The organism is Aestuariivivens sediminis, from assembly GCF_022662105.1.
Lineage (GTDB): Bacteria > Bacteroidota > Bacteroidia > Flavobacteriales > Flavobacteriaceae > Aestuariivivens > Aestuariivivens sediminis.
The window spans coordinates 1-57,671 of sequence record NZ_JAKMCP010000002.1 but is presented as its reverse complement, the minus strand read 5'-3'; the positions used below and the strand labels follow the sequence as shown (position 1 = coordinate 57,671).

General features: G+C 36.1%; 56 protein-coding genes, 1 tRNA gene and 1 pseudogene (1 of these 58 running past the window's edge). 40 read left to right on the top strand and 18 right to left on the bottom strand.

All coding sequences use genetic code 11. The features are described 5' to 3' along the window. The 4 genes from mreC to MR054_RS04670 form a co-directional block, all read right to left on the bottom strand. Positions 1–367 carry the beginning of a rod shape-determining protein MreC gene (gene mreC, locus MR054_RS04685; RefSeq protein WP_242156420.1) on the bottom strand. Its footprint begins 452 nt before the window's first position, so the window shows 367 of its 819 coding nt (coding positions 1–367); the start codon lies at positions 365–367; its stop codon lies beyond the left edge, outside the window. A gap of 22 nt (positions 368–389) precedes the next feature. Continuing rightward, on the bottom strand, positions 390–1,418 hold the full coding sequence (locus MR054_RS04680; protein WP_242082480.1) for a rod shape-determining protein: 1,029 nt from the start codon (positions 1,416–1,418) through the stop codon (positions 390–392). A gap of 236 nt (positions 1,419–1,654) precedes the next feature. Further along, a complete protein-coding gene (gene purH, locus MR054_RS04675; RefSeq protein WP_242156418.1) occupies positions 1,655–3,187 on the bottom strand; it encodes a bifunctional phosphoribosylaminoimidazolecarboxamide formyltransferase/IMP cyclohydrolase in 1,533 nt (510 codons plus the stop codon). A 219-nt stretch (positions 3,188–3,406) separates the two neighbouring features. Continuing rightward, on the bottom strand, positions 3,407–3,862 hold the full coding sequence (locus MR054_RS04670) for a GAF domain-containing protein (RefSeq protein WP_242156416.1): 456 nt from the start codon (positions 3,860–3,862) through the stop codon (positions 3,407–3,409). A gap of 92 nt (positions 3,863–3,954) precedes the next feature. Between MR054_RS04670 and xrtF the strand changes: the two genes are divergently transcribed. From xrtF to MR054_RS04650, 4 genes are all read left to right on the top strand, one after another. After that, positions 3,955–4,515, top strand: a complete 561-nt coding sequence (gene xrtF / locus MR054_RS04665) for an exosortase family protein XrtF (protein WP_242156414.1) — start codon at positions 3,955–3,957, stop codon at positions 4,513–4,515. Further along, positions 4,499–4,927, top strand: coding sequence for an exosortase F system-associated membrane protein (locus MR054_RS04660; RefSeq protein WP_242156406.1), 429 nt, complete (start codon positions 4,499–4,501; stop codon positions 4,925–4,927). The genes xrtF and MR054_RS04660 overlap by 17 nt, the downstream gene beginning before the upstream one ends. Positions 4,928–5,098: 171 nt before the next feature. Further along, positions 5,099–5,443: a DUF2306 domain-containing protein gene (locus tag MR054_RS04655; protein WP_242156403.1), complete on the top strand. Its 345-nt coding sequence runs from the start codon at positions 5,099–5,101 to the stop codon at positions 5,441–5,443. Positions 5,444–5,489: 46 nt separating this feature from the next. Further along, positions 5,490–6,113, top strand: coding sequence for a cation efflux transmembrane domain-containing protein (locus MR054_RS04650; protein ID WP_242156401.1), 624 nt, complete (start codon positions 5,490–5,492; stop codon positions 6,111–6,113). Between the two features lie 60 nt (positions 6,114–6,173). Here MR054_RS04650 and MR054_RS04645 read toward each other — a convergent pair whose 3' ends face one another. The 8 genes from MR054_RS04645 to miaB form a co-directional block, all read right to left on the bottom strand. After that, a complete protein-coding gene (locus MR054_RS04645) occupies positions 6,174–6,818 on the bottom strand; it encodes a DUF6090 family protein (RefSeq protein WP_242156400.1) in 645 nt (214 codons plus the stop codon). A gap of 99 nt (positions 6,819–6,917) precedes the next feature. After that, positions 6,918–8,549, bottom strand: a complete 1,632-nt coding sequence (groL, locus tag MR054_RS04640; RefSeq protein WP_242082470.1) for a chaperonin GroEL — start codon at positions 8,547–8,549, stop codon at positions 6,918–6,920. Between the two features lie 97 nt (positions 8,550–8,646). Then, a complete protein-coding gene (locus tag MR054_RS04635; RefSeq protein ID WP_242082469.1) occupies positions 8,647–8,922 on the bottom strand; it encodes a co-chaperone GroES in 276 nt (91 codons plus the stop codon). 161 nt (positions 8,923–9,083) lie between these two features. Continuing rightward, the gene (gene secG, locus MR054_RS04630; protein ID WP_242156399.1) at positions 9,084–9,446 is read right to left on the bottom strand and encodes a preprotein translocase subunit SecG; all 363 of its coding nucleotides are present in this window, start codon (positions 9,444–9,446) and stop codon (positions 9,084–9,086) included. Beyond that, the gene (locus MR054_RS04625; RefSeq protein WP_242156398.1) at positions 9,446–10,399 is read right to left on the bottom strand and encodes a hypothetical protein; all 954 of its coding nucleotides are present in this window, start codon (positions 10,397–10,399) and stop codon (positions 9,446–9,448) included. The genes secG and MR054_RS04625 overlap by 1 nt, the downstream gene beginning before the upstream one ends. Before the next feature lie 144 nt (positions 10,400–10,543). Then, positions 10,544–11,053 carry an LPS assembly lipoprotein LptE gene (gene lptE, locus MR054_RS04620; RefSeq protein WP_242156397.1) on the bottom strand — a complete coding sequence of 170 codons (510 nt, stop codon included), beginning with the start codon at positions 11,051–11,053 and terminating at the stop codon, positions 10,544–10,546. A 99-nt stretch (positions 11,054–11,152) separates the two neighbouring features. Next, positions 11,153–12,418, bottom strand: a complete 1,266-nt coding sequence (locus MR054_RS04615) for a sigma-54 interaction domain-containing protein (protein ID WP_242156396.1) — start codon at positions 12,416–12,418, stop codon at positions 11,153–11,155. Between the two features lie 59 nt (positions 12,419–12,477). Continuing rightward, entirely contained in the window at positions 12,478–13,923 is a 1,446-nt protein-coding gene (gene miaB / locus MR054_RS04610) for a tRNA (N6-isopentenyl adenosine(37)-C2)-methylthiotransferase MiaB (protein ID WP_242156395.1), read from the bottom strand. Positions 13,924–14,107: 184 nt separating this feature from the next. Here miaB and MR054_RS04605 point away from each other — a divergent pair, with 184 nt between their 5' ends. The 10 genes from MR054_RS04605 (at position 14,108) to MR054_RS04560 (ending at position 27,068) form a co-directional block, all read left to right on the top strand. Further along, positions 14,108–15,346, top strand: a complete 1,239-nt coding sequence (locus MR054_RS04605; protein ID WP_242156394.1) for an LVIVD repeat-containing protein — start codon at positions 14,108–14,110, stop codon at positions 15,344–15,346. Between the two features lie 95 nt (positions 15,347–15,441). Beyond that, complete coding sequence (locus tag MR054_RS04600) at positions 15,442–16,218, top strand: hypothetical protein (RefSeq protein WP_242156393.1); 777 nt, start codon at positions 15,442–15,444, stop codon at positions 16,216–16,218. A 9-nt stretch (positions 16,219–16,227) separates the two neighbouring features. After that, positions 16,228–16,986: a hypothetical protein gene (locus MR054_RS04595; RefSeq protein ID WP_242082459.1), complete on the top strand. Its 759-nt coding sequence runs from the start codon at positions 16,228–16,230 to the stop codon at positions 16,984–16,986. Positions 16,987–17,129: 143 nt separating this feature from the next. Continuing rightward, positions 17,130–19,613 carry a type I DNA topoisomerase gene (gene topA / locus MR054_RS04590; RefSeq protein WP_242156392.1) on the top strand — a complete coding sequence of 828 codons (2,484 nt, stop codon included), beginning with the start codon at positions 17,130–17,132 and terminating at the stop codon, positions 19,611–19,613. A 184-nt stretch (positions 19,614–19,797) separates the two neighbouring features. Then, positions 19,798–20,964: a formimidoylglutamase gene (locus MR054_RS04585; protein WP_242082456.1), complete on the top strand. Its 1,167-nt coding sequence runs from the start codon at positions 19,798–19,800 to the stop codon at positions 20,962–20,964. 159 nt (positions 20,965–21,123) lie between these two features. After that, positions 21,124–22,485, top strand: a complete 1,362-nt coding sequence (gene porK, locus MR054_RS04580) for a T9SS ring complex lipoprotein PorK/GldK (protein ID WP_476726644.1) — start codon at positions 21,124–21,126, stop codon at positions 22,483–22,485. 77 nt (positions 22,486–22,562) lie between these two features. After that, on the top strand, positions 22,563–23,198 hold the full coding sequence (gene porL, locus MR054_RS04575; protein ID WP_242082454.1) for a type IX secretion system motor protein PorL/GldL: 636 nt from the start codon (positions 22,563–22,565) through the stop codon (positions 23,196–23,198). A 51-nt stretch (positions 23,199–23,249) separates the two neighbouring features. Continuing rightward, complete coding sequence (gene porM / locus MR054_RS04570; RefSeq protein ID WP_242082453.1) at positions 23,250–24,809, top strand: type IX secretion system motor protein PorM/GldM; 1,560 nt, start codon at positions 23,250–23,252, stop codon at positions 24,807–24,809. Positions 24,810–24,908: 99 nt separating this feature from the next. Then, positions 24,909–25,799: a type IX secretion system ring subunit PorN/GldN gene (gene porN, locus MR054_RS04565; protein ID WP_242082452.1), complete on the top strand. Its 891-nt coding sequence runs from the start codon at positions 24,909–24,911 to the stop codon at positions 25,797–25,799. Between the two features lie 222 nt (positions 25,800–26,021). After that, positions 26,022–27,068: an NAD(P)/FAD-dependent oxidoreductase gene (locus tag MR054_RS04560; RefSeq protein ID WP_242156391.1), complete on the top strand. Its 1,047-nt coding sequence runs from the start codon at positions 26,022–26,024 to the stop codon at positions 27,066–27,068. Between the two features lie 135 nt (positions 27,069–27,203). Here MR054_RS04560 and MR054_RS04555 read toward each other — a convergent pair whose 3' ends face one another. Then, positions 27,204–27,587 carry a DUF983 domain-containing protein gene (locus tag MR054_RS04555; RefSeq protein WP_242082449.1) on the bottom strand — a complete coding sequence of 128 codons (384 nt, stop codon included), beginning with the start codon at positions 27,585–27,587 and terminating at the stop codon, positions 27,204–27,206. 124 nt (positions 27,588–27,711) lie between these two features. On the opposite strand from MR054_RS04555, the gene MR054_RS04550 reads away from it, so the two are divergent. The 8 genes from MR054_RS04550 to MR054_RS04515 all read left to right on the top strand — a co-directional run bounded on the left by MR054_RS04550 (position 27,712) and on the right by MR054_RS04515 (position 35,412). Then, positions 27,712–29,622, top strand: a complete 1,911-nt coding sequence (locus MR054_RS04550) for an ABC-F family ATP-binding cassette domain-containing protein (RefSeq protein ID WP_242156390.1) — start codon at positions 27,712–27,714, stop codon at positions 29,620–29,622. Between the two features lie 96 nt (positions 29,623–29,718). Then, positions 29,719–30,549, top strand: a complete 831-nt coding sequence (locus MR054_RS04545; protein ID WP_242156389.1) for a Two component regulator three Y domain protein — start codon at positions 29,719–29,721, stop codon at positions 30,547–30,549. Positions 30,550–30,636: 87 nt separating this feature from the next. Further along, positions 30,637–30,819, top strand: a complete 183-nt coding sequence (locus MR054_RS04540) for a CPXCG motif-containing cysteine-rich protein (RefSeq protein ID WP_242157376.1) — start codon at positions 30,637–30,639, stop codon at positions 30,817–30,819. A 61-nt stretch (positions 30,820–30,880) separates the two neighbouring features. Then, positions 30,881–30,953 (top strand) — tRNA-Met (locus tag MR054_RS04535). An 837-nt stretch (positions 30,954–31,790) separates the two neighbouring features. Then, positions 31,791–32,663 (top strand): alpha/beta hydrolase, encoded by an 873-nt coding sequence (locus MR054_RS04530; protein ID WP_242156388.1) that lies wholly within the window; start codon positions 31,791–31,793, stop codon positions 32,661–32,663. A 161-nt stretch (positions 32,664–32,824) separates the two neighbouring features. Beyond that, complete coding sequence (locus MR054_RS04525) at positions 32,825–33,565, top strand: DUF6090 family protein (protein ID WP_242156387.1); 741 nt, start codon at positions 32,825–32,827, stop codon at positions 33,563–33,565. Between the two features lie 162 nt (positions 33,566–33,727). Then, positions 33,728–34,504, top strand: a complete 777-nt coding sequence (locus tag MR054_RS04520; RefSeq protein ID WP_242156386.1) for a DUF6090 family protein — start codon at positions 33,728–33,730, stop codon at positions 34,502–34,504. 194 nt (positions 34,505–34,698) lie between these two features. Further along, on the top strand, positions 34,699–35,412 hold the full coding sequence (locus MR054_RS04515) for a DUF6090 family protein (RefSeq protein ID WP_242156385.1): 714 nt from the start codon (positions 34,699–34,701) through the stop codon (positions 35,410–35,412). A 377-nt stretch (positions 35,413–35,789) separates the two neighbouring features. On the opposite strand, the gene MR054_RS04510 is transcribed toward MR054_RS04515, so the two are convergent. Further along, on the bottom strand, positions 35,790–36,299 hold the full coding sequence (locus MR054_RS04510) for a nuclear transport factor 2 family protein (protein WP_242156384.1): 510 nt from the start codon (positions 36,297–36,299) through the stop codon (positions 35,790–35,792). A 375-nt stretch (positions 36,300–36,674) separates the two neighbouring features. After that, the gene (locus tag MR054_RS04505) at positions 36,675–37,937 is read right to left on the bottom strand and encodes a T9SS type A sorting domain-containing protein (protein WP_242156383.1); all 1,263 of its coding nucleotides are present in this window, start codon (positions 37,935–37,937) and stop codon (positions 36,675–36,677) included. 310 nt (positions 37,938–38,247) lie between these two features. On the opposite strand from MR054_RS04505, the gene MR054_RS04500 reads away from it, so the two are divergent. The 3 genes from MR054_RS04500 (at position 38,248) to MR054_RS04490 (ending at position 41,963) form a co-directional block, all read left to right on the top strand. Further along, complete coding sequence (locus tag MR054_RS04500; RefSeq protein WP_242156382.1) at positions 38,248–39,690, top strand: YfcC family protein; 1,443 nt, start codon at positions 38,248–38,250, stop codon at positions 39,688–39,690. 303 nt (positions 39,691–39,993) lie between these two features. After that, complete coding sequence (locus MR054_RS04495) at positions 39,994–40,848, top strand: SDR family oxidoreductase (protein WP_242156381.1); 855 nt, start codon at positions 39,994–39,996, stop codon at positions 40,846–40,848. A 449-nt stretch (positions 40,849–41,297) separates the two neighbouring features. Next, the gene (locus MR054_RS04490; protein ID WP_242156380.1) at positions 41,298–41,963 is read left to right on the top strand and encodes a DUF6090 family protein; all 666 of its coding nucleotides are present in this window, start codon (positions 41,298–41,300) and stop codon (positions 41,961–41,963) included. Between the two features lie 367 nt (positions 41,964–42,330). Here the strand turns inward: MR054_RS04490 and MR054_RS04485 are convergent, their stop codons facing one another. Further along, on the bottom strand, positions 42,331–43,005 hold the full coding sequence (locus MR054_RS04485; RefSeq protein ID WP_242156379.1) for a hypothetical protein: 675 nt from the start codon (positions 43,003–43,005) through the stop codon (positions 42,331–42,333). Positions 43,006–43,567: 562 nt separating this feature from the next. Between MR054_RS04485 and MR054_RS04480 the strand changes: the two genes are divergently transcribed. From MR054_RS04480 to MR054_RS04440, 10 genes are all read left to right on the top strand, one after another. Next, positions 43,568–45,232 (top strand): tetratricopeptide repeat-containing sensor histidine kinase, encoded by a 1,665-nt coding sequence (locus MR054_RS04480; RefSeq protein ID WP_242156378.1) that lies wholly within the window; start codon positions 43,568–43,570, stop codon positions 45,230–45,232. Positions 45,233–45,234: 2 nt separating this feature from the next. Then, a complete protein-coding gene (locus tag MR054_RS04475) occupies positions 45,235–45,900 on the top strand; it encodes a response regulator transcription factor (RefSeq protein ID WP_242156377.1) in 666 nt (221 codons plus the stop codon). Between the two features lie 207 nt (positions 45,901–46,107). Further along, the gene (locus tag MR054_RS04470; protein ID WP_242156376.1) at positions 46,108–46,821 is read left to right on the top strand and encodes a hypothetical protein; all 714 of its coding nucleotides are present in this window, start codon (positions 46,108–46,110) and stop codon (positions 46,819–46,821) included. 518 nt (positions 46,822–47,339) lie between these two features. After that, positions 47,340–47,594, top strand: coding sequence for a DUF4236 domain-containing protein (locus tag MR054_RS16805; RefSeq protein WP_420868325.1), 255 nt, complete (start codon positions 47,340–47,342; stop codon positions 47,592–47,594). A gap of 164 nt (positions 47,595–47,758) precedes the next feature. Then, on the top strand, positions 47,759–48,151 hold the full coding sequence (locus MR054_RS04465) for a hypothetical protein (protein ID WP_242156375.1): 393 nt from the start codon (positions 47,759–47,761) through the stop codon (positions 48,149–48,151). A gap of 3 nt (positions 48,152–48,154) precedes the next feature. After that, positions 48,155–49,423: an ABC transporter permease gene (locus MR054_RS04460; protein WP_242156374.1), complete on the top strand. Its 1,269-nt coding sequence runs from the start codon at positions 48,155–48,157 to the stop codon at positions 49,421–49,423. A 1-nt stretch (position 49,424) separates the two neighbouring features. After that, on the top strand, positions 49,425–50,333 hold the full coding sequence (locus MR054_RS04455) for a hypothetical protein (RefSeq protein ID WP_242156373.1): 909 nt from the start codon (positions 49,425–49,427) through the stop codon (positions 50,331–50,333). A 52-nt stretch (positions 50,334–50,385) separates the two neighbouring features. Further along, a complete protein-coding gene (locus tag MR054_RS04450) occupies positions 50,386–50,871 on the top strand; it encodes a thermonuclease family protein (protein WP_242156372.1) in 486 nt (161 codons plus the stop codon). Positions 50,872–50,876: 5 nt separating this feature from the next. Next, entirely contained in the window at positions 50,877–51,224 is a 348-nt protein-coding gene (locus MR054_RS04445; protein WP_242156371.1) for a hypothetical protein, read from the top strand. 100 nt (positions 51,225–51,324) lie between these two features. After that, positions 51,325–51,810, top strand: a complete 486-nt coding sequence (locus MR054_RS04440; RefSeq protein WP_242156370.1) for a hypothetical protein — start codon at positions 51,325–51,327, stop codon at positions 51,808–51,810. A 436-nt stretch (positions 51,811–52,246) separates the two neighbouring features. On the opposite strand, the gene MR054_RS04435 is transcribed toward MR054_RS04440, so the two are convergent. Both MR054_RS04435 and MR054_RS04430 read right to left on the bottom strand, forming a co-directional pair. Then, positions 52,247–52,828, bottom strand: a complete 582-nt coding sequence (locus tag MR054_RS04435; RefSeq protein ID WP_242082425.1) for a c-type cytochrome — start codon at positions 52,826–52,828, stop codon at positions 52,247–52,249. 772 nt (positions 52,829–53,600) lie between these two features. Continuing rightward, positions 53,601–53,828, bottom strand: coding sequence for a YgaP-like transmembrane domain (locus MR054_RS04430; protein ID WP_242082423.1), 228 nt, complete (start codon positions 53,826–53,828; stop codon positions 53,601–53,603). A 258-nt stretch (positions 53,829–54,086) separates the two neighbouring features. Between MR054_RS04430 and kduI the strand changes: the two genes are divergently transcribed. From kduI to MR054_RS04405, 5 genes and pseudogenes are all read left to right on the top strand, one after another. Next, positions 54,087–54,926: a 5-dehydro-4-deoxy-D-glucuronate isomerase gene (gene kduI / locus MR054_RS04425; RefSeq protein WP_242156369.1), complete on the top strand. Its 840-nt coding sequence runs from the start codon at positions 54,087–54,089 to the stop codon at positions 54,924–54,926. Positions 54,927–54,934: 8 nt separating this feature from the next. Next, positions 54,935–55,729: a gluconate 5-dehydrogenase gene (locus MR054_RS04420; protein WP_242157375.1), complete on the top strand. Its 795-nt coding sequence runs from the start codon at positions 54,935–54,937 to the stop codon at positions 55,727–55,729. Positions 55,730–55,750: 21 nt separating this feature from the next. Continuing rightward, positions 55,751–57,151 carry a glucuronate isomerase gene (uxaC, locus tag MR054_RS04415; protein ID WP_242156368.1) on the top strand — a complete coding sequence of 467 codons (1,401 nt, stop codon included), beginning with the start codon at positions 55,751–55,753 and terminating at the stop codon, positions 57,149–57,151. Between the two features lie 6 nt (positions 57,152–57,157). Then, positions 57,158–57,496: a cupin domain-containing protein gene (locus tag MR054_RS04410; RefSeq protein ID WP_242156367.1), complete on the top strand. Its 339-nt coding sequence runs from the start codon at positions 57,158–57,160 to the stop codon at positions 57,494–57,496. Between the two features lie 27 nt (positions 57,497–57,523). Then, positions 57,524–57,671 (top strand): annotated as a pseudogene (locus MR054_RS04405) (sugar kinase); the annotation flags it as partial.

The window sequence follows — 57,671 nt, the reverse complement described above, 5'->3', positions numbered from 1 at the left end:
ATAAGAGTATATTATTGTTTAAATTATAGGAGTTTTTAATGATATTGGCCGGGGTGAAACGGTATAAACTTGAAAAGGTTGTGCTGTCTGTAAAGCTCGAATCGACCTGGATATTACTATTATGCAACAGGGATTTAAGGCGATTGTTTTCCTCTACTAGTATGGTATTCTGTGATTTTAAGTTGAAATAGCCGCTTATACTGTTTATGGAGTTATAGATGCCACCGGTTAAAAAGTTAGCCGAGTTAATAAATTTGCTCCTGTGGTAGGAGTGTGATTGTATTGTAAATAATAAGGCTAAAGAAAACAACAGCAAGAACAACAAAAAGGTTTTGTTTCTTATTATAAAATTTATAATCTGTTGCATGGGTTTAAAACCTTTTTATGCCTTATTTAATCAATACACTTTTGTATTTAGGTAAATTTTTTAGAGTAATACCGGTACCTCTTACAACAGCTCGTAAAGGGTCTTCAGCAATGTAAACGGGTAAGTCTGTTTTTTGCGATAAGCGTTTATCCAAACCACGGAGCATGGAACCTCCACCGGCTAAATAAATACCGGTATTATAAATATCTGCAGCCAGTTCGGGAGGTGTTTGAGAAAGCGTTTCCATCACGGCATCTTCAATACGCAATATAGATTTATCAAGGGCCTTAGCAATTTCACGATAGGAGATAGAAACCTGTTTAGGTTTGCCCGTCAGTAAATCACGACCTTGAACACTCATGTCCTCAGGTGGTAAATCTAAGTCTTCGGTAGCAGCGCCTATTTGTATTTTTATTTTTTCTGCTGTACGCTCACCAACATACAAGTTATGTTGTGTCCGCATATAATAGACAATATCATTAGTGAATACGTCTCCAGCAATTTTTACCGATTTATCGCAAACAATACCACCCAAGGCAATCACGGCTATTTCAGTTGTACCACCACCGATATCAACGACCATATTACCCTTAGGTTGCATAATGTCGACCCCTATCCCAATGGCAGCTGCCATGGGCTCATGAATCAGGTAAACCTCTTTACCATTTACACGTTCTGCACTTTCCTTAACAGCGCGCATTTCAACTTCGGTTATTCCGGAAGGAATACAAATAACCATTCGTAATGCGGGCGTAAAAAATTTCTTTTTTAAAGCAGGAATATTTTTAATGAACATGCTAATCATTTGTTCCGAGGCATCAAAATCGGCAATGACCCCATCCTTCAAAGGACGAATAGTTTTAATGTTTTCGTGAGTTTTTCCTTGCATTAAACTGGCTTCTTGCCCTACTGCAATGATTTTACCAGAAACCCGATCTCGGGCGACTATGGAAGGGGCATCTACAACTACTTTGTCGTTATGGATTATAAGGGTATTAGCAGTACCTAAATCAATAGCAATATCTTCGGTTAGGAAGTCGAAAAATCCCATAAGTTAATTGTAGTATTAAAGGGTTAAAAAACGAATTTCGTAAATGTAATAAAAGTTAATAATATACTAGAGATTATACAGCAGAAAATTCCATCAATGAAAAGTACATGTAACTTTTACGTTTTTAATCGGTTTCTGGATACTCGAAACGCATTTTCTTTCAAAATTGTCAAATTTCAAAGTTGCTGTTTTTCTATTGGTTCAGGTATACTGCAGTTAAAATTTAAACTTGTAAATTAGTGTTTAAAGTGACGTGTCCCCGTCATTACCATAGCAACATCATTTTCATTACAAAAATCTGTGCTCAATTGATCTTTTATAGAGCCACCGGGCTGAATTACTGCCTTAATCCCAGCGTTTTTTGCAATTTCCACACAATCCGGAAAAGGGAAAAAGGCATCACTGGCCATTACGGCCCCGGTCAAATCAAAATTGAAGGATTGCGCTTTATGTATGGCCTGATTTAAGGCATCGACTCGGCTTGTTTGTCCGGTGCCACTGGCACACAACTGTTTATTTTTAGCCAATACAATAGTGTTGGATTTGGTGTGTTTACAAATTTTTGAGGCAAACAATAAGTCATCAATTTGAGCTGCTGTAGGGGAAAGATCGGTTACATTCTGTAATTGTTCAGCACGGTCTGTAATGTCATCTCTATCTTGAACCAAAATCCCATTTAAGCAAGTTCTAACCGTAGTTTTTGGTAGCTCAGTAGCTTTTAAAATTAAAAGAATTCTATTTTTTTTACCTTTAAGAACGGCTAAGGCATCCGATGAAAAAGCAGGGGCAATTACCACTTCACAAAATAAGTTATGAATTTCTTCAGCAGTGGCTTTATCTATTTCTTTATTGCATATCAATATACCACCAAAAGCCGATACAGGATCCCCGGCAAGTGCATCTTTATAGGCTTGTAACAGAGTGGTTCGTTGTGCTACCCCACAGGCATTATTGTGTTTTAATATGGCAAATGTCGGGGCTTCATTTTTAAATTCAGACATTAAATTAACGGCGGCATCCACATCCAACAGATTGTTGTAGCTTAATTCCTTTCCGTGTAATTTTTCAAACATGGCATCAAAATCACCAAAGAACAATCCTTTTTGATGAGGGTTTTCACCATAGCGTAATACTTGTCTGTTGGTTGCGCTTAGCTTTAAAACGGGTTCTGTATTATTTTGGTTAAAATAGTGGAATATGGCCGTGTCATAATGTGAGGACACATGAAAGGCTTTTGCCGCAAATCGTTTTCTGTCTTCTTCAGAAAAAGTACCGTTGTTGGCGGTGAGTAATTCAAGAAATTCCTTATAATCTTGAACAGAAGACACACAAATAACATCGGCATAGTTTTTAGCCGCGGCGCGGATTAATGAGATCCCGCCAATATCTATTTTTTCAATGATGTCTTGGTTGCTGGCTCCGGAGGCTACGGTTTTTTCAAATGGATATAAGTCAACGATAACCACATCTATCTGCGGAATGTCGTATTCGGCCAATTCAGCAACGTCACCGTCATGGCTTTGTCTGTTTAGAATTCCGCCAAATACCTTAGGGTGTAAGGTTTTTACTCGACCCCCTAAAATAGATGGATAAGAAGTGACCTCTTCAACGGGAACAACAGGAATGCCCAAATCACTGATAAATTTTTCGGTACCTCCCGTAGAATATATGGTAACGCCTTGTTGGTCCAGTGCTTTTACTATCGGCTCTAATCCGTCTTTACTGAAAACTGAAATTAATGCCGATTTGATGTGTTTTTCGTTGCTCATTCTTGTTGTGTTGTAAGGTTCCCGAAAACGGAAATGACGTTTGATTTATGAATACCTAATTTGTTTTTTTATAACAATGCAAAAGTAATTATTTAAAGCCAAAAAATGACTTGGATATTTTAAAAAACCATGCATTTTTTTAACGGAAAAGGGAAGTTGTTAACAGTGAAGGCGAAGTACGACATATTAAACGCTCACCTTTAAACAGAATCTTCAATCTTAAAGTATCTGTGACACTTTAGTGCATACAAATTCTAAAAATCGCTCATCGGCTTCAGTAAAAGGATCAGGACTGTTCGAATCTATATCTATCTGTCCTATATTTTGACCTTTAACAAAAATAGGAATCACAATTTCAGCTTTCACCGTGATGCTGCACGCAATATAATTATCTTGAAGAGTAACATCCGGTACCACAAAATTCGTGTTGCTGAGGGCCACTTGTCCACAGATGCCTTTTCCAAATGGAATTACCGTATGGTCCGTAGGGGCACCAACATAGGGGCCCAAAATTAATTCTTCCTTAGTGCCATTTCTAAAATAAAAGCCAACCCAATTGTAGTATTCAACCTGATTTTCCAGCAGGCGACATATGTCTAACAAGCGATCATTAACGGTTAGCGTGGTTTTCGAAATTATGGATTCTACCTGTGATTTTAACCGTTCAAAAGTCATGACTAAAAAGATTTTTCGTAAAAGTATTTAAAAAGGTGTAATTTGATCACCCTTTTTTTACTTAATTTAACTGGACAAAACGACTTGGGTTTTTGAAAAAGCTGCTTTTAAAATATAAATGGGTAATACGTTTTATTCTTACCTTTTTACTAGTATATGTTTTACTATCACTCTCCTATAAGTTCTATTTGGATTTTTCTAAATACTCAAAATTTTATCCTGATTATGTAACAAATCTGGTTGCTAAACAAACGGAACACTTGCTCAATGATTTTGGATATGAAGCTCGTGTTGAACCGCACCCCAACGAACCTTCAATGAAACTTATTATTAACCACAAATATGTGGCTCGTGTTTTAGAAGGGTGTAACGCTGTGAGTGTCATTATTCTGTTTATTTCATTTATTGTTGCCTTTTCCGGACGATTTCGGGAAACGCTCGTGTATGTGCTATCGGGAAGTGTATTAATTTACGTGGTTAATTTATTTAGAATAGTAATTCTTTCAATTGGGTTGTATCATTATCCATGGCGAAGGGAAATTTTGCATACCGTTATTTTTCCGGCAATTATTTATGGAATGGTATTTCTTTTATGGATGATTTGGGTCAACTATTTTGCATTGATAAATAAGAAGCATGGGGAAGAACGGTAAATACATACTGCTGGCTGTATTATTTGGGTTATTGGTTTTAATTCGGGTTTTTGAAAATGAATTATTCTACGATCCTTATTTGCTGTTTTTCCAAAACGATTATCTATATATTGATAATCCAAGGCGTGAAGTGTTTAAGTTAACGGTTTTTACTGGGATACGTTATGGGCTTAACAGCCTCATTTCGGTAGCCATAATATATGTTATTTTTAAAGATAAAAGCATTGTTAAGTTTTCTATGATGATATATATTCTGGCCTTTATAATTCTAATTTTAATTTATTTGTATTTTGTAGTAAATCCAAAACAGGAAGAGTATTACATGTTCTTTAATGTGCGCCGATTTCTTATTCAACCCATAATTTTGTTATTGTTATTACCAGCGTTTTACTATAATAAATTAAAAAATTAAATGATAATCCATCATTAAAATAGAGTGCTGTAAATTGGAGTTTTATCATGTGCAGTTCAGACCTTTGTCTTGGGACTGGATTTTAGCATATTTGGAGAAGAGGCGGTTTAAAAGGATCATCATTCTATGGATCGAGAACAAGAATAGTAACATTGTAAATCAATAAATATCATGAAACAATTAAACCTTAAAACCCTGTTTAGACCTAAATCCTATGTGACCTTAATCGCCTGGATTTTCCTAATATTATTTGCAGGTAAATTTGTAATTAAAGATGCACTTCCTTATTTTGGGTTCAACCCGGAAGTTTTTGGCCGGCTTTGGGACTTTAAATGGTCGTTATTTGGATATGTTTCGGGAGGTTTAGTGGCGTTATCGATCGGGCCTTTTCAATTCTGGAAATCTTTCCGTAATAAATTTATGAGTATTCATAGGGTATTAGGGAGAATATACTTAATTGGCATTTTTATTGGAACAGGGTCTGAAATGGACTTGGAACAAAGCCCGATCTTATAAAATCTAAATAATATTATAAGATTGCTATTAGAAATATAGAATTACAATGAACAAAAGACTGTATAATATTGCTTTTGGCTTAACCATTTTCACCATCATCTATAATATTGTTGAAGGACTTATTGCAACATATCTTGGATTTGAAGATGAAAGTCTTGCACTTTTTGGTTTCGGCTCTGATAGTTTTATTGAAGTTATTTCCGGATTTGGCATAGCCCATATGATTTTAAGAATTAAAAATAATCCGAACAGCAATAGGGATCCATTTGAACGAACGGCATTGAAAATCACAGGATTTGCGTTTTATCTTCTCGTATTCGGGCTTGTCGTAACAAGTTTTTACAATATTTGGATTGGGCACAAACCGGTAACCACATTTTGGGGTGTGGTGATTTCAATTATTTCTATTTTGGTCATGTGGCTTTTGGTATATTGGAAAAGAAAAATAGGGGTTCAATTAAACTCGGCACCCATTTTAGCAGATGCAAATTGTACTTTGGTTTGTTTATACATGTCTGTCATTCTGCTGATTAGCAGTGGAATTTATGAGCTGTTTGGCATTGGATATATTGACAGTATTGGAACGCTAGGGCTTTCATATTTTGCCTTAAAGGAAGGTATGGAATGTTTTGAAAAGGCTAATTCTGATAAATATTGTGGATGTGATTAATCATATAAATATTCGGCGTCCTGGTATTGCAACCCATAGGGATTTAACTTAAAAACCAAACTAAAACCGATCTAATATATTTAATAGGTTATCACAACTTTGTATACCGCGTTCAGTGGCTTCTTTCTTGATTTGAAATGAACCGGTCATACTCTGCAGGATATTTTTGAACAAGCCTTCATTTTCAAATGCAAAGCCCCCGTTTCGCAACCTATCATAATTGGCATGATGAATTAAGTACTCCCCTAAATACTCTTTATGAATGGTCTCCTGCCTGTAATAGTCCTTTAAAATGGTTTTGTAATTGGAATAATGCTGTTCAATGGCCGCTTTTAATGTAAAATCATCAATCAATTTAAAGTCACCCGAATTGATCATGGTTTGATAGGTAATGTCCTTTGGATAAAACTCTGTTAGTTTAAATGTGCTGAAAAGGGAATGCTGTGTTTTTAGTTTTTCGGGAGCGGCGGTATTTATAAGCGGTATGATGTGTTGTAATGTTTCTATTTTAGCAGTTATTTCTGCTAAATTATGTTCCAGATTACTTTTATCAACATGTATGTCCTGTTTTAAGTTTTCTAAATATTGTTCTTTGTCGGTTTTGTTTTTTTGGGATTCGGAGCATTTATTCATACTAAATGCTATAGTAATCCCAACAATGACAATTAAAACTTCTCCAATGGCATAACGTAACTGTCGTTTCATGAATCCATTAATTTCTTTTAAAACTATAAAATAATAGGGAATAAAAAAACGCTTCAAAAAAAATTGAAGCGTTTTTAAAGTATTTTAGCGTTTAAGGCACTACATCATCCCCGGCATTCCACCGCCTCCCATTGGGGGCATAGCCGGAGCATCTTCTTTAATATCGATTAAAGCACACTCAGTAGTTAAAATCATACCCGCAACGGAGGCTGCATTTTCTAAGGCGATACGCGTTACCTTTTTAGGGTCTATAATACCGGCTTTAAGCATATCGACGTAGGCTTCAGACTTGGCGTCATAGCCAAAGTCTTTTTTGCCTTCAAGGACTTTATTAATAACCACAGAACCCTCACCACCGGCATTTTCAACAATGGTGCGTAAAGGAGATTCAATAGCTTTATTTACTATTTGTACGCCTGTAGTCTCATCTAAGTTAGAGGTTTCAAGTTTTTCAAGCACTGCTTTAGCTCTAACAAAGGCAACACCCCCACCGGCAACAATACCTTCCTCAACTGCAGCTCTCGTGGCATGTAATGCATCATCAACACGGTCTTTTTTCTCTTTCATCTCTACTTCACTTGCTGCACCTACATAAAGCACGGCAACACCACCGGCCAATTTAGCCAAACGTTCTTGAAGTTTTTCTTTGTCATAGTCGCTTGTGGTTGTTTCAATTTGAGCTTTGATTTGGTTCACCCGGGCTTTTATAGCTTCAGAATCACCGGAACCATTTACAATTGTTGTGTTATCTTTGTCCACTGTAACTGTTTCAGCAGTACCCAGCATGCTTAAATCTGCATTTTCCAGAGTAAATCCTCTTTCCTCTGAAATCACGGTGCCTCCGGTTAAAATAGCAATGTCTTCTAACATCGCTTTGCGTCTGTCACCAAATCCAGGAGCTTTTACGGCAGCAATTTTTAATCCACCGCGTAATTTATTGACCACCAAAGTCGCTAAAGCTTGTCCGTCTACATCTTCAGCGATGATTAGTAACGGGCGACCGGATTGGGCTACTGGCTCCAGGATTGGAAGTATTTCCTGTAAGTTTGATATTTTCTTATCGAACAATAAAATGTAAGGATTCTCTAAATCCACCAACATTTTATCAGAATCCGTAATGAAATAAGGCGATAAATATCCTCTGTCAAATTGCATGCCTTCTACCACATCCACGTAGGTCTCCATGCCTTTAGCCTCTTCAACGGTAATAACACCCTCTTTGCCCACTTTTTCGAAGGCTTGAGCTATCAGTTCACCGATGGTGTCATCATTATTTGCTGAAATAGCAGCAACTTGTTTTATTTTCTCAGAAGAATTTCCTACTTCCTGTGCCTGTTTTTCCAGATCGGCCGTAATGGCTTCCACAGCCTTATCAATACCACGTTTTAGGTCCATTGGATTAGCACCCGAGGCAACATTTTTTAAACCTTCTTTAACAATGGCTTGTGCCAAAACTGTAGCCGTAGTTGTACCATCACCGGCCAAATCATTGGTCTTGCTTGCAACTTCTTTTACCATTTGTGCACCCATGTTTTCAAGGGCATCTTCCAACTCTATATCTTTGGCTACAGTAACCCCATCTTTGGTTACTTGTGGTGCACCAAAACTTTTACTAATAATTACATTGCGTCCTTTTGGTCCCAAGGTTACTTTAACCGCATTTGCTAATGCATCAACACCACGTTTTAAACCGTTGCGTGCATCGATGTCGAATTTTATGTCTTTTGCCATTTTTTTATGTTTTTGATAGTCCCGTAAATACAGGGAACTTATTGATTGAAATTTATTTTAATAGATTCCGCTGCCTTGCGGAACACCATTTAAACTGTTATACGATTGCCAAGATGTCGCTTTCGCGCATTATGAGGTAGTCTTTACCGTCAAGTTTAAGTTCCGTACCTGCATATTTACCATATAAAACCGTATCGCCAACCTTAACGGTAACGGGTTCATCTTTTGTGCCAGGACCGGCAGCAACAACGGTACCTTTTTGGGGTTTTTCTTTAGCGTTATCCGGAATGATAATACCGGAAGCTGTTTTGGTTTCAGCAGCAGCTGGTTCAATGAGAACACGGTCTGCCAATGGTTTAATGTTTAAGCTCATTAGTTATATGATTTAAATTAATTTTTTATTTAACGCTTTAACGACTTGCTAAAAATGTGCCAACCTCGAGTGACTGACAAACTTGCAGAAATGTCCGTTGAAGCCATAAAAAAATGCCAACTGTTTAGGGGAGTTGGCATTTGTGTTCGTGCTGTTACAAATTAGTTACCTGTTGAATCCGTGGGGATACTTGTCGTACTATCGTTGTTGGTATCTGCAGGAGTTGCAGGTAAAGGTTGCGCGGTTTGGGCATTAGGGTCTAATGCTTTGGAATCTGCACTCTCAGAACCTCTGTTAATTGTAACGTTAGAAATTAAAATTAATACTAATAGTAAGGTTGCCAAAGTCCAGGTGCTTTTGTCTAAAAAGTCCGTGGTCTTTTTTACACCACCTAACTGTTGCGAACCACCACCTCCAAAAGTTGAGGATAAACCACCACCTTTTGGGTTTTGTACCATAATTACTACGACCAGCAAAAATGCTACAACTACGATTAGTGCTAAAAATATTGTAAACGTACTCATTACTCTTTATTATTTTGTTCTTGTAATTGTTCTACTGCTTTAATTTGGTTTGCAAAGAAACTACTTTTTTCTGGATATTTCAAACTTAATATTTTATATGATTGAATGGCTTTTTTATAGTTTTTTTGTTCCACATAAATACGGGCTAAGGTCTCTGTCATTAAAGCTTCCGGCCGAATCATTTGCGCTTTGGCCAAATTACCTTTGGAAACCGCGGAACTTGAGGGATCAATCTTGGGGTTTTTCGCAATAAAATTGTCGATAAGTTCAAATTTTTTGGATTTATCGGTATCCGTTAAAACGGTTTCCTCTTGCTGTACTTTTTCTAATTCCTCAGTCTCTGCAGACCGTTCAATAGGTTTGTATCGCGTTAATTTCAGCCATTCGTTAAAGGAATGGGTTTCGGTTTTATCGAAAGGTAAAGGTTGCCCTAAATGCAATAGATCTTCAGCTGAAACCTCCTGAGTCTTAGTGGTTTTTTCTAAAGGTTCGATGTTTTCAGTTTCATCAAGCCTGAACGCTGTTGTTGCATGAGGCCTCACTTTTTTAGGTTCAAATAAAGAAGGGTCCAATACACCTCGCGTAGCCTGAATTTGTTTTTTCAGGGCATCATCAATGGCTACGCTTTTGTTTACCGAAAGGTCTTCAACAGTTACTTCAATATCCTTTAAGTGTTCAATATTTTGCTTAATATATTTGGAAATTTCATTTTGTATGAAAGATTCAGAAGTGATATAATCAAACAGAATACTTCGGTCTGTAGTATAGGCGGCCGTTTTTTTTAACTCTTGGTTGTACTTTAAACTACTTTGGTCCTTCAATCCTTTAAGGTAAACGGCTCTGGCAGATTGCATATACGGATTTGAATCGATAACCGATTTTATCGCTTCGATCTGTCCGTGGGTAATCGACTGTGGATGTTGCAATAAATATGTAAAATCGTTACTGTTCAATGGCGCGTATTAAAGTAGAACAAATATAGGTTTTTTTCCTTTTAAGTCACGGGATACAATGACCTCAAGCATCATATAATCCGTTCTAAAAACTCCTAAACAGATAGTTAAGAACAGATTTGGTGTTTGTCAGGCAGATCCATACTACCACCTTGCTAAAGTCGCATTAACGATGTCCTGAGTTATTCGTTCAAATATTTCTTCATGCGCCGTTGTTTTTTGGCCTCCAATCAACTGGGCACTTCCCGGATAATCGTAAAAAAAGGAAAAGGTTTTGTTTTCAACGTTATCTTCTTCGTTATTTCTATTGTAAAAATTAACTTTTACGGTTATGGTTAATCTGTTTTGCGCAGCGGTATTTTGGGCGGTTGCAGTCGTTGGTGATATTCTGTAATCGGTGATTTCACCTTCATAAACCAAATCAGCATTAGTCGTTTCTAATTTGTAATTAGTTTGGTCCTGAATTAAATCCTGGAGGGTGTTTTGAAATTGGAGATCCAGCCCTGGTTCAAACAACAGCGATGTGTTTTCAAAACGATTAACTTGGAAAGTTTCAGCATCTATGGAACTGGGTTGGGTAAATCCATATTGGATCTTACAGCTAGAAAAAGCGATGATAACGAGGAGGAAAAAAATATATTTAAAAGGTTTCATTACATGGTTTAGACTTCGATGGTATTCTACGAGACATTTTCAAAATTATAAACTACTAAGCGCAATATCCTTATCGTTTGTGACTTGTGTTACTTCCAATTAGAGATCGAATTGTTTTATTTTCCTGTATAAAGTACGTTCACTTATGCCCAACTCTGCCGCTGCTAATTTACGTTTTCCATTGTGACGTTCAAGCGATTTCTTAATTAATTCCAATTCCTTATCGTGTAGTGAGAGCGTTTCTTCCTCTTCAATCTCCTCCGCAAAGTGATATTTGTCTGAACCAGAGGGGTCCTCGATACTAGAACTGTGTTCGGGAATGGATAATACTTCGGCTGAGTCTTCAGCTGTTTCGAAGTCTTCAGAATCATCATCACCGCCGTATATCTTTTGGATTAGTCCTTCATGGTCTTTTTCAACATCCTTGACATTGCCGGATTTCATAAGTTCCATAGTTAGCTTTTTCAGGTCATTGAGATCGCTTTTCATGTCGAAGAGCACCTTGTATAAAATCTCCCGCTCACTGCTAAAGTCACTTTCAGACTTCGTGGTTTTAATAATTGCCGGTAAATTAGTATTTGCTGTTGCAGGCAAATAACTGCGTAGGGTATCGGCCGTAATAGTCCTATCTTGTTCCAGTACGGAGAGCTGCTCCGCGATGTTACGCAACTGTCTGATATTCCCGCTCCAACGGTGTTTTAAGAGCAATTGTATAGCATTATCGGTGAGTTTAACCGTTGGCATTTTATATTTCAGGGCAAAGTCACTGGCAAATTTTCTAAACAATAAATGGATATCATCCTGACGTTCACGTAAGGGAGGCAGATGAATATCCACAGTACTCAAACGGTAGTAAAGATCTTCTCGAAATTTTTCTTTTTCAATAGCCTCCAACATATTTAAATTTGTAGCGGCCACAATTCGAACATTGGTTTTTTGTACTTTACTGGATCCTACTTTTAAAAACTCTCCATTTTCAAGAATTCGCAACAGCCGAACCTGCGTAGTAAGTGGCAGTTCGCCTACTTCATCTAAAAAAATAGTGCCGCCATCTGCAACCTCAAAATAGCCTTGTCGGGTTTGTGTTGCACCGGTAAAAGCTCCTTTTTCATGCCCAAATAATTCACTGTCTATCGTGCCTTCCGGAATTGCACCACAGTTAACAGCAATATATTTATTGTGCTTTCTATGGGAAAGCTGATGTATTATTTTTGGAATACTTTCCTTACCCACACCACTTTCTCCGGTTACCAAAACCGAAATATCAGTTGGGGCAACCTGTATGGCTTTTTCAATAGCACGATTTAAACCAGCAGTATTGCCAATAATACCAAAACGTTGTTTTATAGCTTGTACCGATTCCATATAGTATCATTCCTGCCGGGTCTGCTTAAGGCGTTTAAGAGAAGGCAGAAATCCTTTTATTAATTATTTTCTGAATACCCAACTGCCTCACCAATTAGTGTGGCACTTGTGCAGTCTGTTATTTTTACGTTTACAAAGTCGCCGATGGTATAGTTTTCTTTTGGAAAAACAACAACAGTATTCTGACTGTTGCGTCCTGACCAGTGGGCTTCCGATTTTTTGGATACTTTTTCAATAAGTACCTCTTCAATATTTCCAATATGCTGCCGGGTTCTGTATAAACCGTGCTTTTGCTGTAATTGGATGATTTCATTTAGTCTGCGTTTTTTAACATCTACTGGTACATCGTCATTCATTTTCCGTTCTGCCAAGGTTCCTGGCCGTTCCGAATAGGCGAACATAAATCCAAAATCATATTTTACATACTCCATCAAACTTAGGGTATCTTGATGATCCGCTTCAGTTTCAGTTGGAAATCCGGCAATCATATCCTGACTAATGGCACAGTCCGGAATAATGCGCTTGATATGATCAATTAATTCAAAATAGGCTTCTCTGGTATGTTGCCTGTTCATGGCTTTGAGAATTCGGTTACTACCGCTTTGAACGGGCAAATGGATATAATTACAAATATTATCGAATTTGGCCATGGTTTCAATGACGTCTAAAGTCATATCCTGTGGATTTGAAGTCGAAAATCGAATGCGCATTTTAGGCTGTGTTTTCGCGCAGAGCTCTAGGAGTTTTGCAAAATTGGTTGCCGTCGCTTTTTGCAAGGCACTGGCCTTGTCGAAATCTTTTTTTAGACCACCGCCATACCACAAGTAACTGTCTACATTCTGACCGAGTAAGGTGATTTCCTTAAATCCCTTATCCCAAAGATCGTTTACTTCATTTAAAATGCTCTGAGGGTCTCGACTTCGCTCGCGACCTCTGGTAAAAGGTACCACACAAAAGGTACACATGTTATCACATCCACGTGTTATCGAGACAAAAGCAGTGACCCCATTACTGTTAAGCCTAACAGGGGCAATGTCCCCGTAAGTTTCATCTTTTGAGAGTAAAACATTAATAGCCTCCCTGCCCTCATCGACTTCTGAAAGTAAATTAGGCAAATCCTTGTAGGCGTCCGGACCAACGACCAAGTCTACAATTTTTTCCTCTTCCAAAAATTTACTTTTAAGCCGCTCTGCCATGCACCCCAGAACACCGACTTTCATCGAAGGGTTTATCTTTTTTACGGCATTATATTTTTCCAGACGTTTTCTTACCGTTTGTTCTGCCTTATCTCTAATAGAGCACGTATTTACTAAAACCAAATCGGCGTCTTCTAAATGTGGAGTTGTGTTATAACCCTCATGTGCTAGAATGGAGGCTACAATTTCACTATCACTAAAATTCATTTGGCAACCATAGCTTTCTATAAAAAGCTTTTTGGTATTTCCTTCCTTTTGCGCTAAAACCAGTGATTCGCCTTGTTTGTTTTCGTCAATTATCTTTTCCATAAAATTAAGTCAACCCATATGGTCAATATTCGTGCCTGCTATCCGAAAGGCAGGTGCAAAGATACAATTAATTTGTGGTTTGTGACAAAGTGGCAGTTTAATTTTTGAGGGATTCATAAAAAAGTTAAGGATCCCACGCAACTCTATTTTGAACGAAGCATCCTTATAATAAAACCGTCTAGCTATGAAATTAAAATATCTTTTTTTGCCCTTGGTCTTACTAGTCTTTTGTTCATGCGATACCGATGGTTCCGATTATGAAATCGTTCAGGTGGCCACTCCACAAATTATCAGTAAAACCGATTTTAGAAAATCAGTTGAAATTAAACCAGCCCGACAAATTGAAGAGGCCGGTAAGATCTATGCCTACCAGGATTATATTTTTATCGGAGATCTTGCTGGTATTCACATTATAGATAATTCACAACCCGAACAACCAACAGCTGTATCTTTTATTGAAATTCCTAAGAACCAGGATGTCTCGGTCAAGGACAATTATTTATATGCAGATAGTGCTACCGATTTGTTGGTCTTTGATATTTCTAACATAAACAAGGTGACCGAAGTGGAGCGTCTAGAGGATGTATTTGATTTTTATGATTTTGAAATACCCATTGAAGCTGACGATGTGGATTTTCAAAGTTTTGATTTTCAAAATTCAATTATTGTGGGGTGGACCGTAGCCTCGGAACGTCGTAAAATTGACGACCCTATTCTGTTTGCAGATGGGGTTTTCGATGGTGCTGGTAATGTGATGAATTCGGGGGAATCTGTGGTAGGGATGGGTGGATCTTTGGCCCGTTTTCAAATTGTAGAACACCATCTGTATGCCGTGGGTAGTCATAAAATGACTATTTTTAATATAGCGCATTTAGAAGCGCCTGTTTTAGAACATTCACAATATGTTGGGTGGAATATCGAAACCATGTTCCAGGCCGATCAATATTTATACTTGGGAAGTACTAACGGTATGTTTATTTATACATTGGACAATCCCTTAGTACCGGAGTTTGTATCAGAATTTATCCATTGGGAAGGATGTGATCCTGTCGTGGTTGATGGCAATTATGCCTATCTCACCCTACGGGGTGGAAACCCTTGCGGTCAGCTGGAAAGTGTCTTGGAGGTGGTGGACATCTCTGATAAGTCAAACCCAACCCTGGCAGGGCGCTATTCACTGGAAAACCCATATGGACTGGGCGTAAAAGGAAATACATTGTATGTATGCGATGGAACTGCAGGGTTAAAGTTATTTAATACAGTAGATCCCCGGGATATCAAGCTCCTAAAGACCTTAAAAGATATCCAATCCAAAGATGTCATACCGCTTCAAAATTCCTTGTTGATGATAGGAAACCAAGCGCTTTATCAGTATGAATATTTAGAAAATGATCTCCGCCTAATAAGTACCTTTGCGTTTTGATTTTGGTTTGGTAATGGTATTTCATAAGAATCCTGTAATGACAGGATTTTTTTATAATTAATTTATATCTTTAGTCACTAACTAAACCACGATGTATGAATAAACCGGAGTCTTTAATAAATAAAATTGAGCATGCAAAGGACCTGGATTATAGGATGATTTTGGAGCAATCTATAGAGTTATTTAAAAATTTATGGCAAAAAGGGTTTATCGTGGTTTCTGTCATTGTGGTCTGTGCCATTGGGATCAATTTTCTTTTTGGTTTGATAGGCTTATCACCTTTTTCCTATAATCTGGAAACTGGGTTCGATTTAGAGTCATTTTCTCAAAACCAAACCAGGAAAATACTATATGCCATACCTCAAAATATAATAATAAGTGCATTAACTATCGCTTTAGTAGGCGGATTTTACAGAATGTGCAAACAATTCATATTAGGTCAAACCCTAAAGGATGACTATTTCTATTTTTTTAAAAAGGACTATTATCCCAAACTCCTCATGTTGGGTATTCTGTATACAGGTATTGCTACCATAGCACAATTGCTATGTTTTGTACCTTACCTTTATGTTTTTGTACCATTATCTTATTTTTCTATTGTATTTGCAATGAATCCCCATTTTACTGAAACGGACATTGTAAAAACCAGTTTTAAAATTGGGAATAAAAAATGGTTCATAACCTTTGGAACTATGGTTGTGACCGGACTTTTAGCAATGTTAGGGATATTGGCATGTTTTGTTGGGATTCTCTTTACCATGTGCCTGGTGTATCTCCCGGTATTTTTAATTTATGGGGAAGTAGTTGGTTTCGAGGGTACGAGTGATATAGACCAAATAGGAGCAGGTGAAGATTCTGAAAACGGGATGTAATACATAAACATGGATACACATATTATTCTAGAAAAAATTGAAAATGCTGGAATCCTGGATTTCGGAAGTATTTTTAATAAATCGTTGGGCCTATTCCAAAAGGTATGGGTACAGGGATTTATCATGTTGTTATTAACCATAGGATTAATGATTCCGTTTTATATTTTGATGTACCTGCCTGTAATCGCTTTGGGTTTATTTGATTCAGAGGCATTTCAACATGATCGCGCCCCAGATCTCATCGTTCTCGTATCGTTTGGCCTATTGGTCTTGGGGGTGTCGTTCTTTGCCATGATAATTGCATTCGGATTAAAAGCTGCATTTTACAGAATCTGTAAAAGGAAGGACCTCAATGAAATTGGAACTGATGACTATTTTTATTTCTTTAAAAAGTCCCATTTAGCAAAGACCATTACGCTAACAGCGATCACTTTTGGTATCAGTATTGTTGCAGTGCTTTTGTGTGTGTTACCCATTATTTACGTGGCAGTACCCCTTGCATTAATAAATGTTGTTTATGCCTTTAATCCAGAAATGTCCGCTTCAGATATTATAAAAGTTGGATTTAAACTGGGCAATAAAAAATGGCTTATCACTTTTGGGCTCCTAGTTGTTTCTGGAATTTTAGCACAATTCGTTGGAATGATTATGTGTTTTGTAGGTGTAGTTTTTACAGCTTCCTTTGGATACTTGCCGGCGTATTTTATTTATAAAGAGACTGTGTCTTTGGAAAGGTCTGATGACATAGAGTCTATTGGAAATCCCTAGTAACAAACCGTTTTATAATTAGAGAATGCCTGAATTGCTTATTGTGATTACAGGCCATTTTTGCCTTAAAATTAGTGTCCGTCTGGATAAAATTAGGTGCATAAAAAAATTTTCATATACATTTGTAGCCTGAAAAATCGAGTATGGCAAAGAATTTAGTAATCGTTGAGTCACCGGCAAAAGCAAAGACAATAGAGAAATTTTTAGGAAAGGATTTTAAAGTTGAATCGAGCTTTGGACACATTGCAGATCTCCCCTCAAAGGAGTTGGGCGTTAATGTTGAGGGTGATTTTAAACCTAAATATGAAGTATCCAAAGACAAAAGAGCTGTCGTAAAAAAATTAAAGGAACTTGCCAAAAAAGCCGATACCATTTGGTTAGCCAGTGATGAGGATCGTGAGGGAGAAGCCATAGCCTGGCATCTGGCAGAAACATTAAAATTAGATAAGCAAAGAACGAAACGTATCGTTTTTCATGAGATTACAAAATCGGCCATCCAAAAGGCCATTGAAAACCCCAGAGGAATAGATTACGATTTGGTCGATGCCCAGCAAGCGCGTCGTGTTTTAGATAGAATTGTGGGTTATGAACTTTCACCTGTATTATGGCGTAAGGTTAAAGGAGGTTTGTCCGCTGGACGTGTTCAGTCCGTTTCTGTAAGGCTCATTGTGGAGCGCGAAAGGGAAATACTGGGCTTTAGCCCTGAGGCATCCTACAGGATTGATGCCGAATTTTCAAATGAAGATGGTCAGAGCTTTCGAGCTAAACTTCCAAAAAATTTTTCAACAAAGGCAGAAGCCCAACATTTTTTAGAGCAAAATGCGTCAGCTCACTTTAGAGTTAGCGACTTGGAGAAAAAACCGGTTAGGAAGTCCCCGGCAGCACCGTTTACCACCTCAACCCTTCAGCAAGAAGCCTCTCGGAAATTATACTTCTCGGTAAGTAAAACCATGACCGTGGCACAACGGTTATACGAATCCGGATTAATAACCTATATGAGAACCGATAGTGTGAATCTATCGGACGAGGCCCGGCGCGGGGCACAAAAAGAAATTGAACACACTTATGGCTCTAATTACAGTAAACCAAGGAACTATGTGGGTAAAACAAAAGGGGCCCAAGATGCTCATGAAGCCATAAGGCCAACAGACTTTTCAATGTCATCCGTAAATGTAGACAGGGACCAGGCCAGATTATACGATTTAATTTGGAAAAGGGCTATAGCATCACAAATGAGCGAGGCTCAATTGGAACGAACACATATCAAAATTAGTGCGTCCACCCATAACGAAACCTTCGCAGCGAGCGGTGAAGTAATTACCTTCGACGGATTTTTAAAGGTGTATTTGGAAGGCACAGATGATGAGGTTGAAGAACAGGAGGGGATGTTGCCAGCGCTTAGGGTAAATGAGGCCTTGTACAACCATTATGTAACTGCCACAGAGCGCTATACACGGCCTCCTGCACGATATACCGAAGCGTCATTGGTGAAAAAATTAGAGGAATTGGGTATTGGTAGGCCGTCCACCTATGCGCCAACCATTTCAACCATTCAGAACAGGAATTATGTCGAAAAAGGCTCTGTTGAAGGTGAAGAACGTAAGTATTCACAATTAACTTTGAAGAATGGTGTGGTCAAGGACAAACTGCTTACTGAAAAGGTAGGCTCAGACAAAGGTAAATTGGTGCCTACCGATATTGGTATGATTGTTACCGATTTTCTGGTGAATCATTTTGAACATATATTAGACTATAATTTCACGGCCAAAGTAGAATCTGATTTTGATGATATTGCTGAGGGCAAGGAGGATTGGACTAAAGTCATGAAGTCCTTTTATAACGACTTTCATCCCCAAGTTGAAGACGTTACAGAGAATGCCGACAGGGAATCGGGAGAACGTATTTTGGGCACCGATCCAAAGACCGGCAGACAGGTGAGTGTTCGTTTAGGTAAATTCGGACCAATGGTTCAAATAGGGACCGCAGACGATGATGAAAAACCACAATTCGCGAGTTTAAGTCCGGACCAACAGTTGAATAGTATCACTTTCGAAGAGGCCATGAATCTATTCAAATTACCAAAATCATTGGGGAGCTATAAGGGTGAAGAAGTAGAGGTGAACAACGGACGTTTTGGACCCTATGTAAGATTTGGTAAGACTTTTGTGTCCCTTCCTAATGGTGCAGACCCGTTAAGTGTAGAACTGGATGAAGCCGTAGGCCTTATTGAAGCAAAGAAAAAAGCAGATGCTCCCATTTATACCTACAAAGGGTTACCGGTACAAAAAGGTAAAGGACGTTTTGGACCCTTTATCAAATGGAACAACATGTTTGTGAATGTCAGTAAAAAATATGATTGGGATAATTTATCAGAAGATGATGTTATAGAATTGATAGAAGATAAGATTCAAAAGGAGAAGGATAAAATAGTCCATAATTGGGTTGATGAAGGCATTCGTGTAGAGAAGGCAAGATGGGGCAGACATCATGTCATTAAAGGGAAAACAAAGGTAGAATTGGCAAAGACTGTGGATGTTGACAAGATGACTTTAGAAGAGGCCAAGGCTATTATTGAGGCAAGTGCGTCGAAGAAAAAGACGACTAAGCGATCGGCCAAAAAGAAATAATGCACTAAAGTATAAGTCCTGAGGAGTGAATTTTCCATTGAAAATGGTTTTCAAAATTATCATATTCTATTTTTAAGCGCGTTTTTTTGCATTAAACAGTGCTTAAAAACCATTTATTCTTTTGATATTTGTGTTGCTGGCCTCATAAAAACATAGGGCAAAAATATTAGCTTACTTAGTACTTATGAATTTTACTTTTCTTTCACCGGTTTCAGATGTGGTGCTTGCACACAACGAGTTGTTGTCAACACAGGCCTTTGGAAAAAAACTTCGAATACATTCCGTACAACATGGTTTACCAGATTTGGATGATGTTAAGATTGCTATTATAGGGGTACTTGAAAATAGAAATGATATTAATTATATAGGAGAAGAATTTCAGTTAAATGAAATAAGAAAGGCGATCTATGAACTGTATCCGGGAAGTTGGACTACCCCTATCGCCGATTTAGGGGATATTAACAAAGGTGAAAGTATTGAGGATACCTACTTTGCTTTGAAAACTGCTATTGCAGAATTAATCAAAAAAGATATTATCCCGATTATTATAGGAGGCACCCAGGACCTTACTTATGCAAACTACCGGGCTTACGATGAGGTTATTCCTATGGTGAATATTGTGAATGTAGATAGTAAATTTGATTTGGGAGATTCGAGTAAACCCATTAAAAACAATAGTTTTGTTGGAAAAATTATTTTAGACGAACCCTATAACCTATTTAATTATGCAACCATTGGTTATCAAACCTATTTTAATTCCCAGGAGGAAATTGATTTAATGGACAAGCTTTATTTTGAAGCCTACAGGTTAGGTCAGATATCAAAGGATATCACTTTAGTAGAACCTGTTATGCGTGATGCTAATATGGTAAGCATAGATTTAGGCTCTGTAAAAAGTTCAGAATTGAGTTTAAATCAAAAGTATTCCCCCAATGGACTGGATGGTAAAGAAATATGTGCTATTGCACGATATGCAGGAATAAGCAATAAAGTTTCTTCATTTGGAATTTATGAGTATAGGCCGTCTAAGGACGATGAAATTACGTCTATGCTTATTGCCCAGATGATATGGTATTTTATAGAAGGCGTTAACTATAGGGTTGAGGATGATGATTTTTCAAATGAAAACAGCTATCAAAAGTTTATAACCCTTGTCGAATCACAGGAATTGGTCTTTTATAAAAGTAATAAGACGGGAAGATGGTGGATTGAAATCCCTTTTTTAAGCGACGTCAATAATAAATTAAAAAGACACACGTTATTACCATGCATGCATCAGGATTACATTGAGGCATGTAATAATGTAGTCCCAGACCGCTGGTTTAGGGCGTTTCAAAAAAATTGTGTTTAGGGCAATAAGGTCATTAAACGATTATTTCATCGATGAAATGCTGTTTTTTTACGATAAAACGTATTTTTTTTCGAAAAAAAGTTGCTTTTTAAAAAATATATAGATATGTTTACGCTCTCAAAATTTAAGCTGAATAATTAACCTCGAGTTTACATGGATATGAAGAAGTTTATATTATTAACCACATTACTAACACTAATAGCCAGTTGTGGCTCTAAAGATAGAGGCGAGCTCGTTGGTGTTAAAGGAAAGAAATGGCATCCGGAAAAGCCATATGGTATGGAATTAGTTCCGGGAGGTGCTTTTACCATGGGTAAGGCCGATGATGATTTAGCAGGAGTTGAAAATGCCCCTGCAAAAACCGTTACCGTTAGGGCCTTTTACATGGACGAGACAGAAATAACAAACAGTGAGTACCGTCAATTTGTGAATTGGGTTAGGGATTCTATTATTAGAACCAAGCTAGCCATTTTGGCAGATGAAGTGGGTTTAACTCAAGAAGACGGTGGCATTGGAGAATTTGCATTCAAAGATGCGGACACAGCCAATATGACCGCTTATGAAAAGTACATGCATGATAATTATTTCGGATTGGGAGAGGATCCTTATGAAGGATACAAATTAAATCATGACATAGACTTAATATTCGATACAGCCGAATATCCGGACGAATACTATTCCGAAGTCATGGATACCATGTATTTGCCCCTAGAAGAATCTTACAATGGACAGCGTACCTGGGATGTTAAAAAGTTCAAGTTCCAGTACACTTACATGGATATTCAAAAGGCAGCTAAAAATAGATCTTTAACACGTAAGGACGTTATTAGGAAGGAGGATATTGAAGTGTATCCGGATACCACAACCTGGATTAGGGATTTTTCATACTCCTATAATGAGCCTATGCACAACGATTACTTCTGGCATGACGCCTATGGAGATTATCCCGTTGTCGGTGTAACATGGAAACAGGCAAAAGCCTTTTGTCAATGGCGAACGCTTAACAAAAATGCCTATCAAAAAAGTAGAAAAGGGGCCCATTTTGTAAATGCATTCAGATTACCTTCAGAAGCAGAGTGGGAATATGCAGCAAGAGGCGGATTACGTGGAGCAACATTCCCCTGGGGAGGACCTTATGCAAAGAATGACAGAGGGTGTTTCATGGCAAACTTCAAGCCGGTAAGAGGTGATTATGCGGCAGATCAGGCCTTGTATACTGTTGAGGCAGACTCATATGAGCCTAACGATTATAATCTTTATAATATGGCAGGGAATGTTTCAGAATGGGTAAATGCATCCTATGATCCCGGTTCCTATGAATATGTATCTACGGTTAATCCAAATGTAAATGATACCAAAAATCAACGTAAAGTAGTACGTGGAGGATCCTGGAAAGACGTTGCATATTTCTTACAGGTCAGTACAAGGGATTATGAATATGCGGATTCAGCAAGATGTTATATAGGATTTAGAACCGTTCAGGATTACATGGGGACAAAAGTGACAAAAAACGGTAAGTAACATAAATCAAATCAATTATAAACACTATTAATTAACCTACTTAAGTATTCATACTTAAAATTTAAAAATCGAAAATTATGGCACAGTCAAGAGCAAGTAAAAAGTTTATGAATTTAGCTTATGGTCTAGGAGCATCAATCGTAATTGTTGGAGCGTTATTCAAAATTATTCATTTTGAAATTGGACCGCTAACAGGAAATGTAATGTTAACCATTGGGTTGGTTACTGAGGCAATTATATTTGCAATCTCAGCTTTCGAACCGGTAGACGACGATTTAGATTGGTCGTTGGTATACCCTGAATTAGCCGGTGGTGAGGCGAACAAAAAAGAGCCTAAGGACGCCCAAGGTCTGTTATCTAAAAAATTGGATGAGTTATTAAAAGAAGCCAAAATAGATGGTGAATTATTAACGAGTTTAGGCGATAGCATTAAGAATTTTGAAGGTGCAGCTAAAAGTATTTCTCCTACTGTAGATTCTATTCAGGCTACAAAGAAATATGGCGAAGAGCTGTCTTTGGCAGCGGCACAAATGGAATCGTTAAACAGCTTGTATAAAGTACAATTGGAAAGTATTAACAAACAGGCGGCTATTAATGAAGAATCTGTAGAGAATGCAGCTAAATTAAAAGAGCAAATGCAGTCCTTAGCATCCAACTTATCATCATTAAATGGTGTGTACGGAGGTATGTTATCTGCAATGAACAAGAGCTAATTAGGGATTTGACCCCAATTAATTGATTAATTAACAAAAACCTAATTAGACATGGCACAGGCAAATTTATCTCCAAGACAGAAAATGATTAATTTGATGTATTTAATATTTATAGCAATGCTTGCTTTAAATATGTCAAAAGAAGTCCTTTCTGCCTTCGGATTAATGAACGAAAAATTGACGGAGTCCAATCAAGCGGCTACCGAACGAAATACGGCATTTATTGCTAGTCTGGAACAAAAAGCAATAGATCAGAAAGAAAAATACCAACCGTTAAAGGAGAAAGCTATTCAGATAAAAGAGTTGGCGACCAACTTTAATGCGTATCTGGAAGATTTAAAATCTAAAATGTCTAGTACGGTCGATGATCCTACAGATTATGAAATCATGGACAAAGGAGATTATCTGGATGAGAACTTTTTTAAGGGAGACAAGCTTAAGCCGGGCGGTGAAGAGTTTATGGATCAAATATCGTCTTTTAGAGATGGTGTGGTGAATGTTCTGGCTGGCGAAGAAGGTATGGAAGAAGTTATCCAGGATGTAAAGGATAAGTTTAAAACAGATCCTGTAAAACGTGGAGCTGGTACTGTTCACTGGTTAGAGCACCATTATAAAGGCTTTCCTTTAGTAGCTTCGTTAACCAAAATGACACAGTTACAGGCAGACATTAAAACAACCGAATCGGAAGTCATGTCAACCATGCTTCAAGGAACCCTTACTGGTGAAGTGTCGATGACCAACTATACCACCTTGTTGGAAACCACCAAATCGGCCTATTTTAATGGCGAAACTTTTGATGGTCAAATTGTGTTAGGTAGAAAAGATGCTACCACCAAGCCCAATAGAGTTGAATTAACCTTAGACGGCAGACCATTAACAGAATCACAATATACCATAGAAGATGGTAAAGTAAAATTGAATGTAGGTACCGGAAATCCTGGTGAGCATAAAATTGAAGGAAAATTAATTTTCGCTCAAGACGGTGATGAAATTGAAGTTCCGGTGGCATCATCCTTTGCTACAGTTCCGAGACCTAATTCGGCCACCATTTCAGCGGATAAAATGAATGTGGTATATCGTGGCGTTAAAAACCCAATGACCATTTCTTTTGCTGGTATATCAGATAATAATGTCTCAGCAAGCGCTCAAGGTTTATCACGAGTGAGTGGAAGTAAATACGTCATGGATGTCACTACAGTTAAAGGTAGAGAAGTAACCATTAATGTTACGGGTAAATTACCTGACGGTAAAACGACAAGCGATAATGCAACCTTTAGAATTAAGGATTTACCGAAACCAACTGGAACGATTCGAGGTGAAGACGGTCAGACAAAAATGCAACGTCAGAGTTTGGAAATTTCCACCGTTGGTGCAAAGTTTGATGATTTTGACTTTGAATTGCCATTGCGCGTTACCGGCTTTAAATTTAAAGTATCGGGTCAGCCAACTATAGACGTGAACGGTAATAAGCTGGACAGTAGAGCAAAAAGTGCATTGCGTAAGGCAAAACGAGGATCGGATGTACAAATATTCGATATCGAAGCCAAGGCTAGTGGTGTAAGCGTTATACTTAAAAAGGTATCACCTGTAATTATAGAGCTTACCAATTAATAGAATAGAAACAGCTATAGCTTTTAATGGTTATAGCTGTTACAAATCCTGTGCTAGGCACAGCCCCAAAGATGGATTGTGAAATATAAAATAGAACACATGAATTTTAAAAGTTTTTTATTAACCGTTATAACTGTTTTTGCCGCATCTCATGTATTTGCTCAGGCAAATATTTTAAATGCGAAATCGCCGGATGAGATTGGCGTAAGAACAGAATCACAAAAGGCTATCGATAACGATGAACCTTTACCTTATGGTTATGTAGACGATAGAGATATCCTTTTTTCAAAAAAAGTATGGGAAAAAATTGTTCTTGACGAGCGTGCAAACTTTCCGCTATACTATCCTATCGATACTAATAATATTGGCAGCAATAGAAGATCGTTATACGATGTACTGATGAAAAATATCAAAAATGGTAATATAGAAAACATTTATGATGATTCTTATTTTACAACGAAGCGTACATTAAAGGATATTCAAGCGGCTTTAGTAAAAGTGGATACCACAGAGTTAGGGATCGAGCAGTTAAATGCCGGAGAGGAATTGTCTGCAGAATATATCGATAGAAGGAATATCACTGCAGCCAATATTCAGGAATATCGCATTGTAGGCTTATGGTATTTTGACAAGCGACAAGCTGAAATGAAATATCGCCTTCTGGGGATCGCTCCTGTAGCACCGGACGTGAACTTCATCGATGACGAAAATCCGGATTTGGTTGAATTGTTTTGGGTATTCTTTCCAGATGCGAGAGAGGTATTACATGATGCCAAAGCCTTTAATAATGAAAATAGTGCCATTCCGTTTTCTTTTGATCATATCTTGAATTCAAGGCGTTTTAATGCGATTATCTATGCTGAAGAAAATGTTCAAGGGGATAGAAAAGTAAACGAGTATATTGCCCAAAATGCATTGATGCAGTTATTGGAGTCCGATCGGATTAAAACAAAAATACGCGATTTCGAACTTGATATGTGGACCTACTAATACACATAAGGTTTTCTAATAGATTAACGCCCACTTTGTTGTGGGCGTTTTTATTTCCTGGCATTAATGGAGTGCAGAGGTATGACGTTATGTTATGGTTATGCGGGTATCATGCCCGGTGCACATGAAGTGCCTGCCAACTAAGAATCAAATCAAAACTAGAGCCAACGGCACCACATATGTGAATTTACAGATCATCTTTATTCTCACTATATTCGCAACATGAATGTAGATTATATCGTTGTTGGCATAGGTTTGGCCGGTATTAGTTTTTGTGAACAGCTAAGAGCCCATAGAAAATCATTTGTGGTTTTTGATGACGGGTCCCAGAGATCCTCTTTAGTCGCTGGCGGACTCTATAATCCAGTGGTACTTAAGCGCTTTACAGCGGTCTGGAAAAGCGAAGCGCAGTTGAAATTAGTGAAAGACCAATATGAAGTTTTAGAGCGTCGGCTTGGTATAAAACTGATATCTCAGGTACCGGTGTATCGGAAATTCGTGTCCGTGGAAGAACAGAATAATTGGTTTACAGCTTCAGATAAACCCGAATTGAGCAAATACCTTTCAACGACGCTAATCAAAAATAATAACAAATCGGTTCAAGCACCTTTTGGATTTGGAAGGGTCAATCATACAGGTCGGATTGCTGTAAAGACCCTCGTTGAGGCCTATAAAAAGGAACTTATACAGGACGGCCTGTTTATAGCAGATGCGTTTCAGTATGATACCTTACAAATTTCGGATAAACAGGTCGCTTATGGCCATATAAGGGCAACACAGGTTGTATTTACCGAAGGTTATGGCATGGGCAAAAACCCTTTTTTTAAATCCTTACCGCTATTGCCTACAAAAGGAGAGCTATTAACCATCCATGCGCCTGAATTACAAATAGATTTTGTTTTAAAAGGCCCCGTATTTTTAATACCTATACACCGGGATCAGTATTTAGTGGGGGCTACTTATGATTGGGGTGATACCTCGAATGCGATTACGGAAAATGCAAAACTTGAACTTATCGATAAATTAGAAACACTTATTAACTGCCCATTTAAAATAGTGGATCAGGTCGCGGGTATTCGTCCCACAGTAAAGGATCGTCGCCCGTTGGTTGGTAGGCATAACCATTACAGGAACCTTTATGTGTTAAATGGACTGGGTACAAGAGGCGTTATGACAGGCCCATATGCAGCTAAACAGCTTTTTGATTTCATTGCGTACGATATTCCTTTGGAAAAGGAGATTGATATTCAACGGTTTGCTGAGGGTTAACTTGCTTTTTGGAGTAGAGGTTTAAGGATCTACAATTGAAATTTGAGAGGTAAGCTTGGGATGCCCTGTACTGCGTTTCTCCCGGCATCTCGCCATTTGTTAGTGTATAAAATAAGTGTTGTCTTTCGGTTCAACTTAGGGTTTTGACAGGGTTTCGTCGTAATGCATGAAAAAGTTAATCCAAATGTTTCTGGAAACTCTAATAATTATGGGCAGAAAGACGATTAAAGTGCTAACTATTGAAATAAAAACGATATGGATGTTGGCTTTAAATACAAAAAAGGAAATAAGGAATGCTGCCGTAGCAAAGGCAATCCCAACAGCATAGCTTACGTACATAGAACCGTAAAAAAATGAGGGTTCCATTTTGTATTTTGTACCGCAGTTGGAACAGGTTTCATACATATCTAAAATTTCCGAAAGTATATATGGATTTTTGTTTTTAAACATAGATTCTTCATGACATTTGGGACACGCACCGGTAAGGATACTATACAGTTTGTTACCTTTTCTAAACATATATTTTATGTATTTTTGCAAACGCATTTAGAGAATATAATACCCAATGACCTTAATAAGACAAAATGCGCAGGCAAATTTAAGGCTTTGAAATAAAAGGTAAAGTAATAAAAGTTACATTTTTATGATGAATATCCATAATTTATCAATATCGTTTCAAGGGGAATACCTGTTTGAGGACCTTACCTTCAAATTAGGGAATGGTGATCGCGTGGGGCTTATTGGTAAAAATGGAGCCGGGAAATCCACCTTACTGAGAATACTTTCGCGAGAAATGGAACCTGATACGGGTCAAATAGCAACAGATAAGACGCTTAAAATAGGGTTTTTAAAGCAGGATATAGATTTCGAATATGGCAGAACAGTTTTGGAGGAGTCTTACGAAGCTTTCAAAGCCATTAAACAGATAGAGTCAGAGTTGGAAAACATCAATACCCAATTGGCCGAACGCAGCGATTATGAAAGTGAAGGCTACCATCAGCTTATGGTTGATATTAACGAATTGCAACATCAATACGAAATATTAGGAGGGTATAATTATCAGGGTAATACCGAGAAAATTCTGCAAGGACTGGGTTTTAAACGGGATGATTTTAATAAACTTACCGATACCTTTTCCGGTGGATGGCGCATGCGAATTGAATTGGCTAAATTGTTACTGGAGGATAATGATGTCTTGTTGTTGGACGAGCCCACCAACCATTTAGATATTGAATCCATTATTTGGTTGGAAGGCTTTTTGAAAAATTATTCAGGAGCTGTGGTTATTGTATCTCATGACAGAATGTTCCTTGATAATGTCACCAATAGAACCATTGAAATTTCATTGGGACGTATTTATGATTACCCCAAACCCTATTCCAAGTATTTGGTATTGCGAGAAGAATTAAAGGCGCAGCAGTTGGCCTCCCAAAAAAACCAGCAAAAGCAAATAGAACATACCGAAAAGCTTATCGAAAAGTTTAGGGCCAAGGCCTCCAAGGCTTCTATGGCACAATCGCTAATAAAAAAACTGGATCGGATTGAACGTATTGAGGTGGACGAAGATGACCAAAGTGCTATGCGCCTAAATTTTCCGGTGTCGGTAATACCGGGCAAAGTAGTCATTGAGGCCGATCACATTTCCAAGAACTATGGTGATAATCAGGTTTTAAAGGACGTGAATTTGCTTATAGAACGTGATAGTAAAACGGCCTTTGTGGGTCAAAACGGTCAAGGTAAATCTACTTTGGCAAAAATTATTGTTGGTGAAATAAAACATAACGGTCATTTAAAGTTGGGGCATAATGTGCAGTTGGGATATTTTGCTCAAAATCAGGCCGAGTATTTAGATGGAAATAAAACGGTTTTGGATACCATGATTGATGCGGCGAACGAAACCAACAGGAGTAGGGTGAGGGATATTCTGGGATCATTCCTGTTTAGAGGCGATGAGGTGGACAAATATGTAAGAGTGCTGTCCGGAGGAGAACGTAATAGGTTGGCACTGGCTAAATTGATGTTGCAGCCATTCAACGTTTTAATCATGGATGAACCGACCAACCATCTCGATATGACCTCTAAAAATGTACTTAAGGAAGCATTGAAACGGTATGAAGGAACCTTAATTCTGGTGTCACACGATCGCGATTTCCTTCAGGGATTGTCCAATAAGGTTTACGAGTTCAAGGATCGTAAGATCAAGGAATATTTGGGAGATATAGACTACTATTTGGAGTCGCGTAATGTTGAAAATATGCGCGAAGTTGAAAAGCGAACCATCGTAAAAGATAGTCCTAAGAAAAAGCAGCAACAGTCTTATGAAGAGCAAAAAAGGTTAAAGGCCCTTAACAATAAATTAAGCAGTGTCGAGGCTAAGATTAGTCAATTGGAAAAAGAGATAAAGGCCGTTGATCTCGAGCTTGAAATTAATTATGAAGCCATAACCTCCGAGCCAAATTTCTTCGATAATTATCAAAAAATGAAAAGCCATTTGCAGGATTTAATGCAAAAATGGGAGGATATTCAACTGGAAATTGAGCAGTTCGTCGATTAGAAAGTGTTAAAGTTTTATGTATTTTGTCGAATAAAATGGTGTTTAGGCTGCCAATGCGCTATTTTCGTAGAGAATTAATCCCAAATTTATTCAGACATGAAAACCTTAAAGCTAACTATTGCCTGCTTATTCATTTCCCTTCATACATTTGCCGGTGTTTCACAAACCGATAAAGATGCACTTATAGCCTTGTACACGGCTACAAACGGGAGCACATGGAATACCACCTGGAACCTGGAGACCACTGTCGACAACTGGTATGGTGTAAAAGTAGAAAATGACAGAGTCGTTGAACTGAACCTCTGGTTCAATAACCTGGAAGGAACCCTTCCTCAGGAAATCGGGCTATTAACGTCCTTAAGAAAAATCAATTTAGGGTTTAATAAATTGCATGGAACCATACCGGCATCTATAAAAAACTTAAAAGAGTTGACCTCTTTAGAGCTTTTTATGAACAGACTGGAAGGTAATATCCCGAGTGAATTAGGGGAGTTAACAAAATTGGAATCCTTGCAATTATACAGTAATAAGCTTTCCGGCAGCATACCGGAGTCCCTTATGGGATTAACCAATTTAAAGGAGTTGATGTTAGGAAGTAACTTTTTAACAGGTACGATTCCGAATCAGATTTATGCTTTGTCAAAATTGGAAAAGTTAAGTCTCATCGATAATAAGATGGACGGGGAAATTCCCGTTGAAATCGCCTTATTGACCAATTTAGAGGAATTAGTCTTGTCCAGTAACCAATTTACCGGAGATTTACCCGGAGAGTTCATGAACATGACGCACTTGAACACGATTATGGTGAGCGATAATAATTTAAACAATGAATTTACCAGTATGTCCGGAAATAATCCGCCGGATATGATATTTATGGAATTGCAGAATCAGAATGCAACCGCGAATATGGATATAGAAAAAGAGTAATAAGCACCTAGTTTTTTTTGAGTAAATTAGTTAGTTAAACAAAGTAGATGAATTAAATTTTCATCTACTTTGTTTATTTTTACAATCATGGTGGAGCATCATTTTATTTGCCCCTATTGTTGGGAGGAGGTATCTGTTTTAATAGATCATTCAGTGGCGGAGCAATCTTACATTGAGGACTGTGAAGTGTGTTGCAACCCTATAAATATAACAATTCGGTTTCAGAATTTTAGATTAACAGACTTCCGGGTGGATCGTATTGGGCAGTAATAATTTTTTTAATATTATTCTTGATAAAGTTAAAAAGGGTTGTATATTTGCAGTCCAACATCGCGGGATAGAGCAGTAGGTAGCTCGTCGGGCTCATAACCCGAAGGTCACTGGTTCGAGTCCAGTTCCCGCTACAAAGAAGCCTCCAGATTTTCTGGAGGCTTTTCTTTTTGTCGCAAGTGAAGTTTTACTTCAACTTGCAGAAAAAATAAAGCCTTAAACAGCAAAGCTGTTCAGGCTTCTTTGTAAAGCCACCCCTCATCTGGTCCATTTCCCGAGCTAAAAGTGAGGGAAATGAATCCAGTCTGCATTAAATTGCGTTTAAGATTTTAGACCACCAAAAAGCTAATGCTATGCGCAATGGTTTTCTTTGTAAAGCCACCCCTCATCTGGTCCGATGAGTCCCGAGGTATCGGGACGAATCAATCCAGCAGCACATAAAATGACACTCATCACCATTTATGTAATTAAAGTCTCGTTAGGTTTCTTTGTAAAGCCTCCCCCATTCTGGTCCGCCGAAAAGCCGAAGGCTAATTCGGCAATCCAGTCATTTTACTTACACCTACTTATTTGAAAAGAAAGCCGACAATGGCATGGCCATCAGGTTTTGCTTGTAAAATCCCCTCCAAAAGGCCCAACGAGCAAAGCGAGTTAATCCAGCCTGTCCGTCCTGAATGATGTGAAGGCGGATTACCGCTAGAGAACGATACGATTATTTTTATATTTACTTTCATAAAAAAGGTAAAACGCTTTAATTCCTTATTAAATTCGATCGACAAAACAATATCAGGGGGAGCATCGAAAGAAAAACGTCACCAAAAGGTGGCGTTTTTGTTATGACCCGTTTGGGCGAGAACCCTGTACCGCTATAAACGGGAAAAACAAGACGATGGAAACTACTTAAAAACCACCTAAAATCTTAGTGGTTAATTTGTTGTATATTTAATTATTCCAACCAACATAAATATAAGATGAAAAAATCCATTTCTTTCTTTCTTTTGCTTAATACTTTTTTTGTTTTAATTGCACAGAATATCATAAAGTTACCATTAGAATCATCTGGACAGATAGTTTATCATAATAACGAAAAAGAATATTTCTCCAACATATTACAAACAAAGGTAGTTACAAATGTTTCTAGTCCAACTATAGAGGTGTTTCAACCATCGGAAGAATTAAAAAATGGGACTGCTGTTATTATAGCTCCAGGAGGTGGATTCTATGGTTTGAATATTGAACTTCACGGTAAGGAAATTGCTGAATGGCTTAATAATAAAGGGATTACAGTTTTTGTTTTAAAATATCGGTTAGTGCCTACAGGAGAGGATGGAGTAGCTGAACTTTTTAAATTAATAGAAAGCAATCCAGCCAAAATCGGACAGGAGATATCTAAGGTTATCCAATTTTCAATAAATGACGGTTTAAATGCTATTTCACATGTTCGCAGTAATGCTAGTAAATTTGGTGTTAAATCAGACAAAATTGGACTTATGGGTTTTTCTGCTGGAGGTGCGGTTGCAATGGGAGTGGTATATAATTTTACAGGAGAGAACAAACCTGATTTTTTAGTAACGGCATTCCCTTGGACTACAGTTATGCCTGTTCAAGTACCTCCTAAAGATGCTCCACCAATGTTTGTTGTATGTGCTTCTAATGACGATTTGGGGGTGGCACCTGGGTCCATCCAACTTTATAATTCCTGGCTTGAACAAGGTCTAAATACTGAACTCCATATGTATTCCAAAGGAGGTCATGGCTTTGGAATCTTCAAAAATGAACTCCCTTCAAGCAAATGGATAGAACGATTTTATGAATGGGCGGTCTCTGAAGATTTTGTTCCTTAAATGTAGATTTTGGCAAACTTTGTCAATTCTTCATTAAACTAACCAATAGCCAATGCTAAAATTCTTTAGATTATCGAAACACCATTTTGCAAGGCAAAATCAAAGGTCTGGTAGACCTTTGGTTGAGATAGCCGCATGCGGGAAAATAAAAAATACAAATCATGATTAAGTTCTTCAGGCAAATTCGTCAGCGACTACTTTCAGAAGGTAAAACCACCAAATATCTAAAATATGCCATAGGAGAAATTGTATTGGTTGTTATTGGTATTTTGATAGCCCTTCAGATTAATAACTGGAATGAAAAGAGAAAAAATAGTAAATTAAAAAATGCTTACACGGAAAGTTTAATAGAAAACCTTGTTATGGACAGTATTTCGATATCTTCGATAATAGGTAAAATTAATACTGATGTAAGAAATATTGCAAAATTTGAAGAAAGAGTTTCTAATTCTCAAAACCCCTTAGATACAATTCTAAAAATTGCTCGTTATGAATATCTTTTCACCATATATATTAATCGAAATTTCCTAAAAGATACTTATGAAGTTTTAAATTCTACAGGGCATATTGGTTTATTCTCAAATGAACTAGTGAAGAAACTTAAAGAGGTAAATAGTTTGCAAGAGCGTGCTATTTTAGATGTCTCAGAATCTGTTGTATCATACAGAAACGTCCTGATAAATTATTCAAGAAAATATCCTTTCTCATTTAGAAACAATTTAATCAAAGATAATACTAAAGCCGCAAGCGAAATTTGGAATAATATTTCTAAAACTGAACACGCTACAGAATTTAATTCTTTGATTATTACTAAAGGAGATGTCTACAGACTTGAGTTATTACATTATACTAAATTACAGACAAAAACAAATGAATTGCTTTCTCAACTTCGAGAAATATAATGTCAAAAAGCTTCATTAAATCCATAAAAAATAAATTAAACGTAAGCTAACCAATGATAAAATTTTTTAGATTATCGAAACACCATTTTGCAAGGCAAAATCAAAGGTCTGGTAGACCTTTGGTTGAGATAGCCGCTTGCGGGAAAATAAAAAATACAAATCATGATTAAGTTCTTCAGGCAAATTCGTCAGCGACTACTTTCAGAAGGTAAAACCACTAAATATCTAAAATATGCTATCGGTGAAATTGTTTTAGTAGTGATTGGTATTTTAATTGCCCTTCAGATTAATAATTGGAATGAGATTAGGAAGGCCAATAAAAAATCTAGAAACTACTTAATTGAGATTAAAAGTGATTTAAAAACGGACACCATCCGTTTTAATAGAGCAATAAAGCTCTTAAATAACATGATTGCTGATGAGAAATGGGTTTTAAACGCTACCGATTACACCTATAAGGATGTCGATAGATTATGGGAGTGTATAAGTGGTTGGTATATGCCCTTTAACATTAATACTCGAACCTTTAGAGAAATGCAAAACGAAGGAAACTCTAAGCTAGTTGGATTTGATAAACTCTCAGAAAAAATTAATGATTATTACATAAGAATAGACAATATGACCAAAGAACGAACTGCTTATGATAGGCAAGATGTTAATGAACGACGTGCTTGGCTAAGTGATTTGGAAAAAACAATAGAAATTAGCAACCACAGAATGCAAACGTTTGGAGGGGGCAAAGTCACAAAAAATTTTCCAATGAGACAAGATTCAATTACCAATATCGAATTGGTTATAGCCTTTGCCAATTCAACCCGTGGTCGCAATCATTTCAAACATAATTATATAAGACATATGATATTAGTAGATTGGTATAAAGATGTTGTTTCTAAAGCTAAGAACTTGATAAAAGAAATAGAAAAAGAATTACAAAACTAACGAAAGCACAACAACTACTATGATCAATAGCTCATCAAAAACTGGGTATATATTGCATCTATTTAATAATACTAACCAATAACCAATGATAAAATTCTTTAGAGTATCAAAACACCATTTTGCAATGCAAAATCAAAGGTCTGCCAGACCTTTGGTTGAGATAGCCGCTTGCGGGAAAATAAAAAATACAAATCATGATTAAGTTCTTCAGACAAATTCGTCAGCGACTGCTTTCAGAAGGTAAAACCACCAAATATCTAAAATATGCGATAGGAGAAATTATATTGGTTATGATTGGAATTCTATTGGCACTTCAAGTTAACAACTGGAATGAGAAAAGAATACAAAGCATAACCCTCAAAAAAGCTCTTGGACAAGTTATAAATGACTTGAAGCAAGATGAGGAAACTTTGAAAATTTATGAAGAGATGGAACATAAACACCTTCAATATCTGGAGGCACTGTCAAACAGGCATTATAACAACATTAAGTTAGATTCAATACTGCATAATCTGGACCATTACATGTACTTTTTAGAGAGTGATAACGCTTATTCAACGTTGAAATCAAATGGTCTGTTTTCGGAAATTAAAAATGAGGGCCTAAAAAGTAATTTGACAAACTATTACGAAAGAGTGTATGACGATTTAGGTGCTTCTACTGAATTTGGTGAAACCTTTACCAATGATAGAATAGTACCTTTTGTACTATCGAATTTGGATTGGGATGAAAACAAATTAGTTGATGAAACCCTAGTTAAAGAAAGGATGGCTACGACCAATCTTTTGCAACTTGTTAAATTTCAAATAGATGTCAAAAAATATTGTTTTCATGTTATTACTAGGGCTCTTACTTCAAATAATACTTTGAGAATTGAAATTGAAAAGGAAATAGATAATCTAAAATAACCAAAGCATAACAATGTCTATAATCAATAGCTCATTAAAAAAAGAGATTTATTGCTCTTATTAAATATTATTGACTGCCCACCCACACAAATTGCACATTATGATAGCTGATGGTCCATTGCGGTGTTGATTTTTCAAAATCAATTATTTTGATGAAGTCACTGATAAAGGTATTCTGGTCCGATACGTTTCAAGAGGTATCGGAACGTATCGATCCAGTTCCCGCTACAAAGAAGCCTACAGAGAATCTAGAGGCTTTTCTATTTTTGTAATGAATTATTTAGAGTATGAATAAACTAATATATTGTGTTCCACATCGTATCATTACAGATGTCGATTTAATCCTATATTTACTCACAATATTTTAAAGTTAGTTTTTATTCCTCAGCTTTGTTCAGTGGGGAATGATGTTCGTGAACTATTCTCCATCCATTATCAGTTTTGAGAAATAGTAGGGTCATTTGGTCATTTACAACAACGGAATCTTCTCCAAATTTTAGATGAAAATCAGTGTGAGTAGTCACATTGGCAATATCGCCATAAACAGCAATTTTTGTATTGTTCATATCAAATTTTGAGATTTCTGTAACAGAACCGAAAACTCCTCTTTCAAAATCTTCATTTTCTTTAGCTCCATTTCGGACTTCTCCATTTTTAAATTCCGTAAACTTAGGGCTATATGCATGAAAAGAAATTAATCTATCGAGGTCCCCATCTCTTACACTCTGTACTATGCTGTCTATGGTCATGTTTATTTCCTTTTTGGCTTCTGGAAATTCGTCATTTAAAAGGTCAACTTTCACCTCTGTTTTTTCCTCAATTTCTTTACAACTGCTTAGTATGGTTCCAAAAGCCATAATTGTTAAAACGGTTAATTTAATTCTCATAATTTTAAATTTAATTGGTTAATATTAATTTATAATCTTTAAAAGCTTTTATAAGTCTAATTATTGATCTCCTTTAAAAATGGGTTAACGGACCTATGTACAATGTCTTTTATTTATGTTTTATGAAATATTGGGTTGACATTAAGAGCTGAGTGAAATGTAGAAAAAATATGGTGCCAAATGGAACACATACCGGAATGTTTCCTACGTTACATGTAAACCGTGTGTTTTTTAGCCATTAAATGGCTAATAATAATGTGTAAAATAGTTTTCAATACCTTATAAATATAAAAAAATTATTTTAATGGTGGGGTGGTTTAGAAATGGGTTCTTCAATTTTGATTCCAATAAAATTTTAAAGAAAGCGTTCTAAATTTATTTTTTAATCAACTGCTTGGCGATAAATCCCATTTCAGATTCTATTCTTATTATATATATACCGCTTGCTAATTCATTCATGGGTAAAGCATCAAATCCTGAAAGTATTTCTTTTACTTTAATACCCAAAGTGGAATATATTTCTACTTTAATAAGCTCCACCACAGAATCAATCGTTAATGTATTAGTAACGGGATTTGGGTACAAAGTTATTGTGTCTTCCAAAACGTCATCTTTAAAGCCCAGATATCCACAATCTTCAGCATATGTTGCTGTAACATCTTTTAGCCAATTAGTATAAGGGGCTTGAGAAGCATTGGCAGCTGTTTCATCATCAACTTGAATACATTCTAAAGACGGATTATTTTGAGCATCAAATATTGCGATTTGTGAATTGAATCCGTTTTTTACGTTCAAAACAGATAAATCATTATTGTAGCATCTAAAATATTGTAAGCCCGTATTTAAACTAACATCTAATTCAGATATCTGATTGTTAAAGCAGTAAAATATTGATAATAAACTATTTTCACCCATTACTAAACTATTAAGTGAATTGTCGTTACAGTATAGGTTCATTAAGTTTAATTGTTGACTCACATTCAATGAAGTTATTTGATTGAATGCACAGCTCAGATTTGTTATCTCGGAATTTTGGCTAATGTCCAGTTCGGTGAGTTGATTGTTATTACATACTAAATTGGCTAAATAGGGCATTTGTGATACATCTAAACTTTCTATTTGATTGTATGAGCAATTTAAAACACCCATTCCTGTAATTTGAGATACATCTAATTCGGTTAACTGATTGTTATAGCATTTTAAATCTCCCAGAGCACTGTTTTGAGAAATGTTTAAACGCGTTAACTGGTTATTAAAACAGTGTAGAACGCTCAAATTTGTATTTTGACTTAGATCTAAAGTGCTTAGGCTATTATTTCGACAAATTAAAACAGATAAAACTACATTTTCAGTAACATTCAATGTCGTTAATGAGTTTGAAAAACATGACAAATAGGTTAAACTTGAAAAGTCTTCAATCCCGGTTAAATCAGAAATATTCTTAGCATTTACACTTAATGAAGTTACACCAGAAATATCAGCTGTCGCTACGCTTCCATTTATTATTCCGTCTGAATCAATATTTAAATCTATCAGGGCTTGTTCAAAATTTTCATCTGGTATTGCGGTAGTTTGTGCATAAATAGTTCCTATAATAATGCAAAATATAAAGGTCTGGAAAAAGTAATTATTACTCATAGTTTATAACGTAATAGAATAAATAATAAGGCAATCACTTAAATTAATCTTTTACAAAAAAATGAACTATGATAAATATCATCTTACCAAGAATATTGAAGAACAATTTTATATAGGTATAAAAATCAAGAAGCTTTAAAAAATCATTCGAAAAATCATATAGCTTCCCCTAATCTGGTCCGATGGGTCCCGATTTATCGGTACACATCAATCCGGTTCTCGCTGCAAAGAAGCCTCCAGATTTTCTGAAGGTTTTTATTTTTGTCTCCTCCAAAAGAGTTTATTACTTTTAGCCAACCAACCAACCTTCATGAAATTCAGCGATTTTAAAATCCCTCATGTATTTATTTTTTTGTTCTGGATAATTATCTTCTGTTCCGTATTGAGTTATATCATTCCTTCAGGAAGTTTTGAAAGGGAAAAAAGGATAATTAACAAAATTGAACAGAACATTGTAGTACCGGGTAGTTATTCTGAAATCCCCAAACATTTTTCAGCTAAAGGGGTAACCATTGGAGAGCAGGTTAGTGGGTACGCCTCTCCTAATTCGATGTTCAGTGTTTTGACTTCTATTCCTAAGGGATTGGCGCAATCTGGTACGCTTATATTTTTTATTTTTATATTGGGAGCGGTATTCAGTCTCATTGTTGAAACCAAAACCATTCATGCGTTTTTGTCTGAAATCATTAAGAGGTTCAATAAATACCCGAAACTTTTGTTTTTCCTTATATATGTAACCATTTCCACTGGTAGTGCTTTCATGGGAATTTATATTGAATTGTTGCCGCTCATTCCAATTTTAATTTTGCTGGCAGAACAACATGGATATAATCGAATGTTTGGTTTTGCACTTGGAATTGTTCCCGTATATGTGGGATGGTCAACCGCAACAACTAATCCCTTTACAGTGCAAATTGCCCAACAGATTGCCGAATTGCCAATAGGCAGTGGTATGGGATTGCGGTTTGTGATTTTTTTGTTATGCATTTTGATAGGGTTTTCATACCTAATGAGATACGGTTCCAGAATTAAAAATAAAAAGATTGCTTTTAAGGAATCAACCCATGGAGCGGCTTTGGTTGAAGGTGACCAAATAGAGCAAGTAAATCTTACGAAAAAACATTTTGCCATATTGGTTGTTCTTATACTCGGATACGCCATTATTTTATCTGCGGTTCAGTTTATGGGATGGGGATTAATTGAAATGAGTGCGGGGTTCCTGGCTATAGGTATTGCTGTAATTTTTTTAAGTGGCTGGTCTGGTGATAAAGCAATGGACATCTTTACTAATGGCTTGAAAGCGATGATAATTCCAGCTTTAATTGTTGGGGTAGCCCGTGGCATTTCGGTGGTAATGGTCGAAAGTCAAATTATGGATTCCATTTTATTTTATTTTTCCGATACCCTTTCCAATCAATCTCAATCCATTGCAGTATCTGGGATGCTTGTTTTTCAGTCATTTCTTAATTTCTTTATACCTTCAGCCTCCGGGCAAGCCCTGGTTTCAATGCCATTAATGACACCATTGTCAGATTTGTTAGGTTTTTCAAGACAAATAGCTGTATTGGCATACGTTTTTGGTGATGGTTTTTCCAATATCGTAATTCCTACAAATGGAATACTGATGGCTATGCTAGGAATTGGAAAAATTTCATTTGAAAAATGGATAAGATTTGTATTCCCGTTGTTTTTGATTTTAATGCTTCTTGCCTTTATTACAATTATTTTTTCTGTTCATATTGGATATGAATAGAAGTTCAATCCCTTTTTTAAAATCCATTACAAACTCCTTTTAGTTCTATAATTCGACCCTTTCCGATACACTGAAGCGCCTTGATTTCTCAAGGCGCTTTTCTTTTTATGTTTAAAATCAATTCAGAGAGGATAAATGAACTAATAAATGGTGTTCCGCATCTTACCATTACGGATGTAATAGTATAATTTAGGGAGAGTAAATTGTAATTGAAATTCTTTCAACATTGGGTGACTAGGGAACACGTTAGTAGCCCTTTATGTAATATTCAGTATATTTATCCAACTAACTAAATATAAATTAATGAAAACAGTACTCATTACAGGAACAAGCAAAGGTATTGGTCTTGAAACAGCATTAAAATTTGGTCGTGCTGGTTACAAGGTATTTGCAACAATGCGCAATCCTGAAGCAGCTTCAGATTTGAAGCAAAAAATCAAAAACGAATCTCTGGACATCACGGTTTCTAAAATGGATGTTGATTCTGATACTTCTGTAAAGCAATGTCTGGATGCCATCATTCAAGAACATGGTTCGTTAGACGTTCTTGTCAACAATGCTGGAATTGAACGTCATGGCTCTATTGAAGAAATGTCGATGGATGATTTCCAAGCCATTATGAATACGAATTATTTGGGAGTACTGCGTTGTACTAAAGCCTTGTTACCTCAAATGCGAAAAAACAAAAAAGGCTGTATCATAAATGTTGCATCTGTTGCAGGTCATATAGCCAATAGTCCATTGGGTGGATATGCAGCAAGTAAGCATGCCCTTGAAGCGATTAGTGAGGCTTTGGCACAAGAAGTAAAACCTTTTAATGTTAAGGTTGCCATTATTGAACCAGGAATTATCAACACCCAAATGGCAAGGGATATCGCTGTAAGTGATGAGTCAATCTATCCACATTCAAAACGTTTTGCTGGTCTTTTTACAGCATCACTCAAAACACCAACGCCACCATCATTCGTGGCAGATAAAATTTTTGAAGTTGCTGAAAGCAACAATTGGAAATTGAGACACCCTGTTGGACCAGATGCGGAACCATTTATTGCATGGCGAGCATCTATGAGCGATGAACAATGGGTGGATTGGAATGCTGCGAGTGACGAAGAATGGTACAAGTCGGTAGAGCAAGATTTTGAACTTAATGCGAGGTAGCTAAAAGGAAAATTATAAAAAAACATAAGATAGTATTAATATTAGGCTGAAGCTACATATCTAATAATATTGGCTACCTAACTCCACATATAATTCTATTACAGATGTTCCTAAGCTTGAGGGAATTAATTGTCTCAACATGTACTTGAATATATTATCTTTAGGATTAAATATTTAAACTAAATAACTATTATTGTTGTACGTGAGTTGAGTTATCAGATAAGGACATATTGGTAACAGATAACAAGTTTCTCTATATTAAACTGACCATTAACCAATGATAAAATTTTTTAGATTATCGAAACACCATTTTGCAACGCAAAATCAAAGGTCTGGTAGACCTTTGGTTGAGATAGCCGCTTGCGGGACAATAAAAAACACAAATCATGATTAAGTTCTTCAGGCAAATTCGTCAGCGACTACTTTCAGAAGGCAAAACTGAAAAGTATTTGAAATATGCCATTGGTGAAATTGTTTTGGTGGTGATTGGTATTTTAATTGCCCTCTCCATTAACAACTGGAATGAAGAAAGAAAACAAAGGCAGAAAGAAATGATCAACTTAATAGCGATAAAAGGTGATTTAGAAAATGACCTGAATATAGAATTTATTCCTGGAATTAATGTTTACGCTGAAAAGAATAAAGCTTTAAGGCATTTAAATGAGTTTTATGTTAATAAAAAAACGGTTCCTAAAGATTCTCTTCTGAAATACTTTCGAAACAATTATGGCGAGTGGTATTTCATTCTTAATAAAGGGGCCTTCGAAAATCTAAAATCAACAGGGATTGATATCATTTCAAACGATTCTCTTCGTAATAAAATAATATCTATTTACGGTAATGACTACCCTGAAATTGAAAATCGAGATAATGTAATTAAACAGTTTTTTGATAATGAATTTAGTCCATTATTGTTTGATAACATTAATTTTTCAGATTCAACACTTTCTCAAAATCATTTTAATTATTTAAAAGACAATAAACAGATTGGCAATAGAATTATGAGGCACTATTTTCTGAGAATTTGGTTGTTTACAAGGGTAAATGAAATCAAATCGAAAGTAGAATTACTTATCAGCGATATTGATAAAGAGTTGGAGGAGCTTAATAAATAATTTTAATTAAAAATAAAATAACGAAATCATAACAACTTCTTTAATCAATAGCTCATCAATCACCAGATATAGTGGGGCTATTTAATAATATGAACTACTCCCATACCCACCCATACATTATAAACTAGTACAGATATTCTTTTGGATAGGGGATTCTTCGTCTCAACATCCACGAGAATATAATGCATTAACTTTAGGATTACATAGTGATGAACAAAACAATTATTATAGTTTTCCTGATTTAAATTGTCGGGATAAAGCGATAATAATTAACAAATAACGAGTTTCCCTTCATTATAATACCCATTATCCAATGGTAACCTTTACAAGCTTATAACAATTAAACAAACGATGTACTTAAAATCCCTCAGTAGCTCTCACATATATGGGTCTTTATCATATACTCCGTTATTGGTTTTAACGTTTTTCCGGTTTCAGGGTGTAACCCATATGCTGAGAAATATTCCAATTCTTTGTGGCGATTCTTTCCATACCAAATTTTAACATGTCCTTTCAGGTCAAAAAATGATGTTGAACAACCGACATTAACTTTTTTAAAATGTTCTAAACGGTCTTCCTTACAAAGTTTCAGTGTTCCATCATTAAACTTCTGCGTATCGAAATCAATGATTTCATAATGATCATCCTTCCATTCCATCCAGCAATTAGATTCAGAATTAAAAAGAGCAAGCGAAAGAACCAATATTCCTATTATCCCGGCTATATAAAAGAAAATTTTATAGCTTCTTTTCTTCTTGTTTGATTTATAATCTTCATAATTTCCATACCCCAAATAATTGCATAATCCACTTACGATCTCATACTGCTGAATTTTTATATCCTTTCCCTTATCTGAATTTAATTCCAATGCATGATCATAGTAATCCCTAAATCGTCTTTCTCCCAATTCAGTCTTCGTATGTTCAGAAATATAATCGGATAGTTTTTCGGATATGGCCACCTTAGAGGGTTTATTATGCCCTTCTTTAACTAAATCATGCCTGGCCTTTTCAAAAGCATCAATGATAAGGTTTTTGTGCATGGCTCATTTTCTTTGAGTGTAAAATTAAACAAATTAATTACGGATCCTAAATGGAAATCCATTTCCGTATGATTTCCCGTTAATTTCCAAAAGCTTTCCAGTACATCCCAAGCATTATTTTTTCATTTGCCTTGATGGATTGCCCCATTCGCAGGGGCATGCGAAAATCAATTAATCAGGCGCGGCAAAGTAGAGTAGTATGGTCTCTGGGAAGTGTGAATACACTTTACTTCCGCGCTCCTCGACTTCCCAAGTAGGAGAGACGTCTCCTTCCATTTTAACTGCGGCTAGTTCGCTAGATATCTGAATATCAGGTTCGGACGGCCATACTAATGTTCAATTTAAAATGTAAATCAATGAAAAAAATAATGTTTGTTTTGCTAATGGCATTCCTTACTGTCAGTATGTTTTCATGTACTCCAACAACTATACCAGGCAATGGGGCCGCTGGTCAGGAAGAACCGCCTTGTTGTGGAGGCGACAGTCCAATTCCACCGCCACCACCTGGAGGAGGTGGGTAAAAATACCCGAATAAACAAAAAATAGTTCCTATTTTAGAGGAATGGAAAAGTCAAGCCTTTCATTCCTTTTTTTATGCGTTTTATGCGTTAATGGTGTCGCCGTAAATCACCATAAGCTCCTATCCCAAAGTGTGAATGACAGTACATTAATGTATTATACGGCCATTACCGAACTGAAAGAGGGCTCTCAAACTATTGAAGCTTTTGATTTCTTTGAAAAACGATCTCAACAGGCACTACATGATAAAGATTCCATAATGGCAGCTTACTATTTAGAACTGCTATCATTAGGGCAATTTAAGATGGGGTTTTATTATGAAAGTGAAGCAACAGCCATAAAGGCCATAGAATTATTAAACCAATCCGATTCCTTAGAAGATAAGGAACCCTTTAAACGGCTGAATAATCATTTGGGCATGTTATACAGAAAACTGGAAGATTATGACAATGCTTTTTTGTTTTATGGGAGAGCACTGGCCTTACAAAATGATAGCTCAAGGGATTTAATTGCTATTACAACAAATTTGGTGAACCTCTATGCGGATCAGGAACGTTATGAAAAAGCGGTTCAAAAATTAAAACCGTATTATTCAACCGCTCTAAGCTTGGATAATTCAAATATTAAAGCAAATTATTTCGACAATTTAGGATACTACCAATCAAAAATTGGGGATTCCGAAGGACTTCATAATATGCAACTGGCCCTGGATCTGAGAAAGCAGTTGAAAGACATCACCGGTTTGTTCTCGAGCTATCGGCATCTTTCTCTTTATCATTTAAGTGAGGATAATAAGGCATTGGCATTAAAATACACCACATTGGCCAAAGGTATTTCTAATGACATGAATAGTCCCAGTTATCAATTAGAAGCTTTAGAGTTAGAATTTCTGATAGATAGTAAACCTGAATTGAAGAAATATATTGAACTTAACCGTAGAATACAAAAGGAGGAACGCCTTCAAGAAAACAAGTTTGCAGCTGTAAAATATAGTATTAACGAAAGTGAGAGAAAGCTTAAAGAAAGTCAGCTACAAACGGCCAGACAAAAACAATTAACACTTATTTATTTTTTTAGCGGCTTGTTTTTTTTGTTGCTTATAGGTTTTCTTTATTTCTACCTAAAGGCGAAACATAAAAAGGATCGACTATTAGTAGCCTACAATACGGAAGCACAAATCTCTAAAAAGGTACATGATGAAGTGGCCAATGATGTTTATCGTGTTATGTCGAAGTATCAGGAGGGTTCTAATGCAAAAGAACATTTTCTTGATGATTTAGAGCTCATTTACAACAAAACGAGGGATATATCCAAAGAAAGTGAGGCTATAAATTTTGACGAGGATTTTGGTTCAGTATTATCTGATTTGTTTGAAAACTACGATAATAATACTCTGCGCATTATCACTAAAAACCTAAAAACAATTTCATGGTCCACTTTTCCCAATATAGAGAAAACGCCCATATACAGAGCCTTACAAGAGCTATTGACCAATACAAGAAAGCACAGTAATGCTTCATTTGTAGTAATTGAATTTCAAAAAACACCTAAGGGATTAGAAATTAAGTACAGAGACAATGGTACCGGTTGTGAATTGAGAATGTCAAATGGACTGAAGAATACGGAAAACCGTATTCAGGCTATAAATGGAACGATTACTTTTGATTCAAAACCTGGAAATGGTTTTAAAGCAAAAATTATAATATAATTATGTTCAAAAAAGTTCTGGTGGCAGACGATCTCGGAAGTATTAATCTTGGTGTATTGACCATTGCGAAGTCTTTAGGGCTACAAAATATCGAACGTGTAGAATATTGTGATGATGCGTATCTTAAAATAAAAAAAGGTGTATTAGATGGAGATCCTTTTGACTTGTTAATAACCGATTTATCCTTTAAACAGGATCACAGAACACAAAAGTATCCCACCGGGGAAGACCTCATAAAAATATTGAGAACGGAAAATCCGGGCTTAAAGATAATTGTTTACTCCATAGAAGATAGACTTCAAAAAGTAAGGTGGCTGATAAACACTTATAAGATTGATGGATATGTATGTAAAGGGAGGAAAGGTTTGGAAGAATTATCGAAGGCCGTCAATGCCGTGTCCAAGGAAAAATTATTCTTATCCGAGCAGGTATCGCACGCACTGCATGAGAAAACAGCTTTAGACATAGATGATTTTGATATCCTATTACTTAAGAACCTTGCCGAGGGTAAATCACAAGAGGAAATAAGTTATGATTTCAAGGATAAAAAAGTGTCGCCCAGTAGTTTAAGTTCAATTGAGAAACGATTGAATAAATTGAAAATTCAATTTCAAGCAAACAATACCATTCACCTGGTCGCCATAACTAAGGATATTGGTATTATTTAATTTTTATCCCATTTTCCGGAAACCCGTAATGAAGTTAATTGCAATTGATTTAATATTGTCTAGCTATTAATTAATTCTTTTGAGGAGAATTTTAAACTCTGCATTCTTTTTTGGATGTAGAGTTTTTTTATGGTTTACGGAAAGCCGTAAGGACTTTTTATTGAATTGCTATAGGTTTGATTGAAGAATTAAAAAGAATTATCAATCATGAAAAAACTGTTCATCCTATTTGCTATTCCTATAGTTGTAAATTGTTCATCAACTAAAATTCTTAAGTTTTCACAAAAGCAAGACGATATTGTAAAAACAGAAACTTTAAAATCATTTTTGGCCAATAATAAAAATCCAAAAGTTGTTTTAAGAATACCCCAATCCACCTTTAACGTAACAGAAACAGAAAATAAAAAAGCGCCTAAAGAAAACTATGATTATTTATACAACGCTATAGAAAATCAATTGCTGGCAAGTGGATTTGTTGTTAGGGACCGGCAACTATTTAATCAAATCATTGACAATGACGATAATAATATTGATTATCAAAAATTAAAAAACACCTCTGATACGGATTTAATTATTGAACTCACTAAACTTGACCCGCAGATCCTATATGAAACTAATATGTATTATGATAAAAATAACAACGAAAAAATTGATAAATATCGCACACGAAAAAGATATGGAGCGTCAGTTGAGTACAAAATTGTCCTAATAAATACCAATGAATTTGCTGGTGTGTACAGGTTTAATTATACACCCTGTGTAGAAGGTTGTGTTATTTCTAAATCTGTAAAAGATCAAAAGAAAGAAATAAAACTATTTAAAAAGAAAGGAATTACTCCATATGTGGGTGTCGAAAGAGATGTCCTCGAGGATTTTATCAAAGATGCCACCACCAGGCTCGTTAATGAAATGAGGAAATAAAAAACCTAGATTTCTATTAGCAAGTAAATACATGCTCATTGTTTCTGCCCAAATTATTGAGTTATTCAAATATAAAATGCCTTACGGGAAACCGTAAGGATTTTTTTTAAAAGGGAGTTAAGTTTGAAATATAATCCTAAATTTCAAAAGGACGATTAAAAATGTGATTTTTAAAAAATAGTCCCAAAGTTCTAAAGGAGAATACAAAGATTGTTATTTCATTAGTAATTTCCGTATTGAACATTTGTGTTATAGTAATCATAGATTTATAAGTAATAAAATAGGTTGATATGCTAAGCTGATTCGAACCATGAAGAATCTATTTTTATTCTTGTATATAATTTTGGTCTTATCCTGTTCGTCTAATTCAAGTAATGATGAATATGACTTGAATAGTTCATGTGGCACTCACAATGGGAAGCAATTGTACAGAGGGCCTGAAGGAGGATGCTATTATTACAACAGTAGTGGAAACAAATCCTATGTAGATAGGTCGGAATGTAATTGTTAATAATGCTATGGGTTTTAGATATCATAAACGAATAAAATTAGGCAAAAACCTTGGGGTTAATATTAGCAAATCAGGTTTAAATCCAACTTATAGAAATAAAAAAGGCTCTATAGGTCCTAAGGGTTTTTCAGTCAGAACGGGCATCCCAGGCCTTACCTATAGAAAGACATTCTCAAAATCTAGGGGAGGTTGCCTATTAGGAATTTTAATATTCTTAATATTGAGTGTATCCTTTACTTATAATATTTTATATGGTCTATAAACAGAATGTTATATAAATGCTTAAGATCAAATTAATTTATATTTTGATGGTACAATAACGATAAATCCTACATGTATAAGGATAAGAGAAATACAACTTCAATACTATTTTTATCATTATGTTTTAACTTTTAGTACACTTACTAGTTAACCAAAATACTTACTATGATTACAACAGAATTAAAAAGTCACTTTCTAAGGCTTTATCAAATGGCTTTTTCAGATGACAAATTTGATATACTTGAATTAAAAATGTTATACAAATTTGCTGAAGATCGAGGTGTGTCAGAAACTCAACTAAATGAAATTTTATTAAACCCATCACATGATTCATCGATACCAGAATCTTTAGAATTACGTATTGAATATTTATATGATTTGGCAGTAATGATTTGGGCTGATAAAAAAATAACAGAAGATGAATATACTACTTTGAAAAAGTATTGTAAAAAATTTGATTTCCTAGATGAAAATATTATAGAATTAGCAGATTACTTACTTGATTGTGCAAAGAAGAATATGTCAAAAGAGGAAATATTAAAAGCTATAAATTCTTAAAAAATGGGGGCTATTAAAAATTTATTTAAATTAAAAAATAATGTAGACAATAAGTCTATAAATGATCACAATAATACTGAGGAAGCAAGAGAACAGATAAGAATTACCTATTATCAAAGTGGGTATGGAGCATCTACCAAGGCTTCAGGGGACCCAACAACTTTAGGGGTAGGTTTACAAAACCTTTACAATAGTTTTGAAGATCTCTGCAGAAAACAATTAAATGAGCAAAAGATTTTAAAACAACCTTATATTGAAGAACAAGAACGTGAGAAAACGCAATTAAAAAAAAGGGAAACTGCATTATCGATATATGATGAACAGCTAACAGTAATAGGAGATAATATTGATAAATATAATAAGCAGATGGTAGATGTAAAATCTGATCCTGAAAAATATGGTATTGATGCAAATAAAAAGCCTAAAGCTCAATTAATTATTGGACTTTTTCTATTAATACCAATTACAATATACCTATTTGTTTTCTATATTTCTGCTTCGTACTCTGCATTTTTTAAGGATTTTGAAACAGGTAGTTTGACAGCTGCAATTTTTGATGCTAATGCTTTAAGTAAGGCTATTTCAGACGGATGGTTGGAGGCAGTCTTTGTAGGTACAATACCTTTTGTATTTATGGGATTGGGTTATTTAGTACATATGTTCCAAATCAATAAAAGTTTAATGTCATATCTGAAATTAGGTGCATTATTCCTTCTAACTTTTATGTTTGATGTTATTCTTGCCTATTTAATTGAGAAGAAAATATTTGAATTTGACAGGATATTGGGGCAAGAATTTTCACCAGAAATAGCTGTCAAAAGTGTGAATTTTTGGGGTATCATTTTTGCGGGATTTGTTGTATATGTAATTTGGGGATTAGTGTTTGATTTCGTAATGAAGGAATATGAAAATGTAGATAAAATAAAGGCTTTTATTCGTGGTAAGAAAGAAGAAATTAAAAATGAGTTATCAAAAAAGGTTGAATTGGTTTCTAAAGTAGAGAAAATAAAGCATGAAATAACTTCAATTGAAGGCAAAATATCAGAACTTCAATCAAAAATTGATGGTTTCGTTTTTCCAGTAAAAGAATACCTTCATTATCATTATCAATTTAAAGAAGGTTGGTATCAAGCAATAAATGCTGAAATTGCTTTGCCTACTAAAGAAAAGGACATGTTGAGGAACAGATGCGAAGAAGTTGCTAATAGTCATTTAAAAGAATTAAATTTAAATGATATGGATTTTCAAAATTTAATTTTTTCAAAACAATAGTATGACAAGAGATACCAATAAAATATTACTTATTGTATTATTATTTTTAGGCATAACGTCATGTATTGACGACTCAAAGGAAAATAAAAGTACCCTTAATGGGGCATCCATAAATACTAATGACGTGCAAAACCTTAATATTAGTTTTTTATTGGATTTATCGGATAGAATTGACCCAGAAAAATATCCAAATCCTTCTATGGAATATTTTTTAAGGGATGTAGAATATATTAAATCTGTTTCTGAAGCTTTTTACACTCATTTGAAAAGAAAAAAAGTTAGACAAATGAATGACAAAATACAAATGTATTTTGATCCAGAACCACGTAATCAAAATATTAATAGTATATCCGAAGATTTAAGATTTAATGTTTCTAGACAAAATGCTTCTTTGGAGCTTTTAGATGAAATTAAAGAATTTTACGCAGAGAAACCAATTAAAATTTATGAATTAGCTATTAAAGACGATAAGTATGTCGGATCTGACACATGGCGTTTTTTCAAAACAAAAGTGAACGACTTTTGTATTGAAGATGGATATAGAAACATTTTGGTAATTTTATCAGATGGATATATTTATCATAAGGACACGAAAATTAGACAAGACAATCAAACTACTTATTTAACTCCTCAAGACATTAGAGCATTTAAATTAGATACTAATAATTGGGATGAAAAAATGTCAACCGAAAATTACGGATTTATCCCTGCAGCTGAAAACTTGGATAATTTGGAAATTCTAGTACTCGGTATTAATCCAGATACTAAAAATGATTTTGAAGAAGATGTTATTATGAGTTATTGGTCTAATTGGTTTAATGAAATGAAAGTTAAGAGATATGAAATAAAAACTGCAGGATTGCCATCGGATATGGATAAAATCATTAAGGACTTCATTCTTAATAAGTAAATAATAGAAATTTTAATTATATTAAGTTTTTCTATACCCTAAAACATATTAATTGAACAGAGCTATTTTATTAATTGCTTTTATTTTTTCATTAACCTCTTATTCTCAGGAGGTTATCATTGGAAAAGTAATTTCTATTACAGATGGTGACACCTTTAAGATATTAAATCAAGATTCAACTCAATTAAAAATCCGAGTAGCAAATATTGACTGTCCAGAAAGAAAACAACCTTTTTCACAAAGAGCAAAAGAATTTACTTCCAATGCAGTCTTTAATAAAAATGTCCAATTAAATGTCTTGAATGAAGATAGATACGGAAGATATGTAGCTTTAGTTAAGTATAATGATTCTTTAGATTTAAGCCAAGAACTTATTAAAAATGGACTGGCTTGGCATTACAAGAAATATTCAAAGGACTCGTTACTTCAACATATGGAAAATAGAGCTAGGAATCAAAAAATAGGTTTATGGAATAACCCACATCCTATAGCACCCTGGGAGTGGCGTTCAAGTAAAAAGAATAAGATTAAAAAATGATTGGTATGAAAAAAGTAATCTTTGTTCTCGTATTCATTATGACTGTTAGTCTTTCAGCTCAAACTGTTTTTACCACCAAAACTGGTGAAAAGTATCATAAAAGTACTTGTCATTATCTAAAATACTCCAAAAAAGAAATTACACTTGAAAAAGCAAAAGAATTAAATTACATGGCCTGTTCCGTTTGCAAACCAGGCCATAGTAAAACAGAAATTACAACAAAAGCCAGTTCATTAACAAATACGTCTTCTATTAAAAAAACGACAGCGACGCAATGCACAGGAAAGACTCAATCTGGAAGGCGATGTAAACGTATGACTAAAAATTCTTCTGGTAGATGTTATCAACATTAGTTTTGTTGAATTACGGGTTTCCTCAATAAGTATATTGCCTAAAATAATAGCTTTGTTTTTTAAAATAATTTTATACCAACAAGCTTAAAAACCTCTTAAAATGAAACATTTACAAATTTTTATAATCTTACTAGTTACTTCGCTAAGCATACATTCTCAAGATTTAAAAAATGAATCTGAAAATGTAAAAACTAAAATGGATGCATTTGCGTCTAAAACAGGGGTTATTACTAAGTTTATTGATTTTAACCTGGAAGATTTAAAGTCATCGTATGGTATTAAAATAGATACACGAATTCGTAAAGTAAATAGTGGTTCATTGGAATCCTATTTCTATCAAATTATTAAACCAGGTAAATATTCAAATTCTACAGCATCAATTGAATATTCAGATCTATTGGAATTAATCAAAGCTATTGAAGTTTTGGAAAATAATGAATCTGAAGACGTTATTTCAAATCCTGACTATTTAGAAAATAAATTTATTACAGAGGATGGCTTTCAACTAGGTTATTATGTAAATAATGGTAAGAGTAAATGGTATTTAAAACTGGAGAAATACGGATCCGATAATACAGTTTTGTAAATGATCTTGCATCAATTAAAACCTCATTTCTATCAGCGAAATCAAAAATAGATGAATTGAAAATTAATTGAATCCTATATAATATCAAAATAGGATGATAAAAAATTGAATCAATTTCTTTAAACACTTCTTTTGTAGTGGTACTTTCAATATCTTTTTTTACCTTAAGGGTTCTCTCACATTTATAAAAAACACGACTCTAATGGGCCGTTTTTTTTTATGAGCAACAAGAAATAATAAATGTCTGTAAAAAAAGTAAAAGCCGATATCAATTTCCAGAAAATCTGTCAAGCCCCTTATTCCGTTCTGATGCATCCCAAGGTATGTTGACCCATCAATCCGGTTCCCGCTAAAAAATAAAAGCTCCCTGAATTATCGGGGAGCTTTTATCTTGGAACAGCATGTCGTTCTAGCCATAACCCAGGACGTATCGCATTTACATTTGGGGGAGTATGGCAGCCGGTACAATGTTTTCTACAGGCTTCAAACTTTTAAGGTATGCAAAAAGCGCTTTAAGATCTTGATCTGTCATTTTACCCAGATCCTCCCAGGGCATTGGGGGTAAAATAGGTCTGCTGCCTTCCAATCCTTTATGTTTCCCTTTACGGAGAGCCGTAAAAAATTGGGCTTCAGACCAGGAACCAATCCCCGTGTCGTCAGGGGTGAGATTCGCAGCAAAGGAGGTGCCCCAGGGCCCTGTTGTTGAGGTGAGACCCATGGTGAAAAGGATATAGCCTTTACCCGTTTCTTCATCCTTGGGAGGTAAGGCTTCATCTGCAGGATGCCCCGACAGCAGTCTGTTCGGATCGGCAATGGGACCCCTTTCACTCATGATTTTAGGGGAATGGCAATGGTGGCAACCCCCTAATTCTACAAGGTATTCGCCCCTTTCAATAAGTTCAAGTGAATCCAATGGTTTGGCTTCAGTTAAGGTTTCGTCACTTTTTTTCTCTTTGTTAGAATTGCAGGAGTAAATAAAAGCTAACAATAAAAACGGTAGTAAAAATGTTGTTTTCATAAGATTAAGCGATAGTTTAATGTGTTGATGATTACCTAAATATAATGAATTAATTCATTCGATAATGAACACCGGGGTAAATCTTTAGTGCAGGATACCAGGTGTAAAACCCATTCATATAGGTCTTTTTGCCCGTATTAAAGGACACCACTTTGACCCGGGTATCCGCTCAACCCGTTAAATGTCCTCCCGATGTCGGGCCTTCATGACGGTAGCATCCGGTATTTTCTACAGGTTTAAAAAGCCGAAGAAGGGAATTAACAGTATCTTGTCATAAAACGGTTAGGGACTGACCCTATGATGAGGAGAGCCTTTGGTATAATGCTGTGGACAGATGGCATGAAACCCCAAGGGAAAATTTCTGGTGATCCTGGGGTATTAATCGATTTATCAAGCCATACATACCTCTTGAATATCCTTTGAAAACACCAGTGTTTACAGGGCTTAAGGGCCATGCGCAGGAAATTTATTTTCCTGCGCATGGGTGCTTCATTTCCTGCGCACAAAATGAAATTCCCTGCCTAAAAAAATAAATTTCTTCCGCAAGAATTCTTCATTTTCTGCTTAGAAAAATAAATTTCTTCCGCAAAAAAATAAATTATTGGCGCAACGAATTTTGAATCCGTACAAGGGCCATTTTTGAACGGTAAAATAAACCATATGGGTCGCTTTTCAAGCACTTCATATGTGGTAACTACCAGTTCTTAAGGAAGAACTGGTTTTTAGGTCATCCCTAAGGACATGTCATATGGGACGATACATTCCCTTAAAATCATTTACCATTCTGAAGGGGTTCAGAATCTGGCATCATTTTGTTTAAAATAAAATAAACGGGACAAAATTTTGTAACCGGGCTAATGATTTGCAAAAGCGCAACCGCTCCGGCTACATAAAGCCATTGGATATTAAGTGTAACAGCAAGGATAACACTTAACCCATAAAGTATGCCAACGATGGCATCGTGCAATCTAACTTTGGTGTGTGTGCGATTTGTTCCCATGACCAATTGATTTATGAATGAACATCATGTTGTTATTCTTTAAAGATAATCAATTAATACCAAAGTGGGATGCTCTCATAAGGGGACTATATTTAAAAATAGGACCACCAAATCTATTTGGTTCGGGGTTAATCTATATATTAATAGGTTGTATATTAGTCGATTTTGTCGGGTAAATCATGAAAAAACAACATAAAGGTTAGTTGTTTTGATAATTTTATATATATTTGTGTAATCGATTACATTAAAACTTTTTTTATGGAAAAACACCACATTAGATATGCATCTAATCCAAACACAGTGAAGCACTATGATACTCAGGAATTAAGAGATGAGTTCTTAATTCAAAATGTCATGAAACACGATACCTTGGAATGGGTGTATTCGCATTACGATAGATTCATGGTTGCAGGAGTTGTCCCTGTACATCAATCGGTGCTATTAGAGACCATTGATGCTTTGAAAGCGAGCTATTTTCTGGAAAGACGAGAAATGGGTATTATAAATATTGGAGGCCCCGGGACTGTAACTGCAGATGGTCAGGTTTATGACATTGACCATAAAGAAGCCCTTTATCTGGGTCGTGGGAATCAAAACGTTGCATTTTCAAGTGCATCCTCCGATCAGCCCGCACAGTTTTATATCAACTCCACACCGGCTCACAAAACCTATCCGAATAAGAAAATCGGCAATGATGATGTTGAAGTCATCGAATTAGGAGATCCTAAAACGGCCAATGCCAGAACCTTGCGTAAATATATAGTGAATAGCGTGGTTGATGTTTGTCAATTGCAGATGGGCATGACCTCCATAAAAACAGGCAGCAGTTGGAATACCATGCCGGCCCATGTTCACGACAGAAGAATGGAAGTGTACTTTTATTTTGAAGTTCCGGAGGATCAGGCGGTTTGCCATTTTATAGGGCAGCCACAGGAAACACGCCACATATGGCTGGGCAATGGTGAGGCTGTCATATCGCCGCCATGGTCCATTCACGCCGGGTCGGGAACCTCAAACTATTCATTTATTTGGGGTATGGCCGGTGAGAATCTAGACTATAGTGATATGGATGTTTGTAAAATTAATGAACTGCGATGAGTGATAACATGTCTTTAAGCTTATTTGACCTCAAAAACAAAGTCGCTTTAGTAACGGGGGCAACCCATGGCCTGGGTATGGCCATGGCACAAGGTTTAGGTAGGGCAGGAGCTACGCTCGTCATTAACGGAGCCTCATCACAAACCAAACTGGATGCCGCAGTTGCAGAATATACCGCTTTGGGATTACAGGCTCATGGCTATCTGTTCGATGTCACTAATGAGACTCAAGTCATCGAGAACATTCAAAAAATAGAGCAGGAAGTGGGTTCCATCGATATCCTTGTCAATAATGCCGGTATTATAAAAAGAACCCCATTGGAAGACATGGAAGTTAAAGATTTTGAACAGGTGATTAAAGTGGATTTGGTAAGTCCCTTCATCGTGTCTAAGCACGTGGTGAAAGGGATGATTGCAAAGGGCGAAGGTAAAATTATAAATATCTGTTCCATGATGAGTGAATTGGGAAGGAATACCGTAGGCGCTTATGCGGCCGCAAAAGGGGGCTTAAAAATGCTCACCAGAAATATGGCTACAGAATGGGCTAAATACAATGTACAGGTTAATGGAATAGGACCTGGTTATTTTGCGACATCCCAGACGGCTCCCATAAGAACAGAGGGGCATCCGTTTAATGATTTCATTATAAGCAGAACGCCTGCCGGCAGATGGGGGGATCCGGAAGATCTGCAAGGGGCGACCATTTTTTTGGCCTCAAAGGCCAGTGACTTTGTTAATGGGCAGATTATTTATGTCGATGGTGGACTGTTAGCCACCATTGGAAAACCGGCTAACGAAAACTAACCACGATAATTGAACTGAATTATGAATGCGCGTTTTATACATGATCATTTTTTGCTGGAAAACAAATATGCCGAGGAACTCTATCACAACCATTCGAAGAATCAGCCCATACTCGATTATCATAATCACTTACCTCCAAAAGAAATTTGGGAAGATAACGTGTATCCTAATTTAACGACCCTCTGGATCAATGGGGATCATTATAAATGGCGGGCCATGCGGACTTTGGGGATTAATGAGCACTTTATCACGGGAACGGCCACAGATAAGGAAAAGTTTATGCATTGGGCCAAAACGGTGCCCTATACGTTACGAAATCCCCTGTATCATTGGACGCATTTGGAATTGGCCCGTTATTTTGATATTTACGATGTATTGAATGAAACTTCGGCAGAAACCATTTTTAATGAAACTTCAGAAAAGTTAAGCAGCCAGGACTACAGCTGTAGAAATTTACTGCGACGGGCCAATGTAGAATTCTTGTGTACGACAGAGGATCCAACGGATCCGTTAGAACACCATAAGGCCTTGGCAGAAAGTGATTTTGAAATTCAAATAAGTACGGCGTTTAGACCTGATAAAGCCATTTTAATAGGTAATGAGGGGTATAATGAATATGTGAATACATTGGGGGAAACGACCCAAATAACCATTAATACGGTTCAAAATCTAAAGGATGCCTTAATCAATAGAATTGACTATTTTCATGCCCATGGCTGTCGCATCTGTGACCATGGTTTAAATCAGATTTCCTTTACACCGTTTACCGATAGCGAAGTGGAATCCATTTTTGAAAAGAAAAGGAAGGGGCAAATACTTTCTCGGGAGGACATTTCCAAGTTTGAAACGGCTGTGTTGTTATTTTTATCGGAAGCCTATCATGCCCGCGGATGGGTACAGCAGTTTCATTTGGGAGCTTTACGAAACAATAATTCACGAATGCACCATATCTTGGGGGCCGATACAGGCTGGGATTCTATTGGCGATTACCCGCAAGCGCAAGGCCTGTCCCGCTTTTTAAATGCATTGGATAGTCAAGATAAATTGACCAAGACCATTATTTACAATTTAAATCCGGCGGATAACGAAGTCATGGCAGCAATGATAGGCAACTTCAATGATGGCAGCATTAAAGGGAAGGTGCAATTTGGTTCGGGGTGGTGGTTTTTGGACCAGAAGGATGGCATGACCAAACAACTGAATGCCTTATCCAATATGGGATTAATTAGCTGTTTCATAGGCATGTTAACCGATTCGCGAAGTTTTCTTTCATTCCCCAGACATGAATACTTCAGACGCATACTCTGTAATCTTTTGGGTGATGAAATACAGCGGGGAGAATTGCCCAACGATATGGAATGGATAGGGAAGATCGTTGCAGACATCAGTTATTTCAACGCAAAAGAATACTTTAATTTATAAATAAAAATGACTGATAAGGATATGTTTTTCAGACAGGATGCCATGAAATGGGAAGTCGTTGAAGATAAAATTAAGCGTCAAATAGTGGGTTATGACGATACAATGATGATGGTTAAGGTTAAATTTGAAAAAGGGGGCGTTGGAACGGTGCACCATCATGTGCACACCCAATCCACTTACATTTCTGAAGGAAAATTTGAAGTCACTATAGCTGATGAGAAAAAGGTGCTAAAAAAAGGGGATTCTTTTTTTGTGCCATCGCATACCCCTCATGGCGTAGTGTGTTTGGAATCGGGTGTTTTGGTAGATGTTTTTACCCCGGCAAGAGCAGATTTTTTAAAATAGAAACAATATTTTTAACACTAATAATATATGAGTAAAGTAGTCACATTCGGGGAGATCATGCTAAGGTTAGCCCCGGAAGGATTTTTAAGATTTTCACAGGCCAGTAGTTTTGATGTAATCTACGGTGGGGGCGAGTCCAATGTGGCTGTCTCCTTAGCCAATTACGGGGTGGATG

Excerpts from the sequence above, each read along its gene's own strand:
- MR054_RS04420 (WP_242157375.1), top strand. The coding sequence starts at position 54,935 with ATGTCTTTAAGCTTATTTGACCTCAAAAACAAAGTCGCTTTAGTAACG.
- porK (WP_476726644.1), top strand. The coding sequence starts at position 21,124 with ATGAAGAAGTTTATATTATTAACCACATTACTAACACTAATAGCCAGT.
- MR054_RS04650 (WP_242156401.1), top strand. The coding sequence starts at position 5,490 with ATGAACAAAAGACTGTATAATATTGCTTTTGGCTTAACCATTTTCACC.
- MR054_RS04505 (WP_242156383.1), bottom strand. The coding sequence starts at position 37,937 with ATGAGTAATAATTACTTTTTCCAGACCTTTATATTTTGCATTATTATA.
- MR054_RS04440 (WP_242156370.1), top strand. The coding sequence starts at position 51,325 with ATGAAACATTTACAAATTTTTATAATCTTACTAGTTACTTCGCTAAGC.
- MR054_RS04585 (WP_242082456.1), top strand. The coding sequence starts at position 19,798 with ATGAATTTTACTTTTCTTTCACCGGTTTCAGATGTGGTGCTTGCACAC.
- uxaC (WP_242156368.1), top strand. The coding sequence starts at position 55,751 with ATGAATGCGCGTTTTATACATGATCATTTTTTGCTGGAAAACAAATAT.
- MR054_RS04615 (WP_242156396.1), bottom strand. The coding sequence starts at position 12,418 with ATGGAATCGGTACAAGCTATAAAACAACGTTTTGGTATTATTGGCAAT.
- MR054_RS04500 (WP_242156382.1), top strand. The coding sequence starts at position 38,248 with ATGAAATTCAGCGATTTTAAAATCCCTCATGTATTTATTTTTTTGTTC.
- MR054_RS04655 (WP_242156403.1), top strand. The coding sequence starts at position 5,099 with ATGAAACAATTAAACCTTAAAACCCTGTTTAGACCTAAATCCTATGTG.
- lptE (WP_242156397.1), bottom strand. The coding sequence starts at position 11,053 with ATGAAACCTTTTAAATATATTTTTTTCCTCCTCGTTATCATCGCTTTT.
- MR054_RS04495 (WP_242156381.1), top strand. The coding sequence starts at position 39,994 with ATGAAAACAGTACTCATTACAGGAACAAGCAAAGGTATTGGTCTTGAA.
- kduI (WP_242156369.1), top strand. The coding sequence starts at position 54,087 with ATGGAAAAACACCACATTAGATATGCATCTAATCCAAACACAGTGAAG.
- MR054_RS04410 (WP_242156367.1), top strand. The coding sequence starts at position 57,158 with ATGACTGATAAGGATATGTTTTTCAGACAGGATGCCATGAAATGGGAA.
- porM (WP_242082453.1), top strand. The coding sequence starts at position 23,250 with ATGGCACAGGCAAATTTATCTCCAAGACAGAAAATGATTAATTTGATG.
- MR054_RS16805 (WP_420868325.1), top strand. The coding sequence starts at position 47,340 with ATGGGTTTTAGATATCATAAACGAATAAAATTAGGCAAAAACCTTGGG.
- MR054_RS04560 (WP_242156391.1), top strand. The coding sequence starts at position 26,022 with ATGAATGTAGATTATATCGTTGTTGGCATAGGTTTGGCCGGTATTAGT.
- topA (WP_242156392.1), top strand. The coding sequence starts at position 17,130 with ATGGCAAAGAATTTAGTAATCGTTGAGTCACCGGCAAAAGCAAAGACA.
- MR054_RS04460 (WP_242156374.1), top strand. The coding sequence starts at position 48,155 with ATGGGGGCTATTAAAAATTTATTTAAATTAAAAAATAATGTAGACAAT.
- MR054_RS04555 (WP_242082449.1), bottom strand. The coding sequence starts at position 27,587 with ATGTTTAGAAAAGGTAACAAACTGTATAGTATCCTTACCGGTGCGTGT.
- MR054_RS04525 (WP_242156387.1), top strand. The coding sequence starts at position 32,825 with ATGATTAAGTTCTTCAGGCAAATTCGTCAGCGACTACTTTCAGAAGGT.
- MR054_RS04430 (WP_242082423.1), bottom strand. The coding sequence starts at position 53,828 with ATGGGAACAAATCGCACACACACCAAAGTTAGATTGCACGATGCCATC.
- MR054_RS04465 (WP_242156375.1), top strand. The coding sequence starts at position 47,759 with ATGATTACAACAGAATTAAAAAGTCACTTTCTAAGGCTTTATCAAATG.
- MR054_RS04595 (WP_242082459.1), top strand. The coding sequence starts at position 16,228 with ATGGATACACATATTATTCTAGAAAAAATTGAAAATGCTGGAATCCTG.
- porL (WP_242082454.1), top strand. The coding sequence starts at position 22,563 with ATGGCACAGTCAAGAGCAAGTAAAAAGTTTATGAATTTAGCTTATGGT.
- MR054_RS04480 (WP_242156378.1), top strand. The coding sequence starts at position 43,568 with ATGGAAAAGTCAAGCCTTTCATTCCTTTTTTTATGCGTTTTATGCGTT.
- MR054_RS04645 (WP_242156400.1), bottom strand. The coding sequence starts at position 6,818 with ATGAAACGACAGTTACGTTATGCCATTGGAGAAGTTTTAATTGTCATT.
- purH (WP_242156418.1), bottom strand. The coding sequence starts at position 3,187 with ATGAGCAACGAAAAACACATCAAATCGGCATTAATTTCAGTTTTCAGT.
- MR054_RS04605 (WP_242156394.1), top strand. The coding sequence starts at position 14,108 with ATGAAATTAAAATATCTTTTTTTGCCCTTGGTCTTACTAGTCTTTTGT.
- MR054_RS04455 (WP_242156373.1), top strand. The coding sequence starts at position 49,425 with ATGACAAGAGATACCAATAAAATATTACTTATTGTATTATTATTTTTA.
- porN (WP_242082452.1), top strand. The coding sequence starts at position 24,909 with ATGAATTTTAAAAGTTTTTTATTAACCGTTATAACTGTTTTTGCCGCA.
- MR054_RS04600 (WP_242156393.1), top strand. The coding sequence starts at position 15,442 with ATGAATAAACCGGAGTCTTTAATAAATAAAATTGAGCATGCAAAGGAC.
- MR054_RS04530 (WP_242156388.1), top strand. The coding sequence starts at position 31,791 with ATGAAAAAATCCATTTCTTTCTTTCTTTTGCTTAATACTTTTTTTGTT.
- MR054_RS04545 (WP_242156389.1), top strand. The coding sequence starts at position 29,719 with ATGAAAACCTTAAAGCTAACTATTGCCTGCTTATTCATTTCCCTTCAT.
- MR054_RS04520 (WP_242156386.1), top strand. The coding sequence starts at position 33,728 with ATGATTAAGTTCTTCAGGCAAATTCGTCAGCGACTACTTTCAGAAGGT.
- MR054_RS04485 (WP_242156379.1), bottom strand. The coding sequence starts at position 43,005 with ATGCACAAAAACCTTATCATTGATGCTTTTGAAAAGGCCAGGCATGAT.
- secG (WP_242156399.1), bottom strand. The coding sequence starts at position 9,446 with ATGAGTACGTTTACAATATTTTTAGCACTAATCGTAGTTGTAGCATTT.
- MR054_RS04635 (WP_242082469.1), bottom strand. The coding sequence starts at position 8,922 with ATGAGCTTAAACATTAAACCATTGGCAGACCGTGTTCTCATTGAACCA.
- MR054_RS04680 (WP_242082480.1), bottom strand. The coding sequence starts at position 1,418 with ATGGGATTTTTCGACTTCCTAACCGAAGATATTGCTATTGATTTAGGT.
- MR054_RS04435 (WP_242082425.1), bottom strand. The coding sequence starts at position 52,828 with ATGAAAACAACATTTTTACTACCGTTTTTATTGTTAGCTTTTATTTAC.
- MR054_RS04550 (WP_242156390.1), top strand. The coding sequence starts at position 27,712 with ATGATGAATATCCATAATTTATCAATATCGTTTCAAGGGGAATACCTG.
- MR054_RS04470 (WP_242156376.1), top strand. The coding sequence starts at position 46,108 with ATGAAAAAACTGTTCATCCTATTTGCTATTCCTATAGTTGTAAATTGT.
- groL (WP_242082470.1), bottom strand. The coding sequence starts at position 8,549 with ATGGCAAAAGACATAAAATTCGACATCGATGCACGCAACGGTTTAAAA.
- MR054_RS04660 (WP_242156406.1), top strand. The coding sequence starts at position 4,499 with ATGGGGAAGAACGGTAAATACATACTGCTGGCTGTATTATTTGGGTTA.
- MR054_RS04670 (WP_242156416.1), bottom strand. The coding sequence starts at position 3,862 with ATGACTTTTGAACGGTTAAAATCACAGGTAGAATCCATAATTTCGAAA.
- MR054_RS04510 (WP_242156384.1), bottom strand. The coding sequence starts at position 36,299 with ATGAGAATTAAATTAACCGTTTTAACAATTATGGCTTTTGGAACCATA.
- MR054_RS04445 (WP_242156371.1), top strand. The coding sequence starts at position 50,877 with ATGAAAAAAGTAATCTTTGTTCTCGTATTCATTATGACTGTTAGTCTT.
- MR054_RS04540 (WP_242157376.1), top strand. The coding sequence starts at position 30,637 with ATGGTGGAGCATCATTTTATTTGCCCCTATTGTTGGGAGGAGGTATCT.
- miaB (WP_242156395.1), bottom strand. The coding sequence starts at position 13,923 with ATGGAAAAGATAATTGACGAAAACAAACAAGGCGAATCACTGGTTTTA.
- MR054_RS04475 (WP_242156377.1), top strand. The coding sequence starts at position 45,235 with ATGTTCAAAAAAGTTCTGGTGGCAGACGATCTCGGAAGTATTAATCTT.
- MR054_RS04515 (WP_242156385.1), top strand. The coding sequence starts at position 34,699 with ATGATTAAGTTCTTCAGACAAATTCGTCAGCGACTGCTTTCAGAAGGT.